A 55,394-nucleotide genomic window follows, 5' to 3' on the forward strand; every position below is an offset into this window, starting at 1 on the left:
TGCCCGCGGCGGTCGGGGCGGCGGTGGCGCATCCGGACCGCAGGACTGTGCTGCTGATCGGCGACGGCGCGGCGCAGCTGACCGTGCAGGAACTCGGCATCTTCTCCCGCGAGGGACTGTCCCCGGTCATCGTGGTCGTCAACAACGACGGCTACACCGTCGAACGGGCCATTCATGGAAAGACGGCCCCGTACAACGACATCGTGAGCTGGAGTTGGACCGACGTCCCGCGCGCGCTGGGGGTCTCCAACCACCTGGCGTTCCGCGCGCAGACCTACGGCGAACTCGATGACGCGTTCACGGCGGCGGCGCAGCATCAGGACCGCATGGTGTTCGTCGAGGTGGTCTTGCCGCGGCTGGAGATCCCGCGTCTGCTCGGCCAACTCGTCGGATCCATGTCGCCGGAGGCCAACGCGCGCCGCTCAAAAGCCTAGCGCGAGCGCCCGCTCCGGTCCGGGGTCGATGAGCGCAGCATCGCCTGCACGGTGCGCCGGCAGCGCCCGCAATCGGCGCCGGCCCCACACGCCTGGGCGACCTCCTTGGTCGTGGACGCCCCGGCGGCGACGCATTCGGCGACCGTCTGGCTGGTGACGCCGTTGCACAGGCAGACGAACATCAGCCGCGCTCAGTCGTCCTCGATGCGCATCGTGTCGTAAAGCCGGCCGACGAACACCGGCGGGTGGGCGCCGACGCCCACGCCCGACATCCATTGCGCCGCGGCGTCGGGATGGTCGATCCACCGCTGGGCGGCGCCCTCGTCGGGAAACTCCGACAGGATCAGCACCTCGTGATCGTCGTCGAAAGCCTGGAATACCGAGGTCTTTCGGACGCCGGCCCCGGCGAGCCCGTCCATGGCCGAGCGGAATCCCGCGGTCAGGGTCGAGACGTCCTCGACGGACGCGATCGCGCACACCACCACGCCGGGCGCGGCCGGCTTGGGCGACGGTTGCGGAACAAATCTGTCGATGATCTCGCCGGCGAAGACCGCGGGTATGTCCTCGACGCCGGCGGCGTCGAACCAGTCGAAGAAGACCCGCGAGCGCAGCAGCTCCACGATGGGCTCGCGGCTGTGCACCCCGATCATCACCAGCACGCGCCCGTGCTCGTGGGTGGACGTGTACACCAGCACGTGGTGGGCGCCGATGTCGGCGAGCGCCGCCTTGTTGCGCTCGAGCAGCGGCCACACCCGGGTCGGGTCGGGGACGCGATAGTCCGATGCGATCACCATCGAGTGAATGTCACCGGTGCTCAACGTGGTTGTCCTAAACCGGGTTGAACGACGAAATAAGCCACTTCCCATTGGCTTTCGTCAGCGTGACCGTCACGCTGCTGTTGGTGAACGTCGGCTCCGGCCTGTCCTTGCTCTGCGTGCTCTGGTTGACGAACAACAGCACGGTGGCCGAATCCGGGCGCAGGTCGGACACCGCGGCGCGCAGCACCACGGCGCTGGTCTTCACCGACTTCTGCTTGGCCGCGGGGGCGACGATCTGCTGGGTGAATTGGTCGTAGTAGGACAAGAAGTCGCCGGTCAGGTGTGACTTCGCGGAAGAGAAATCGCGGTCGAGGGTATCGGGCGAATACGACAGCACCGCCACCGTTCCGTCGCTGGCGGCGGAGATGGCGGACTTCGCGGCCGACGCATCGGTCGCGCGGTCCGGCCGGTAGGAGAACCAATACTGCCAGCCCAGCAGTGCCAGCGAGGCGACCACGAGCAAGGCCAGCACGGCCGGGACCACCTTGCCAGCCGACCGTTTCTTCGCCTGGGCGGCAAGGCGCTTCCAGCGGCCGGGCGCTCTACCGTGATTGTCGACGTCCTCGGCGGGCTGCGCCTGTTCTGCTACCTCGGTCGCCTCTTCGGCCTCCGCCGTCTCCTCGACTTCCGTGGTGTCTTGGACCGATTTTTCGTCTGCGGTCACGGCACAAACTCGACTTTCGATATCTTGAGCTGGCCACCGTCGCGAGTGACCGTCACGATGAGCCGGTAGTTACGCGGATCCTGTTTGGCGCCGGCCGCATTGGTGACCTCGGAGGTGGAGGCCACCAGCACCACCGCCGAATCCTTCGTCATCGAGTCCAGCTCCACGGCCGCGGCCTGAACGCTGCCCTGCGACACCACCTTCGACTGCTCCACCACCTTGGTGAAATCGTCGGCCATCTTCAGGAAGTCGTCCTTGAACGTGCCGGTGGAGTTCTCCAGGATGCGCTGCACGCCTTGCTTGGCGTTGTTGAAGTCCAGCGACGTCAACGTCACGACGCCCTGGCGCGCGGCGGCGACGAACTCGGCGGCGCGCTGTCGCTGCCGGACCGCGTCGCGGTGCTCCTTGATCATGTAGCCACTGCCCGCCAACGCGACGAGGATCACGATGATCGCCACGGAAGCGGCGAGGGTGGACCACTTCGGGCGGCGAAGCCGTCGGGCCAGGCGGAGCCGGCGGCCGGCCGGCGCCGGCGCCTCGGCCTCGTCGGCCTCGGCGACCGGCTCTTCGGTGTCGGCAGCTTCGGTGTCCGCAGCTTCGGCGTCTTCGGCGGCCGCGGTCTGGTCCGCCTTCACCTCGGGCGCCACGTCGGACACCTCGGGCTGGACGGATTCTGTCGCGTCCGCGGCCTCTTCTGCTACGACGGCTTCTTCGGTGGCTGCTTGCTTGCTTTCGGAGAGCTTGGCCTCCGCGAGTTCGGCCTCGCGGCGCAACTGGATGGCGCGGGCCCGTGCGCGCGCGGCGGCGGCAAGGGCTTCCGCTTCTTGGGCTTCCGCCTCGGCCTGTTCGGCCAGCGCCCGGATTTCGGCGGCAGTGCTTGGGGTCTTGTCCTCGTTCACCGGAACCGATTTCGTGTCAGCGGCATTCTGGCGGGCGCCGCCACTCACCGTTCACCAGCCCGAGAACGAGGCTGCTCGTGACTCAATGCCAAACTCCTCTACCGCTTGCCCGCGCTGGCCACGGCGTCCCAGCAGGGCGTCGTCGCCGTTGGGCCACCATACTCGGGATGCGCATTAGCGGCGAGCATCTGCGCCGATATTCTTCCGCCGCGAATGTCACGACGACCAGGAGAGCCACGTTATCACCTTCGCCTGAGAGCTCGGCCCGTACCACTGCGTCGCCACTGTACAAATGCACAACAAGCTGTGGAAACGGGGTTCTCTAATCGGACATACGATGAGGCCGCACGTGGCTAGCGCAGCAAGTCTTTGACCACCTTGCCGGTGGCGTTGAGCGGCAGGGCCTCCAGAAACTGGACCGAACGCGGCACCTTGAAGCCCGCCATGCGCTCGCGGCACCAGTCGACCAATTCGTCGGCGCTGACCGTGTTTTCGCCGTCTTTGCGGACCACGAACGCCTTGCCCACCTGGCCGAGCCGCTCGTCGGGAACGCCGATCACCGCCGCCTGCGCGACCGCCGGGTGGTTCATCAGGAAGCCTTCGATCTCGGCGGGATAGGCATTGAATCCGCCGACGATGAACATGTCCTTCTTGCGCCCGACGATCCGGAGCCGGCCCGAATCGGTGAAGTTGCCCAGGTCTCCGGTGTGCAGCCAGCCGTCGGCGTCGATCGCCTCCGTGGTGGCGACCGGGTCGTCGAGGTAGCCCTGCATGACGCCGTAGCCGCGAACCAGCACCTCACCGTCGTCGGCAATGCGCACCTCGACTCCCTCGCACGGCACGCCGGCGGTGGTGGCCACGTCCTCGAAGGAATCGCCGGGCAGCGACAGCGTGACGTTGCCGGCCTCCGTGAGGCCGTAACCGGTCATCAGCGTCTGGAACGGCAATTCGTCGTGGATGCGACGGACCAGCTCGACCGGAATGTCCGCCGCACCGGTCACACCGGCCCGCAGCGTCGACAGCTTGGACTTGTCTTGAATCGTGAGCAGCGAGTGGTACAGCGTCGGCGGCCCGGGCAGCATCGTGATGCCTTCGCGCGCAATCAAATCCACCACCGTGTCGACATCGAACACGGCGACCGGCAGCATCGTCGCGCCGCGCAGGAAGGACGTGACCAGTCCCGCCTTCAGGCCGAAGGTGTGGAAGTACGGGTTGATCTGCAGGTAGCGGTCGCCTCGGCGCAGATCGGCGAGCGTGGCCCATTCCTCGTACATCCGCAGCGTCTGGCGATGATTCATCATCGCGCCCTTCGGGCGGCCGGTCGTGCCCGAGGTGAAGATGATGTCCGCGACGTCGTCACCGCTGACCGCCCGCTCGAACGGGGCACCGCTGGAAAGAAAGTCGGACTTTAGATCGATGACGGGCGTCCCGGCCCGTGCCGTGTAGTCCTGGCCGAGAAAGCCCTTCTGCACCAGGACGGCCTTGACTCGGCTGCGGGCGATGATGTCGCCGGCTTCTTCGGTCTTGAACCGGGTGTTGACCGGCACCAGCACGCCGCCCGCGGTCAGCAGCCCGAACGCCGCGATGATCCACTCCGCCGAGTTGGGCGCCCAGATCGCGACGCGGTCACCCTTGTCGACACCGAGGTTCGCGAACGCGCCTGCGGCACAACGGATCCGCTCAACGACCTCGTTGAACGTCAAGCGCAGCGGACCGTCGACGACCGCCTCCGCGTCACCGAAACGGTCCGCCGCGCTCAAGACCATCTCGGGGATGGTCTGCCATGCCGGGATCAGCCGGTGCGTCACACCGTGACGAGCCGACCGAGGTTGCCGCCCATGATCTTGGCCTGGTCGTCGACCGACAGGTGCGACAGCGCATTGACGTAGTACGTCGGCTCCGCCAGCCCCTCCGGGTGTGGCCAGTCCGAGCCGTAGAGCACCTGATCTACGCCGACGAGGTTGATCAGATCGTCGATGCCGTCCTCGAAGAACGGGCTCACGTGGATCCGGTTCTTGACCATCTCGACCGGGTCGCTGGGGAACGCCTCCGGGGCCTTGCGGAAGACCTCGGCCAGGCCGTCCAGGAGCGGGGTCATCCACTTGGAACCGGCCTCGACGATCGCGACCTTCAGCTTCGGGTGGCGGTACAGCGCGCCGTGGATCACCCACGAGCCGACCGCGTCCTGGATCGGCCGCCACTCGTTGAGGATGCCCATCGCGTTCGTCTGGAACGGCAACATCTCCTGTTCGGCGCCGTCCCACTCGGACGTGTAGCGGGAGTAGCCGCTGTCACTGGAGTGCATGCCGACCAGCACGTCGTGCTCGACGACCCGCTCCCAGAACGGGTCGAACTCGGGCAGCGCGAACGACCGCGGGCCACGGAAGCCGGGGACCGGGGCCGGGCGGATCAGGATGCAGCGGGCCCCGCGCTTGACGGCCCATTCCAGTTCCTCGATCGCCTTCTCCACGATTGGCAGGGTGATGACCGGGGTGGTGAAGATCCGGTTCTGGTAGTTGAAGCCCCAGACCTCGTCCAGCCACTCGTTCAGCGCGTGGATCAGGACATGGATGGCGACCGGGTCGTCGCGCAGCCTCTCCTCCAGCAGGCTGGCCAGGGTCGGGAACATCAGGGTGCGGTCCAACCCCAGCTCGTTCATCTTCTCCAGGCGCGGGCCGGGCTCGAAGAACGCCGGGATCGCACGCATCGGCTCGCCGAACAGCTCACGCTTGCTCTTGCCGTCCGGGTTGCCGTACTTGAAGTACTCCTCCCAGGCGCCCGGCCGGGCGACGACCTCGAAGGTCGGGTTGGGAATGTAGTTGCTGATGTGGCCGCGGATGGCGATCTTGGTGCGTCCATTGATCTGCACGTACTGGACGTAGTCCTTGTACGCCTTGGGCAAGAACTTGGTCAGCGCCTCCGGTGGCTCGTACAGATGGTTATCCGCGTCAAAGATCGGAAACGGGACGTCCTCCCGATGTGACAGCTGGCCCATGAGATCCTCCTTCGCAATTTGCGAGAATACTATTCTCTCGAGGCGCTCGTTCGCAACGTGCCCCCTGTCGGGGCGCCCTGTCCTGCGCGGTCAGCAGTTGGCGATGATCTTGAACGAGGCGGAAGCCGGTTCGTTCGGCTTGTCGGTCTTGAAGCCGTTGGCCGTGCCCGTAATCGTGAATTTCTCGCCGCTCAAGCTCATGTCCGCGTTGCCGCCATCGTCCTTCGAATACATGCCGGTGAAGCCACCCAGGTTTTGGATGCGCACGGATTGGGCGGTGAGCGGCTGCGCCCGTTGATCGATGACGACCTTGGCCCCGGCGAAGTCGCCGCCGATGTCGATCGTGCGGTACCACTCCAACTGGCTGCACTTGACGACGTTGATCTTCGCGTCGTTTCCGTTGACGGTCACCGACGCGGTGCTGGAGAGCTGGGTTTGCGCCTTGGGGCTGCAGGCGCCGAGGCCGGCGACGGCGAGCGCGGCGGCGGCGACGACCACCATTCGGTTACCCACTGGGCCACCTCGATCCTGGGTGACGAGCTTCTGGACCTGCTGCGATGATGTTATTCTCCCCGAAAGAGAATGCCAATATCGGCTTTTCGGCTGTCCTTTTATTGGAGCGATAACCCATGGTGGACCTGGAGCTCGATGAGGGCCTTGCGGTGCTCACCATCGATCGCCCCCACGCGCGCAACGCCATCGCGCCCGACACCATGGGGCAGCTCGAGAAGGCGATCGATGCCGCGGCCGGCGCGCGAGCCCTGGTCATCAAGGGCGCCGGCGACCGGGCGTTCGTCTCGGGCGGCGACCTCAAGGAGCTGAGCGCGCTGCGGACCGAAGAGGACGCCGCGGCGATGGCGAAACGGATGCGGTCCATCTGCGATCAGCTCGCTGCGTTCCCCGCCCCCGTCGTCGCCGTCCTGAACGGCCACGCCTTCGGGGGCGGCGCCGAAGTCGCGGTGGCGGCCGACATCCGGGTGGCCGCCGACGACATCAAGATCGCCTTCAATCAGGTGGCGTTGGAGATCATGCCGGCCTGGGGCGGCGCCGAACGGCTGGCCGCGATCGTCGGCAAGAGCAAGGCATTGCTGTTGGCGGGCACCGGAACCGCCCTCGACGCCGCCGAAGCGGAGCGGATCGGCTTGGTGGACTTGGTGATTCCGCGCGCCTCGTTCGACGAGGGCTGGCGATCGATCGCCACGTCGCTGGCCCGCCACCCGGCGGCCGAGATAAAGCGGGTAATCAGCGGCGTTTCCGCGGACGAAGCGATAGCATCCTTTGCACGGCTGTGGGTTGCCGACGCCCACTGGCAGGCCGCAGAGCGGGTGATGAACCGCACCGCCAGTCCGCGCCCGGCAGCCGAAGGAGCGACATGATCAGCACCGCGAAGAAACTGTTGGGCGTCGGCTCGGCGATTTTGCTGGGGCTGACGGGTCCGTTGGTCAGCCCTGGACGCGCACATGCCGACCCGGTCTGGCATCAGGTCGTGTACATCGTTTCGGCCAAGAGCCCGGCCTACGTCGACATCTTCTACCAGGATCAGGATCCGACGCTCTTCTCCGACTACAGCCACAACAACTACTCATTCACCCCGCAGGTGCACGCCGACGTCGCTCCGGGTAAGCCGTGGGTTCAGCCGGTGAACCTGTTGAACCCCGACCAGTGGGCGATGGTCACCGCCACCACCGGTCGTGAACCGCTGGCCCAAGGCGGCATTCAGTGCGACCTGTCGGTGGACGGCAAGGTCGTGGTCTCCAACATCGGCCCCAAGGGCGCGCTCTGTTCGCTGCGGACCTGGTGAACCATCCAGCTTTGCGGCACGCCCTCGATGGGCCGCGGCTCGCCTTCCAGGCGACGTAGATGATCTTCGACCAATTGCACGGTTTCGGCGTGGCCGCCGGAAATACCGACCGCCTGCTCGAGCACCAAAAACCGCGACAGGCTGGTCATCAGAACCGTCCACACGACCGGCGGCACGTCCCCACCGTCCCACTTGCCATCCGCGCCGTAGCGCTGCAGCGCGGCGGCCACCGCTTGGCGCTGTTCCTCGCGGAAACGCTCGGCATAGTAGGCGATTTCGGCTCGCATCTCCTTGCGGTGATTGGCCAGCGCCATGAATTCCATTGAGATGCGGGTGAAGGCGGGATCGGTCCCGAATCGCCACAGCGCCCACAACGGCTGAGGACAGTCCAGAGCGCGAGCTTGCACTTGAAGACCCTCCTCGGCGCGGCGGCGAAAGACCTCGAGGAACAGCTCGTCCATGGTCCGGAAGTAGTAGTGCACCAGCTGTGGCTTCAAGCCCGCCTTGCTCGCGAGACGGCGCGACGTCACCGCTGCGTAGCCTTCTTCGACCATCAGCCGCTCGGCCGCGTCGAGCAGCAGGGCGCGGTTCTTCGCGTCCGGCGCTCCGATTCTGCGGGCCGAAGTCAAATCCCTGCTCCGTATTTCTGCGTTGGTGCCGACCACACGGATCGTATCGCGGCACCGCGTTGCGACCTTGACCCTGACAATACCGCCATGCTAAGCAGGTGCTCAGCACATTTTTTGGCTTTCGGAATTGGGCGGCGGTGCCGCTTGCCGCCGAACCTCACCGGTAGACCAGCCCAGGGAGACGCAGTCCTATGACCAGCTTCGACACGATCGACTTCTTCACCGATCAATCTCTGGTGCCCGATCCGCACCCCTACTTCGACTATCTGCGCAGCCAAAACCCGGTGCTGCGGCTGCCGCACCACGGGGTCGTCGCCGTCACCGGCTACGACGAGGCCTGCGAGGTCTACAAGGATCCCGACACGTTCTCGAACATCGTCGCGCTCGGCGGGCCGTTCCCGCCGCTGCCCTTCCAGCCCGAGGGTGACGACATCAGCCCCCAGATCGACCAGCACCGCAGTTACTTCCCGATGTTCGAGCACATGGTGACGATGGATCCCCCGGACCACACCCGCGCCCGCTCGGTGCTGAGCAAGCTGCTGACCCCGAGCCGGCTGAAGCAGAACGAGGAGTTCATGTGGCGCCTCGCCGACCGTCAGCTCGACGAGTTTCTGACCAACGGCGAGTGCGAATTCATCAGCGAGTACTCAAAGCCCTTCGCCACCTTGGTGATTGCCGACCTGCTCGGCGTCCCCGAGGAGGACCACAAGGAGTTTCGCGTCGTGTTGGGCGCCGACCGCCCCGAGTCGCGGGTGGGCGCCCTCGACCACGAGTCGGTCGGCATCAATCCGCTCGAGTGGCTCGACGACAAGTTCTGCGCCTACATCGAGGACCGGCGACGCGAGCCGCGCAATGACGTCCTGACTTCCCTGGCGACGGCGAAGTACCCCGACGGGTCCACACCTGAGGTCATCGAGGTAGTGCGTTCCGCCACATTCCTTTTCGCCGCCGGGCAGGAGACCACGGCCAAGCTGCTCAGCGCCGCGCTGCAGGTGATCGGCGAGCGGCCCGACATCCAGCAGCAGCTGCGCGACGACCGCAGCCTCATTCCCGGGTTCATCGAGGAATCGCTGCGGATGGACAGCCCCGTCAAGAGCGACTCGCGGCTGGCCCGCAGGGCCACCACGGTCGGCGGCGTCGACATCCCCGCCGGCACCGTCGTCATGGTGTTGCCGGGCGCGGCCAACCGCGACCCGCGCCGGTTCGACAATCCGCACGAGTTCGATCTGCGCCGCAAGAATGTCCGCGAGCACATGGCGTTCGCGCGCGGTGTGCACTCGTGTCCGGGCGGGCCGCTCGCCCGGGTGGAGGGCCGCGTCTCCATCGAGCGCATCCTGGACCGGATGAGCGACATCAAGATCAACGAGACCAGGCACGGCCCCGCCGACGATCGTCGCTACACCTACGAGCCGACGTACATCCTGCGCGGGCTCAGCGAACTCCACCTCACCTTCACCCCGAACGGGTAAGGGCGGTCCCGGCCCAACCGCCGAGCAGTCGCAAAAGCCCCCGTATCGCAACAAAATTGGGGGCTTTTGCGACTGCTCGCCCAACCGGGGCGGACGTCAGGGTTGCGATGCGGTCTCGATCTGCTCGAAGATGCCCGAGAACTCGAACGGGGTTTGCGCAATTCCGCTGCCGTCGACAGCGTCCACCGCGCCCAACGTGCCCGTGAGGTCGCGGGGCAGCCCCCACATCGACAGCTCGCCGATGTCGTGCTGCTGGGCAAAAGCGGTGAGCTGTTGCGCGTCGGCGAGGCCGAAGATTTCGCTTGGGTCGTCGTTGATTCCGATCAACGGTGTCACGCCGAGCATGTGCCACGCCTGCTGGCTGGTCAGCGACGGGTAGAGCGTCATCAACTGGGCATGGGTGGCCGTCGCGGCATCGATCGCGTACGCGCCCATGCCGGGGTTGCCGGTCTGGTCGAAACCGTTGCCGTAGTCCATGGCCATGACGTTCACGCGGGATACGGTCACGCCATTGGTCGCGGCGACCTGCAGGACGTTCAGCCCGCCCCCCTGCCCCTCGACCAGGCCCGTCGGCAGCACCGGCAGCGTGTATGAGACGGTCACGGGCGTGCCGTTGGCCGCCTCCTGCTGCTGCAAGATGGCGATGGCCTTCGATTGGGTGTTCATCGCTTGAGTGTTGCCCTGCAACGCACCTTCGACGTCGAAGTCGAGGTTATAGATCTTGTAGGTATTCACAATCGACGCGTACTGCTGCGCCAGCGCGGTCGGGGTCTGGCCGTTGACGGCAGAGAGATCGGTGCCGAACGCGCCGCCGAACGAGATGGTCCCAGTGATGCCGGCGGCTTTCATGTTGGCGATCTGGTTATCGATGAAAGCGCTTTGGGTGCCGCCCGTTACGTCGTACGCCGAGTAGCCACCCCAGGAGGCATTGCCGTTCGGGTCGGCGTCGATGAAGGCGAGCGTGGCGTTTTTGACTCCGTTGTGGGCGGCCGTCGCGAAGTCGTATCCGTTGGGGCCGGGCCAGAGCGTGATGTCGACGTAAGGCGAGTAGACGCCCGACCCGGTGCCGCCGGTGCCGGGACCGCCGGTGCCGCCGCCGAGGCTGGTCCCGTCGTGGCCCTTGCCGCCGTCGGCGCCCGGATGGCCGGACATCGCCGAACCTTGGCCGCCCGCACCGCCCGCGCCGCCGATGCCGCCGACGGCACCGTCACCGCCGTCGCCGCCGTTACCGCCGGCGCCGCCATCGCCGCTAACCAGGCCTCCGTGGCCGCCGGCGCCGCCCGTTCCCCCGTTGCCGCCGTTCACACCTGGCGAGCCGGCGGCACCGGCCGTGCCCGGGCCGCCGGCGCCGCCCCGGCCGCCGTTGCCGAACAGGCCGGCGTCACCGCCTCGGCCGCCGGGTTTTCCTGCGGCGCCGGACCCGCCGTTGCCGCCGTTGCCGGCCAGCAGCCCGCCGGGGCCGCCGGGCTGCCCGGTTCCCGGCGCCCCGTCGGCCCCGTTGCCGATCAACGGGCGACCCAGCATCGCGTTCGTGGGCGCGTTGATCAGACCCAGCACCTCTTCCTCCAGGGCCTGCAACGGCGAGGCGTTGGCCGCCTCCGCGGCCGCGTACGCAGTCGCCGCGCCGTTCAACGCCTGCACGAACCGCTGGCTGAAGGTCGCCGCCCGGGCGTTCAACGACTGATAGGACCGCCCGTAGCCGGAGAACAGCGACGCGATCGCGGCCGACACCTCATCGGCAGCGGCGGGCAGCACCGCGGTGGTTCCGGCGGCCGCGAGCGCATGGGCCGCGGTCAGTGTCGAACCGATGCCCGCCAGCTCCGTGGCGGCCGCGGCCACCGTCGCCGGTGCGGCAATGAGAAACGTCATGGCGCCACCCGATCGTCGGTGTACTACGAGATCTGGCCGATGCTATTGAGCGTGGGTGAAACGCCAAAGGCGCCGCCAGACAACCGTTATTCAACCGTTACGCAAGGCGTATATCTGCATGACACTACGCGCGTTCGCGTCAAGCGGGTTGACAATGACGTCCGAATTATCAGGCGAGCGTTCTACCGATGAAATAGCAGCCGAGCAGTGCGACGGCCATGAGCACTACCCAGGCGTCCGTGAGTCGGCACAGCAGGGCTGGGGCCTGCCGGACCTCCATGAACTCCCGAAAGATGATGCGCACCTTGACGAGTGCGATCACGATCACGCTCGACGTGACCACCGCGCTGGCCCGCAGCGTTCCGTCGAGCGAGTGATCGATCCATAGGTAGGCGAGCGTCAACGACGCCAGCACGAGCCAGACGATCAACAGCCTCTTGTTGAATTTGATGTCGATCACCTCACCACGTACAGCAACGCGAAGATGAGCACCCACAGGAAATCGACGGTGTGCCAGTACGTGGCGCAGGTCTCGATTAGCTCCTGGGATCGCCTCGCCGTACTCCGAAGTTGGTAGACGATGATGCCGAGCACGACGAAGCCGATCAGCAGGTGCACGAAGTGGATTCCGGTGAGGAAGAAGTAGTAGGTGAAGAAGTCGTTGCTGTCCAATCCATTTCCCATGCGGACCAACCGCGCCCACTCGAATACCTTGAGCGACAGGAACACTGCGGCGAATGCGGCAGTGATGAAGGCGTCCCGCAACGCCGCCCGGTAGGCGCCGGCGCGGGACGACTGGACGCACCGCGCCACCGACCACGAGCTCAGCAGCAGGACCAGCGTGTTGAACACCCCGATACGCAGGTCCAGCTGCGCCTGGGAGTGCAGGAAGAGCTCGGGGCTTCGGGCGCGGTAGAACAGGTAGAAGCCGAAATAGGCTGTGAAAACCAAGGTCTCGAACAAAACGAAGGCCCACATGTCGGGCTGGCCGGGCACGAACCTGGCGCGCTTGTGTGTCGGCGCGGTCATTGCGACGCCTTCGCGAGGTCAGGCAGCGGCCCGCTACCGAAGTCCTCACGTTGGATCATCCGCCTAAGCAGGAAGATGAAGACTCCCGTATATAGGCCGAACACGACCACGTCCAGCCACCAGGCAATCTGGCCGTTCCACGCCAAGACGCCGCGTCGGAAGATCCACGCTGGCGACACCACGACCTCGGTGAGCGCGTTGCACAGGTTCAGGTAGCCGAACCACTTAGGGAAAACCCGGTTCCTGTCGATCAGAATCGCAAGCATCCACACGAGCGAACCGATCATGAACACACCCATAGTGCCCGTGAACGACAGGAAAGCAAAGTCGTAGATCCAGACGATTAATTCCGGATTTCGATCCCGCCGGAGGGCTCCCGCCGTCAGCGCTACACACAGCAGCAGCATCCCGGGCACCGCACTGAGTGAATACAACACTAGGTAGACGTAGCCAAAGGTACGGCTGACCGACATGCGGCGCATCGAGTAGGCAATCAAGGCGTTGATGATTGCGGTCATTCCAGTGACCAGGAAGACGATGGCGAAGCCGACAAGTAACCCAAAGTGGTTGCCGTGGAACCACCGCACGACCCGTTGGGTGTCCCAGGCGGGGCTTGGCGGAGGCTGGGTGTGCGTGATCACAAAGAAGACCACACCGTAGAGGCTGTAGAAGACGACTAATGTCCACCACGCCAACCACAGCTCACGCTTGGGGTTGTGTCGGAAATGCCAGGCGATGCGGTGAGGCAAAGGACCCACCGGCGGCCGCCCCGGCTCATACCGCGGCGACACCGTCGGCGTCATCGCCGACCTCATGCAGTGACCCGGCTTGGATCACGCCACCGTTCATCGCCGCGCTCCCGACGAATCGCTTGGGCCAGAACGACACCCGTCACAACGATCCAGACCGCGACGACGGTGTTCTTCAACCAGAACGACAGCGTCCCGTTCCACGCCAGGGGACCCGACAACGCCAGGCCGACAAAAGCCGCCGGCACGAACGCGGCCGCCACGAGAAGGTTGAAATGCGCCACCCAGCGCGGAAACACCGGGCGTGATGGGTCGTCGAAATAGATCGCGACGGCAAGGATCACGCTCTGGGCAATCAGAAAGGGCACCTCGGTGGTGAAGGCGACCCACGCCAGATCGTTGAACATCTGAGTCAGCTCCGGATTTCGCTCCAGCCTGAAGGCGGCCACCAGCCAGCAGATGTTCGCGATGAGGAAGAGGGTAGGGCCGCCTGCCGCGCACCCGAGCAACGCGTACGAGAAGATGGGCGTGCGGTGGGCCATCCTGCGGACTTGCATCACGAGCAAGATCAGAATCGGGATGAGGCCCACACCGAACCAGTTGAAGACGATCATGCTGTAGCGGATCTGCGGCAGGTGCGCGGGATCGCGATAGAACGCGGCCACCTGCTCGGCCGACATGCTGGGTGACATCGGCGGATTGAACCCCGGAAACAGGAAAAAGCACGCGATCCAAATGATCACCGTAACCGGCAACGTCCACAGCAAGATCAGCTCACCGTCGGTACGCCGCAACGCGGTTCGCGACGAGTGGCGGCCCGCTGCGTCGTTGTCGCCGACGTCGGACATCGCCTGACTCCTTCGCTGTGACGGCATGAATCAATACCCCGTTGTCAGCGAAACTAGCCGATCGGCTATCCCCGGGTCAATAGCCGATCGGCTACGCTTCCGGTGTGGTTTCCCCGCAGACCAGGAGCCGGTTCCGCTTCATCACGCGCAGCGCCGCGCAGACCCGAATCCTCGATGCCGCGCTGCAGTTGATCGCTGAGCACGGTGTCGGCGGAACATCGCTGCAAATGATCGCCGACGCCATCGGGGTCACGAAAGCCGCCGTCTACCACCAGTTCAAGACCAAGGAGCAGATCGTCATCGCGTTGACCGAGCGGGAACTCGGCGGCCTCGAGGAGGCCTTGGAGGCGGCCGAGGCACACGATCACCGGTCCACCGCACGGGAGCTGCTGCTGGACCGGGTGATCGACCTCGCCGTCGAACGTCGCGGCGCCGCAAGCACCCTGCAATTCGATCCCGTCGTCGTGCGACTGCTGGGCGAACACGAACCCTTCCAGCAATTCATCCAGCGGCTCTACAGCGTGCTGCTGGACGATCCGGCCGAGGACGCGCGGGTGTCGGCGGCCGTACTCTCGGGTGCGATCGCGGTCGGGGTCGTGTCGCCTCTGGTGGCCGACATCGACGACGACACCCTGCGCACGCAGCTGGGGCGCATTACTCGCCGGCTGATCGACGCGGGCGACTGATCGCGGCACTTCCACGGAATTTTTTGGTCCGGTTCGGCGGTCGCTCGGGTACGGTTCTCCCATGAGCAAAGTCGCGCGTGTCGTCGCCGCGGCGATCATGGTCAGCGCCGGCTTGGGCACCGCGACGGTCGCTCACGCCGACAATCCGCCGTGGCCGTTCGTGGGCTATCACTGGTGCCCGGGCCAGATGTTCGATCCGTCGTGGGGACCGCAGTGGGACCCGACCACATGCCACGACGCGCACCATCGCGACATGGACGGCACGGTCCACAACTTCGACTACTGGGGACCCAGTCCCTTCCAAGATTGGCCGGAGATCCCGAACACCCGGCCGTGATTCGAGCCGACTCGGCCTAAGTGTCGCCGCGCTCCCAAATCTGTGTTCCGTCATGCGCATTGCAGACGAGGAAAAGGCCGTCCGGCGCCTGCGCGACGTAGTACTCCGGGAAATCGACGCAAGACGAGCCCTCGACTTTGACACCGGCCATCGGGGGCGACCGGAACCAGCGGGGCTCGTACCTCCTGGGCGAGCCGCAGAACATCAGGCGTCCCGGCTGCGTGGCGAAAGACACGTAATAGTCGGCGGTCCCAAATACGTAGTACGTAGTGTTGTCGCACGGCGCGCCGAGCACCTGGTGCGGCATGATGCCCGGCGTGCAATCCGGGTAATCGCAATTAACCGGCGCTGCGGTGGCCTGCGGCGCCACGGCGACACCCAGACCCTGCGAGAGGCCCAAAAGCACGGCGATCGCTGCCACTATGAATCGCACGGGATTACTTTAAATTACTTCGCCCACCGGTGGGAATAGAATTCTCTCACTCGGAGAAGACTTGCATCTAAAGCCGCGATCTCCGTCGCCGGGCCGCCCGCGTGGCAGTGATAATGTGGCTCTCCTGTAGGCGCGACGAGGAGGTGATCCAGTGCCTCGGCGCAAGCTTCCCGCTGGGGCGACCGTCGCCGACGATCGAGGTGTGGTGGTCCCCTCGATATCACCGCCTACCCCTGTCCCAGAAATCTCCGAAATCGCCGAGGCAGAAGCCCGTGCCGAGGCTGCTCGCGCCCGCGCGATGCGGTTGCGCCAGCAGCTCGACGCAGCTTCAAACGGTCAAGACGGCCGGGCCGAAACCGAAGAAACCGACTCGGCGCCATCGCGATGGCGCTGGCTGCGTCCCCGTCGCCCGAGCCGGAAGGCCACGGCGGCGATCGCAGCGGTTGTGGTCAGCTGCGCCTCGCTGGCGGGCAGCGGGTACCTGGTGTGGCATCACCGCGGCGTCGAGCAGGAAAAGCGTCGCAGCGCGGAGTTCGCCGCGGCCGCCCGCGATGCCGTTGTGACGATGATGACGATCGATCCGACCAAGGCGAGAGAAGATCTGCAGCGCTTCGCCGACGACACAACCGGGACGTTCAAAATCAGCATCTTGATGGGCGGCGAGGATGCCGTGAAGGCGGTGGAGGAGTCCAAGGTCGTCTCCAAGGGCTCGGTACAAGCGGCCGCCGTGCAGTCCATGACCCAGGATTCAGCGATTGTGCTGATCGCGGCGAAATCCGAGATCACCAAACCCGGTGAGACTAAGCCGGAATCGCGCCAGCTCCGGATCGTCGTCACCGTTCAACGCGATGCCGGGCAGCTCAAGATTTCCAGACTGGAGTTCGTCCAGTGACGGTCGACAGCGCTGCGCACGAGGAGCGGGCGCCCGCCCGCCGCGGCGGCGCGATCGGGCGCTGGACGCGTCGTTGCCTGGCGCGGTGGCGGTCAATCCTGTTGACGCTTCTGCTTATTGCCGCCCTCGGCAACGCGGCCCGGATTTTTTACTTCGATTACCGTCCGGATTTGCAGACCGACCGCGCCGCGGCGCACCAGGCAATCAGCGCAGCCAGTGACGGTGCGGTGGCATTGCTGTCCTACTCGCCGGAAACGCTTGATCGCGATTTCGCCAACGCCAAATCCCGGCTCACCGAGGACTATCTGGCCTACTACCAACGATTTGCCGACCAGGTCGTTGGGCCGTCGGCGCAACGCGGCCAGGTCACGACGACCGCCAGCGTGGTCCAGGCCGCGGTGTCGGAACTGCACCCGAATTCGGCTGTGGTGCTTGTCTTCATAAGGCAGAAGACCACCAGCAAGGCGAAGCCGGAACCTGTGGTTACGTCGAGCAGCCTGAAGGTGGAGATGGCAAAGGTCAATGGGTCGTGGCTCATCGATAAATTCGATGTCCTTGAACGCCCCACCTAAACCATTCCGTGAGATGCCAGGGCGGTGTTAGTCTGTGAATTCGATTCGCTTGGAATTGGCGGTATTTAACGCCTCAAGGAGCACACGATGCGTCCGATAAATATGGCGATAAGCGCAACCGTGGTAGCCGCCGGTGTGGCGGGCGGCGTGGGCGTGGCCCCGCCGGCATGGGCCTACGACCCCTCCATCAACGGGACGTACACCGCCACCGTGGTCGGCGACTGGGCCCGCACCAACGAAATTTTCCACCAGGAGGCGGTGGTGCGAAGCACGTGGACCATCACGACTTCGTGCTCCACTGCCTACCGGTGCGACGGCACGGTCGTCAGCGACCAGGGCTGGACCGCACCGATATTCATGAACGAAGGGAAAACCTGGTTCGTCAAACGCGACATTCCCAATTGGACGACGTGTCCCGACGGCACCTCATACGTCGGCCACGACGTCATCCATTTCTATCCGGCGAACCCGGAGACCGGCGAGAACGTGCTTGGGTCGCCGGTCCTGGCCGGACGGGAACAGACGTCCGGCCCCAGCGGCGCCTGCGGCACCAACAAGCCGCTGTACATCGACCAGCCATTCAGGCTGGACAAAATCAGCTGACCCGGTTCGCTCGAGGATGGCCCCGCGCGGGCATCAGGTGGCGAACATGTCCTTCCACGTTTTCGGCGCCTTGGGCGACGTGGGCTTGACCAGATCCGATTGCCGGTAAACCTGGCCGTCCGGGGTCACATAGCTGCCGGTGCGCGGGTTGTACTGGGCGATCGCCACCGATGGACCGGTCTGAGACTCGTTGTGCCCGAACGCACTTGGCGCTGCCGAAGGCCCCGCGGGCGGCCCCGCCGGCGGCGCGCTCGCCGCTGCCGGCGCCGCGGCGGCGGGGGCAGCGGGAACGTCGATCGGCGCAATCGGTGACACCTCCCCCATCTGCGCCAACGGGCTGAGCGGCGCCGCGGGCGGCGGCAACGCCGACGCCGGCGGCGTTCCACGCGGAACCGCGCCCGGCGGCAGCGGCGTTCCCTCCACCGGCCCGAAGATTCTGTCTCGGTACCAGTTCATCCGGTCGTCGGGCGGGATGCCCTGCGCGATCAGATTCGGGTCCAGCGGGTAAGTGCCGAAGACGTGCTGTCTCATCGCCAACGGCTCGAAAGGCTTGTCGCTCTCGCAGATTTCGACGGTGGGCGCGCGTTTCCCGGGCTGTCCCATGCAGGGATAGTTCCGGGCACCGCGCACCGCGATGGGCGAATCCTGCGGCAGTTTGCAGTACAGCCCGTCCGGCGTGTCGATGGTGCGGGTGTCGGCCGCGGAACGCCATTGGCTGGGCGGCAGGAAGCCGACCGTGCAGGCGGGCGGGTCACTGATGATGAGATTGAATGCGCCCGTGGCCAATCCCGTCGGCGACTTGGTGCCGACGAACGACTGAATCGCCGCGGTGAACGGTGGCAGCAAGACCAGGAGCTGTTCGATTGACGCGTGATAGGTCACGCCGATCTGGCCGATCGTGGTCAGGTTCGCAAGCAGCACCGGCAGCGTCGGTTTGATCTGGTCGAGCAGCCGGGACGCCTCGTTGAGGGCTCCAGGCCCCCGTTGCAGCAGGGTGCGAAATTCTGGGTCGTCCTTCGCCAGCTGCCCACTGAACCCGGCGAGGCTGCGCGCCCACGTGCGGATCGAATCGGCGGTCTGAGCTTGCGCGTCCAAGAAGGGCCCGGTGTCTTCAGTCAGGTTCCGGGTTTGGTCGGCGACGCCGTTGAGGTCACCCGAGAGCCGTGACGAACTGTCGAACAGCGATCCGAAGTCGTAACCGGAGCCGTTGAATGCCTGGAACGACTCGTCGAGCAATTGACCGAGCTTGCCCTTGGGGATGCTGTTGATCAACTTGCTGGACTGGTCGAGCACGGGACCGATCGGCTGCGGGATCGTCGCGTCGTTCATCGCGATGACCGAGCCGTCGTGCAGGTAGGGCGGCGAGTCGTTGCGGGGCCGCAGATCGACGTAATACTCGCCAACCGCGGAGATGCTCAGCACCTCCGCCTTCAGGTCCGCCGGTATCTTGGGCGAAGTATCAAGGGAAAGCGTGGCTTTCGCGCCGTCGGGGGTCAGCCCCACGGCGGTCACCTTGCCGATCTGCACCCCGCGGTAGGTCACGTTGCTGAAGCGGTACAGGCCGCCGGTGGCGGGCAGTTTCAGCGTGACCGTCATCTTGCCGATGCCGAGCAGGGTCGGCGCCTGGACGTACCACAACGCCATGATCACCACACCGGCGATCCCGACGATCGTGAAGATCGCCAACTGGATTCGGACAAACCGGGTCAGCATCTACGAGCCCCCGTCCGTCTGGCTGGTCGTCGGCGTCGCGCCCGGCACCGGGGCGCCCTGGTCGGCGGGCGGCACGGCCCCAGCCGGGGGCGGTCCGGGCAGCGTCGCTGTCGGCGACTTCTGCGCATCCGGCCCAAGCCACGTCAGGCCCGCGATCAACGGCGACACCGGCGGCGGTGGAGGCGCGGACTGTGGTGCGTCTGCCGACTGCTGGTTCACCGGCCCCGGCGCGGCGGACGGCGGCGGTCCCGGCAGCGGCCGCCCCCAGGGTGGCGGTGGTCCGAACGGTGCCGGTTCCCCTCTTGGGCCGGGCTTGCTCAGCGCCCCGGGCGCCCCGGGCGGCGCCCCATACCGGAATTGCAGGTATTCCGGATCCGCCGGTCCGGGGACGGCCTCGGCGCCGATCCGCTCCCAGTGGGTACCGCGGAGGATGCCCTTGCGGAGCCCGGCGTTCGTCAGATCGATGATGAAATACCCGTTGAGATAGTCGCCCCGGATGTAGCGGTCGATGATGCCCTGGGTCCACGGGAACGTCGGCGCGTATGCGATCGCGGCGTCCAGATCCGGGCCGATGTCGGCGAGCGCACCGAGTGCCGGCGCGAGATTCGTCAAGTTCTTCACCAAGTCGTCGCCCGCATCGTTGACGAGTCTGGTCGCGGTGTTGCTGAATGTGCCGAGCTTGTTCAGCGCGGTCGTGATGCGCGGGCGCTCCTTGATCAGCACGTCCAGTGCGGGCGGAATCTTGTACAGCGCCTGGGTGATCACGTCGCGTTGGGCGGCGAACGTGCCGGCGAGGCGATTGAGGGCGCGGATCGACGCGACTAGGTTGTCGCGCTGCTGGTCGAGGGTTCCCACGAACCGGTCGAGGCGCTCGAGCAGATCGCGAACGGCGCCTTCGTTTCCGGACAGCGCGGCGTTGAAGTTGTGGATGATGTCCCCGAACTGCCCCAGCCCCCCGGCGTTGAGGATCACCGACAGTGATGACAGCGTCTGTTCGGTCGACGGATAGGTGGACGACCGGTTCAGCGGGATCGTGGCGCCCGGCTGCAGCCGGCCGATGCCCTGTTGGCCCAGCGGCGGATTCAGCGCCAGATGCATGGAACCCAGCAGGCTCGTCTGGCCGACGCTGGCCACCGCGTTCGCGGGGATCACCGTGCCGGGCCGCACCGAGATTTCGACGTCCGCGTGCCAGCCCCGCACCGTCATCTTGCTGATGCTGCCGACGATGACGTCGTCGATCATCACCGGCGAATTCGGTTCCATCGTAACGACGTTGGCGAGTTCCACATGGTAGGTGGTGGCGCCCGGACCACGTCCCACCGCTCCGGGCAGCGGCAGCGAGTTCAGGCCGTTGAACGCGCAGCCGCTCACGGCGAGCATGACGCAGCAGGCGATGCCGAACACGCGCCTAATCGCGATACGGGCGGTCACGGTTGCCCCCCTTCACCCGGGAGCAGCATGTCCTGAACGTTCGCCGGGGCGGCCGGGGGCGGCGAGGCCGGCGGCGGTGGTGGTGGGACGGGCGGCGGTTCCGACGGCGGGGGCTGCGGCATCGCGGCGCCGGGTATCCGCCCCAGCGGCACCGAACCCGGCGGCCCAACCGGGTCGCCCGGTAGCCCGGTGTACGCGGACACGGCCGGCGGCAGCAAGGGCGGGCCGGGGCGGGGGCCCTCCCCGCCTGGCTTCAGCCGGTCCTCGCTGTACACAACGTTTTCCGGGGCGAACGAGGGAGCCAGGATCGGGTTGACCGGAATCGGCAGGTAGTTGAAGTTGACCAAGAAGTTCGGGTTGAACACCTTCAACGCCGGGCTCAGATAGAGGCCGCACAGCTTGCCCGTCTCGACGGCGGTGACGTTCTCGATCGCCCCGATGCCCGCGCACCACGCGTACGTCGGGTTGCTGAAGTTCTGCAGGCCGACGCCGCCGCGGATGTTGCCGGAGTCCGGGTCGTAGGCGTTGTAGGCGTTTGCGAGCGCGGTCGGTGAGATGTGCAGCACGTTTTTCAACGACATCTGGTGGTCCACGAGGATCTGCGTCAGGTCGGCCAACCGCGAAATCTGTTCGGAGGTCGCATCACGACTGCCGGCGATGAACCGCTGCACCTCGCCGACCGCACTCGCCAGGTCCGTCAGTGCCGCGTCCAGATCCGACTTGTTGTCGTCGAGCACGCTGGTCAGCGTGGCCAGCCGATTGTCGAACTGCACGATCTGGACGTTGCTTTCGCGCAGGGCCCCGACGAAGGCCTGCAAATTCTTGATGATGTCGACGAGGTTGCCGCTGCCTTCGGCGAAGACCCGGGCCACCCCGGACAGCTGGGCCAGCGTCTGGTGCAGCTTCTCGCCGTTGCCGCCGCCCAGCGCGTCGGCGGCGCTGTCGATGAACCGCGCCACCGACGGGGTGGACACCTTGCTGTTGGGGCCCAATTCCGTTGCCAGACGCATCAATTGCTCTTTGACCTGATCCCACTCGACGGGCACCGCCGTCCGTTCGATCGGGATTACCCCGCCGTCGTGCATGGTGGGACCACTCGACCGGTAAGCCGGCGTGAGCTGCACGTAGCGCGCCGCCACCAGGTTTTGGGCGACGATCACCGCCTTCGCGTCCGCCGGAATCGGCACGTTGCGATCGACGTGCATCACCAGCTTCGCCCGGGTCCCTTGCGGTTGGATGGACGAGATGGTGCCGACCTTCATGCCGGACACACGTACGTCGTCGCCCGGATAGATCGCGGTGGCGGTAGGGAAGTAGGCGGTGATCGTCGTCGGGCGAAAGAAGGTGTTGCGGACGGCGATCGCCGCGCCGACCACGACGAGGCCCGCCAGCACGATCGCCAGCCCCACCTTGAGCTTGTTGCGCGGGATCGCCCCGAGCCCCGTCATGGCCGCCCTCCCGGGTCCTGGTTGAACGGCCACGGGAAGAACGCGCGCGGGCCGGCGGTGTCCGGCGGTTGGCCGGGCGCGCCGTAGGCGCGGAACCCGAAGGCGTAGTCGAACAACCACTGGAAGAACTCCAGCTGGAAAAGGTTGGGGATGAACGGGTTGTAGTAGTAGCCGCTCGAGACGGTCTCCCCCTGCGTCAGTTCGTACTTCGCCAATCCGGGAAGCGCTTGGGCGAGATTGTCGCGATTCTTTTCCAGCATCGCCGTCACGGAGTTCAGCTTCTCCAGCGTCGGCGCCAGCTTCGCCTCGTTGTCGTGCACCACGCCGGAGAGCTGCCGGGCCACTGCGGACGTGCTCTCCAGCAGGCGAACGATCGCCTGGCGCCGCGCCACCAGCATCGACAACAAATCGTTGGCGTTGAGGATCAGCGTGTTGAGCTGCTGGCTGCGTTGCCCGAGCACGCCGGTGACGTCGGCGGCGCCCTTGAGCAGCTGCCCGAGGGTCTGGTTACGGGCGTTGAGGGTCTGGGAGAGCCGGCTGACCCCGTCGAACGCGGGACCCAGTTGCGGCGCAACCTGATTCAGGGTCGCCGACAGCGTGTCGAGGGACTGGTTGAGCGACTCGGTGTTGGTTCCCTGCAGATCGGTCGTCAGGTCGTTGACGGCCTCGGACAGCGAGTACGGCGAGGAGGTGCGCGACACCGGGATGACCGCCATCGGATGCAAGTTGCCGGTGCCGGCCGAGTCGACCGTGAGCACCCGCTGACCCAACAGCGACCCGGTCTTGATGTGTGCGGTGCTGGCCGAGCCGAGCAGGATGTTCCCCTTGGCCGTGAACGTCACCAGCACGTCACCGTGCTGCAGCTCCATGCCCGTCACGCTGCCGACCTTGATCCCCGAGATCGTCACGTCGTTGCCCAGCGCGAGGCCCCCGGCGTCGGCGAACAGCGCCTGGTAACGGACCGTGGTGGCCCGCTGCACCAGCTGATCGGGGTTCAGCCCGACGGCGATGACCAGCGCGATAAGGACGGCGCCGATGAATCCGGCCTTGATGAGGCCCGCTCCGCGGTACTTATTCATCGGGGTCCTTCGGTTCCGCGCACCGCCCGGTGGTCTGGTGTTTGATGCCCACTTCCACCGTCCGGTACTGCAAGTCGGACACCCGCAGCGACAGCCCGCACAGGTAGTACGGGAACCAGGCACCGTACGAGCCGAGCCTGAGCAGTTTGCGGTAGTTGTGCGGCAACTTGTGCAGGGAGGTGTCGATCAGGTTCTTGTCCTGGTCGAGCAGCGGGGCCAGCCGATTCGCCTGGTCCACCGTCGCGGCGAGCGGCGGGCGGGCGCGGGTGAGCAGATCCGCGATCGAAGCGGTCCCGTTGTCCAGCGCGGTGATCGCGGTGCCGATGGTGTCACGGTCCTGGTCGAATCCACTGACCAACTTCTCCAGGCGGTCGATGGCGCCGGAGAACTTGGTGCCGTCCTTGTCGACGGTGGCCACCACGGCGTTGAGGTTGTCGATCAGCTCCTGCACCGTCTGGTTGTTGTCGGCCAACGTGTTGGAAAACGACGACGTCTTCGACAGCAGCGACTGCAGGGTTCCGCCCTCGCCCTGAAAGACCTGAATGAGCGCCGCGCTCAGCGCGTTGACGTCTTGCGGATTGAGGCCCTGGGTAACGGGTTTCAGCCCGCCCAGCAGGAGATCGATGTCAAGGGCCGGCGCCGTCCGATCGAGTGGAATCTGCGACCCGGCCGGCAACACCTTGGTGGACCCCGGGCCGTCGGTCAGCTCGAGGTAGCGATCACCGACCAGGTTCAGGTAGCGCACCACGGCGCGGGTGCCGGTGGTCAGCACGACGCTGCGGTCGGCGTCGAACTTCACCTCGACCTTCTTGTCGGCGCGCAGCTTGACGCTGTTGACCGTGCCCACCCGGATGCCGGCGACGCGCACCGTCTCCCCGGTCTTCAGCCGCGACACGTCGGTGAACAGCGCCGAGTACCCGTTCGTCGAGCCGGTGGTGTACTGCCCGAAGATGAAGAACAAGAACACGGTCAGCACGATCATCACGGTGGCGAACGCCCCGAACTTGATGATCATCCCGCGCGAGCCGGTCATCCGGGCATCCCGATCTGCATGGTGTTGCGCGGTGGACCGTCGATCGGGCCGTACAGCAGCTGCTTGAGCGCATCGGAGTTGAGCAGCAGTTGCTGGTTGCCGTACGCCGTGGGGTTGGAGCCGTTGTCGGTCACCACGAACGGCGGCGCAACGTCGAAGGGCACCACCGGAAGATCCATGCACTGTGGCCCGCCGGTCGCGGCAACCTTGGGCAGGTTGGAGGGGTAGCGGTAACGCTCGGCGCCGAGGCCGAGGACGACGGTGACCTTGACCATCGGCTCGGGCAGGTCCGGCGCGTGCAGGTTGCCCAGCGACCCGGCGATGCCGCAGTACAGCGCCTGGTGGTACTGGTTGAGCAGATCGGTGGTCGGCACCAGCAGGTGCAGGTCGTCCGTCAGCGCTTGCCGGTTGCCGCCCACCACGTCATTGCCCATGTCCGCCAAGCCAATCGCGCTGATCAGGAAGGCATCCAGGTTCTGTTGCTCGTCGACGATCGTCTTGCTGATCCGGACCGCATTATCGGCGGTGGCGAGCAGGTTCTGTGCCGAGTCGCCATAGGCGTTGCTCACCACGGGCAGGGCCTCGAGGTCATGGCTCAGCGCAGGGAGGCTCGGTTCCTGGGTGGCCAGGAACGAGTCGAGATCGTGCAGCATCTGGCCGATCTTGTGGCCCCGGCCGTTGACCGCAGAGGCTATGCCGCCGAGGGTCTCGTTGAGTTTGGCGGGATCGATCGTCGACAGCAGTGACGTGAGTTGCTGGAAGACCGTGTTGATTTCGACGGTGACGTGCTTGCCCTCCAGCACCTGGCCCGCGCGCAGCGACTGCGGCGACGGCTCGGCGGGTGGGACCAGCTCGATGAACTTCGCGCCGAACACAGTCGTCGACGCGATGTCGACGAGCACGTTGGCGGGGATGAGGTGCATCTGCGACGGCTGCATCGCCAGGTGCAAAACGGCTTCGCCGTTGGGCCGCACGTCGATTGAGTCGACCTTGCCCACCTCGACGCCGCGCATCTTCACCTTGGCGTCCGGGTTCATCACCAGTCCGGCCCGCGGTGAGACGACGGTGACGGGCACGCTCGTGGTGAAGTCACCTCGGAACAGGCCTATCGCGACGGCGAAGACCAGGCCGATGAGGACGATGGTCGCCAGGCCGGCCAGGGGCCGCGCGTACGACTGCGCGCCGAAATGCCGCCCGGGCGACGCCGCGACGGGCCGTGCGGCACTGGTGGTTTCGGACCGGTGAATGGGGCCCGGACCGAGGTCACGCGTCACTGTCCTGTCACCACCTTCCTAGCCCGACAGGTTGAAGTTGCCGTTGGTGCCGTAGATGGACAGCGAGACGAGCAGCGTCACCGACACGACCACGATCAACGAGGTTCGCACCGCGTTGCCGGTCGCGACGCCGACACCGGCCGGTCCGCCCGAAGCAAAGTAGCCGAAGTAGGTGTGAATCAACAAGATCGTGATGGCCATCAGGACGGCCTGCAAAAACGACCACAACAAGTCGATCGGATTGAGGAACGTCGAGAAGTAGTGCTGATACAAGCCGCCCGATTGGCCGAACAGGACCACCGTGGTGAATTGGCTGGCGAAGAACGACAGGATGACGGCGATGGAATACAGCGGCGTGATCGCCATCATCCCGGCCGCGATCCTGGTGGACACCAGGTACGAAACCGGCCGAATGGCCATGGACTCCAACGCATCGATCTCTTCGTTGATCCGCATGGCGCCCAGCTGCGCGGTCACGCCGGCGCCGAAGGTGGCCGCGAGACCGATCCCGGCGACGATGGGCGCCGCGATGCGCACGTTGATGAAGGCCGCCAGGAACCCGGTCAGCGCCTCGATGCCGATGTTGCCCAGTGAGCTATACCCTTGCACGGCCAGCGTGCCGCCCGCGGCCAGCGTCAGGAAGCCGACGATCACCAGCGTGCCGCCGATCATGGCCAAAGTTCCCGCGCCCATGCTGATTTCGGCGATCAGGCGGATGACCTCTCGCCGGTAGTGGCGGACCGCGAAGGGAACCCCGGCAAGCGCCCTTCCGTAGAACAGCGTGTGATCGCCGATCCGGCTCAGGGTGCCGACCGGCTTCTCCAGCTGCCGCGTCAGGCGCGGATACGTGGCTCTCAGCGTTATCACGGTTTGCCCCTACACCTCCTCAGTGACCCTTGGCCGACATCCGGATACCGATAGCCGTCACAACCACATTCACGACGAACAGCGACATGAACGCGTACACCACCGTCTCGTTGACGGCGTTGCCGACCGCCTTGGCGCCGCCGCCGGACACCGTCAGCCCCCGGTAGCACGCGACCAGCCCGGCGATCAGGCCGAAAAGCGCTGCCTTGACGCAGGAAATGACGACCTCGGGCACGCCGGTCAGCAGGGTGATGCCGGCGGCGAACGCCCCGGGGTTGACGTCCTGGACGAACACCGAGAAGACGTAGCCGCCCACGATGCCGATGATGACCACCAGGCTGTTCAGCAGCAGCGCCACCAGACCCGCGGCCAGCATGCGGGGGGTCACCAGGCGCTGAACGGGGTTGATGCCCAGCACTTCCATCGCGTCGATCTCTTCGCGGATCGTTCTCGATCCCAGGTCGGCGCACATCGCCGTGGAACCGGCGCCGGCCACGATCAACACGGTCACGAGCGGGCCGACCTGGGTGACCGCACCGAAGGCCGCGCCCGCGCCGGAAAGGTCGGCGGCGCCCAGTTCGCGCAGCAAGATGTTGAGCGTGAAGCTGACCAGCACGGTGAAGGGAATGGCGACCAGCAGGGTGGGAGCGAGCGCTACCCGCGCGACGAACCACGACTGCTCCAAGAACTCGCGCCATTGGAAGGGCCGGCGGAACACGAACTTGATCGCGTCGGCCGACATCGCGAACAAGCCACCGACGGCTTCCATGGGCTTGGAGCCGCGGCCGAGCGATATGCCCCCGGTCCATCGCTCCGGGCCCGCACGCTTAATCGCCATCGGCCTCAGTTCCTTCCGACATTTTCGAGACCGATGGTCTTGTTCAGCTGAACGGGAAGCTGTAGATTTGGCTGGACCGACGGCCACAAAAGCCTGCTGGAACAGTCGAAATGCGTAGCGGGCAGCCACATTCCGGCATTCGCCTCCGGCGTCGCTGCCACTACCATCCTCACGCCACTCCTCCGTTCTGTCGCGTGAGTTGGCGCTTCAAAACGAGGGGCCTCGTGTCTTGAAGCGTCCGGCGATTATGACTCATGCGGTGTCCAGGTGGAATGGAAAATTCAAAACCGTTATCGGACAGCTCATCGGATGAAAAGTGGCGTTCGGCTCACACATTTCTCACAGCTCCGGTCCCTGTAGCACTCAAGTGACCGCGCCGGCCGTCTTGAGCTCGATGATGCGGTCCCAATCGAGTCCGATTTCCATCAGGATTTCTTCGGTCTGTTCGGCGAATCCGGGCGCCGGACCGGTGTGCGGCCGCGCGACATCGAACTGGACCGGGTTGGCAACGAGATCGAGTTCGCCTGCGCGAACCAGGTACTCGTTGGCACGGATTTGGGCGTCGTCGACCGCCTGCAATGTGTCCTGTACTGGCGCCCACGGCCCGGCAAGCGTGGCAAAGCGCTCGCTCCACTCGGCAAGCGTGCGGGTTGCGATCACCTTGGTCAAGATCTCGACGGCTTCCGGTGTATTCGCGGCGATTTCTTCGACAGTCGCGAAGCGGGGATCGTCGGCCAGCTCCGGCAGCTCGACGTGCCGGCAAACGTCGGCCCAGAACTTGGTGGGCTGCATCATCACGAACGAGATGTAGCGTCCGTCGGACGTGGTGTACAGCCCCACCAACGGGTTGTTGGGCGCACCATGCACCCCGGGCGGCGGCGCTTCCAGCCGCTGACCCAGATGCTTGGTCAAGGCGACTGTGTGTCCCATTGCCCAGAAGCCACTGCCCAGCAACGACACATCGACGACCGACGGCTCGCCGGTGCGCTCGCGCTTGAGCAACGCGGCCGCGATGCCGCCGGCGAGGTTGGTGCCGGAGATGGTGTCGCCGTAGGCCGGTCCGGGGGGCGCGATCATGCCGGGCATCCCCGCCGGCGTGATGGTCGCGGCGGTTCCGGCCCGGCACCAGAACGCGGTCATGTCGTAGCCGCCCTTTTCTGACTCGGGGCCGCGCGGACCGAGCGCGCTCCCGCGGGCGTAGACGATTTTCGGGTTGACCGTACGAATGTCCTCGACGTCGATGCCGAACTTCTTCCGGTGAGCGGGAAGAAAACTGGTCAAGAACACATCAGACCGGCGGGCCAGCTCGTAGAGCACCTCTTTGCCCTCGGGCACGGACATGTCGAGTCCGATGCTGCGCTTGCCGCGGTTGGCGTGTTCGATGTTGGGGTTCGGGTCGCCCTCGACGCGCAACATGCCGGTCTGCCGCAGCCCGCGTTGCGGGTCGCCCGTCACGGCGTGCTCGACCTTGACCACGTCGGCGCCCCACTCGGCGAGCACGGCGCCCGCCGATGGGACGAACCCGTACATGGCGACCTCCAGGACGCGGATGCCCTCCAGCGGCCTCATGCGGGCGCCCCCACAACGGGAACCGCAAAAGTCTTGCCTTCCAAGAACTCCTCCAGCCCGGCGACGCCCATCTCGCGGCCGACGCCGGACTGCTTGAAGCCCCCGAACGGGCTGTCGGCGGCAAAGTAGTTGCCGCCGTTGATGGAGAACGACCCGGTGCGGATCCGACGGGCCACCGCCAAGGCGCGGTCTTGGTCGCGGCTGAAGACCGCGCCGGCCAACCCATAGATCGAGTTGTTGGCGATCCGCACCGCGTCGTCGTCGTCCTCGAACGCGATGACCACCAGCACCGGGCCGAACACCTCGTCCTGCGCGATCTCGCTGTCCGGGTCGACGTTGGTGAGCAGCGTGGGCGCATAGAAGTAGCCGGGATCCAACCGCTTGCCGCCGGTGACCAAGGTCGCGCCCGCGGCGACGGCCCGCTGGACCATGCCGTCGACCTTGTCGCGCTGGCGCTCGTTGATGAGCGGCCCCATGAGCGTCTTCGGATCGGCCGGGTCGCCGTGGCGCACCTTGGCGAAGTTCTGCGCGATCAGCTCGACGATCTCGTCATGGTGCGACTTGGGCACCAACAGCCGAGAGGTGAGCGCACAGCCCTGCCCGGCGTGCGTGACCATGCTGAAGGCCGCGAACAGGCTTGCATTGGCGAAGTCGGCGTCGTCGAGCATGATCACGGCCGACTTGCCACCCAGCTCCAGGAAGACGCGTTTGACGGTGTCGCTCGCGGCGGCCATGATCTTGCGCCCGACGGCCGTCGACCCGGTGAAGGTCACGACGTCGACGTCCGGGCTGGTGGTGAGCGCGACCCCGACGGCCGCGTCCGAGGAAGTAAGGACGTTCACTACGCCGGGCGGGATGTCGGTGTTGTTGGCGATCAACTCGCCGAGCGCCAGCGTGACCAGCGGGGTGTCCGGCGCCCCCTTGAGCACCACGGTGCATCCGGCGGCCAGCGCCGGGGCCAGCTTGGCCAACGCGAGCTGGTTCGGATAGTTGTAGGCGATGATGGCGGCCACCACGCCCGCGGCTTCCTTCTCCACCCAGCGGTGGTGCAGCATGCCCCGCGATTCGATCTCGCCGAGATCCTCGGAGAACTGATAGGTGCGCAGCAGGTCGGCGTAGAAGCGCACGATCTTGATCGGGTCGTCGAGCTGAGCGCCCTGGGTGAGCGCCCGCGTCGCGCCGACTTCGGCGATGGTCAGCTCCCGCAGTTCCTCGGCGTGCTCGACCAGCGCCGTGTGCAACTGGTCGAGGCAGCGGATCCGCAGCTCCACGTTGGTCGACCAGTCGGTCGTGTCGAAGGCGTGCCGGGCCGCCGAGATCGCCGCTTCGGCCTGCTCGACGCCGGCGTCCGGAGCGTGCCCGATGACCGCGCCGGTGGCGGGGTTGATCGAGGGGAACGTCTTATCGGCGGTGACGAGCCGACCATCAATCAGCAGTCGGCGATCGACCTGTGACTCGGGCGCGGCGGTGGTCTCTGCCGTGTCCTGCACTGGCATCCCCTACTCCCTCATGTGGTGACGGTCACGAAAATTTCATTCTCTTCCCCGGCGAATCTTACATTCGGGTCTCGATAATTCAAGAAACTCTCAGGAATGGGAGTGGGCCGCCGACCAGGGGTCTTGCTGGGCGTATGTCGGGTTAACGAGCCTCTCAGCGCAGGCCGCGCGCGGTTTCATGGCCATGTTGCATGCCGCTTCGCCGCGAGAGTAAGGTTCTCATAATTGTAAGGGAGATTCTTTGTGACTGAGACGGCCGCATTTGCAGGCGAGGCCTCGACGTGAAGACCGCGGTGGTCACCGGTGGCGGATCCGGCATCGGTCAAGCGGTCGCGCAGCGCCTGCGAGCCGACGGCCTTGACGTCGCCACCATCGACCTCCGGCCGTCGGAAGCCGATTTCGCCTTCACCGCCGACGTCACCGACCGGCCGCAGGTGGATGCCGCGCTGGCGGCCATCCGCGCCCAACTGGGGCCCGTGACGGTCCTGGTCAACGCGGCCGGGCTGGACGGCTTCAAGCGCTTCACCAACATCACCTTCGACGAGTGGCGGCGGGTGGTCGACGTCAACCTCAACGGCGTCTTTCACGTGACCCAGGCGGTGCTGCCCGACATGGTCGAGGCGGGGTGGGGACGAATCGTCAACATCTCGTCCTCGAGCACCCATTCCGGTGCGCCCTACATGAGCCACTACGTGGCCGCCAAGTCCGCGGTCAATGGCCTCACCAAGTCGCTGGCACTCGAGTACGGCCCCAACGGCATCACCGTGAACGCCGTACCGCCGGGGTTCATCGACACCCCGATGCTGCGCGCCGCAGAACAACACGGATACCTCGGCGACATCGAGGCGACCATCGCCCGGACCCCGGTGCGCCGGATGGGCAGGCCGGAAGACATCGCGGCCGCGTGCGCCTTTCTGATTTCCGAAGAGGCCGGCTACATCACCGGTCAGATACTGGGCGTCAACGGCGGCCGAAACACCTGAGCATCGACACAAAAGGAGAGAGTGTGGGAGACGGCGCACCAGGGCGCGTCAAGGGAAAGGTCGCCTTCGTCACCGGCGCGGCGCGCGGGCAGGGTCGCAGCCACGCGGTGCGGCTGGCCGAGGAGGGCGCCGACATCATCGCCGTCGACCTGTGCCGTGACCTCGACACCATCGGTTACCCCATGGCGGCACCCGAGGACCTCGAGGAGACCGCGCGGCTCATCGAGAAGACCGGGCAGGGCGCGGTGATCGCCCAGGCCGACGTGCGCGACGCGGGGCAACTGAGCGCGGCCCTGGAGCGCGGGGTCGCGGAGTTCGGCAGGCTCGACATCGTCGTGGCGCAGGCCGGAGTCGCCGGCATGAAGGGCCGGCCGCCCCTGCAGGCGTGGTGCGACGTCATCAACACCAACCTGATCGGCACCATCAACGCCATCCAGGTCGCGTTGCCGCACCTGCGCGAGGGCGCCTCGATCGTCGCCACCGGATCCACCGCGGCGCTGATGGACACCGCCAAGAAGGACAACCCCGGCACCGACCCCGGCGGCATGGCCTACATCCACTCCAAGCGGGCGCTGTCGCGTTATGTTCACGACCTGGCGACGGAGCTGGCGCCGTTGGGCATCCGCGCCAACGTGATCCACCCGACCAACACCAACACCCCGATGCTGCAGAGCGAGCCGATGTACCGCTCGTTCCGGCCGGACCTCGAACACCCGACGCGGGCCGACGCCGAGCCGGTTTTCGGCGTGCAGCAGGCGATGAAAATCCCCTATGTCGAACCCGAGGACATCAGCAACGCCGTCCTGTGGCTGGCCTCCGACGAGGCCCGCTACGTCACCGGCGTGCAGTTGCGCGTCGATGCCGGCGGCTACCTCAAGTGGTACGACTACGAGCATTAAGACAACTCGCAAGGAGACACCGTGAAGGTCTGGGTCGATTCAGAACGCTGCCAGGGCCACACCCTTTGCGCGATGATCGCGCCGGATTCGTTCCAGCTCAGCGACATCGACGGCAGTTCGTCGGCGATCGACGAGGTGGTGCCGGCCGACAAAGAGGATCAGGTCCGCGAGGCCGCCCACTCCTGCCCTGAGCAGGCCATCATCATCACGGATGAAACGTAAAGGGAGACAGTGCCTTGAGCGTCGACGACAGCGTTGATAATCAGGTCAGCGACAGCGACCGTAAGCGGAACCGGTATCACTTCGATCGGCACTCCCCGGAGTACCGGTCGCGGTTCAAAGACATCACCGAGGAGATGCACGCCCGGTGCCCGATGGCCTGGAGCGACACCTACGGCGGACATTGGGTAGCGGCCGGCAGCCACGAGGTCTTCGAGCTCGCCCGCTGCCCGGCGGTGTCCAACGACCACGATGTGAACAACGAACGCCGCGGCTACAAAGGCATTTCGATCCCGACCGCCAGCCGCATCAACGGCATCCGCGGCGGCATCCTGGAGATGGACAACCCCGAGCACAAAACCTATCGCGCCGTGCTCAACCCATACCTCTCACCGGCCGCGGTCAAGCGCTGGGAGCCGTTCATCGACGACGTGACGCGCGCCTGCCTCGACGAAAGGATCGAGGAAGGCCGCATCGACTTCGTCGACGACCTGGCCAACATCGTGCCGGCCGTGCTGACGCTGGCGATGATGGGCATCCCGCTGAAGAACTGGCAGATGTACAGCGAGCCGACGCACGCCGCGGTGTACACCCCGGAGCATTCGCCTGACATTCAGCGGGTCACCGAGATGCACCGGCAGATGGGGATCGACCTGATCAACAACATGATCGAGATCCGCGAAAATCCGCGGCCCGGCCTGGTCAATGCCCTGCTCGAGATGCGGATCGACGGCGAGCCCGCGCCCGATCTGGAAATCATCGGAAATCTCGGGTTGATCATCGGCGGCGGCTTCGACACCACCACGGCGCTGACGGCCCATTCACTGGAATGGCTTTCGCAGCATCCCGATCAGCGCGAGCTGCTCAGCAACCAGCGCGAGACGCTGCTCGATCCCGCGACCGAAGAGTTCCTGCGCTACTTCACCCCCGCCCCCGGCGACGGCAGGACCTTCTCCGATGACGTCGAGCTCGACGGCACCACCTTCAAAGAGGGTGAGCGGCTGTGGATTTCGTGGGCCATGGCCAACCGCGACCCCGCGGTGTTTCACGACCCCGACGAGATCATCCTCGACCGCAAAGGCAACCGGCACTTCAGCTTTGGGCTCGGTGTGCACCGCTGTGCCGGATCGAACGTGGCGCGCACGGTGTTCAAGTCCATGCTGACCGCGGTCCTGGACCGGATGCCCGACTACACCTGCGACCCCGAGGGGACCGTCCACTACGAGACAATCGGCGTCATCCAGGGGATGCGAAAGCTGCCGGCCACCTTCACGCCCGGCCGACGGATCGGCGCGGGTCTGGACGAGACGCTGGACAAGCTGCAACGCATCTGCGACGAGCAGGAGCTGGCCAGGCCGATCACCGAGCGCAAGGAAGCCGCCGTCATCGACTAGGCGGGCCTGACCCCGTTCCCCTCGCGACCAGACGCAAAAGCCCCCGACACGCCGCGTGGTGAGGGCCTTTTGTGTCTGCTCGCGGCCAGGGCCGGGGCTCCAAGAATTCGTAGAGGCTTCGTAGAGGCCGACATCTAATCCTTCTCTCACACGCGCCGATCGCTGGCCGCCGGGAGGAGGAATCACGATGCAGCTCCTGAGTAACCACATCTCGTTGATGCACGGCTGGCTGCCGTTGACGGTCGATGCCGCCACCGCGCTCGCGCTGGGGCTCGCCATCGGGCGGCGATCACGCCGTTGGCTCCTGTGCTGGCTGCCCGTGGCCGTCGTCGCGGGCGGCGCGGCGGCCGTCGGGGCGCACTGGTACATCGGCCGTGTGGCAACCGAACCGGCGCCGTCCGCGCTGTACGTGTGGATCGCGGTGGCCGGAACGGCCGCGGCCGTCGTGATCCTGGGCTGGCGCGGCGCGCGCTGGTGGCGCCGCGCCGTATCGATCCTGTGCCTGCCGCTGTGTGTGCTCTGCTCGCTGCTGGTGCTGAACCAGTGGTTCGGGTACGTGCAGACGGTGCAGAGCGCGTGGGACCAGCTCACCTCCGCTCCGCTACCCGGCCAGACCGACAAGGCCGCCGTCACCGCGATGGCGGCGAGCGGCGTCAGGCCATCGCGCGGCCGCCTGGTGCCGGTGCAGATCCCTTCCGACGCGTCGCATTTCAAGCACCGCGAGGAACTGGTGTACCTGCCGCCCGCATGGTTCTCGAGCTCTCCGCCGCCGCAGCTGCCGACGGTGATGATGATCGGCGGCATGATCAACACGCCCGCCGACTGGGTGCGCGCCGGCAACGCGGTGGACACCATCGACGCCTTCGCGGCCGCGCATGGCGGCAACGCGCCGGTGCTCGTGTTCGTCGACCCGGGCGGGGCGTTCGACAACGACACCGAATGCGTCAACGGCAGCCGCGGCAACGCGGCCGACCACCTCACCAAAGATGTTGTGCCCTACATGGTCTCGAATTTCGGGGTCAGCCCCGACCCGTCGCGCTGGGGCATCGTGGGCTTCTCGATGGGCGGGACCTGCGCGGTGGACCTGACCGTCATGCATCCCACGCTGTTCAGCACGTTCGTCGACATCGAAGGCGACCTGACCCCCAACACGGGCAGCAAGGCGCAAACCATCGCCGGCCTGTTCGGCGGAAATGCCGACGCGTGGGCGGCATTCGACCCGACGACGGTGATCAGCCGCCACGGCCGCTACACAGGAGTGTCCGGTTGGTTCGCGATCACGTCGGGCGGTGCCCCGGCGCCGCATCGCGACCTCACCGTCGTCGACAGCACCGCAATGGCAGCCGCCGGGCGCGGCGCCGCCACCGACCCGGGTAACCAGGCCGCCGCAGCGGCAGCCCTGTGCGGCCTCGGCCGGGCGAACGGCATCGACTGCGCGGTGGTCGCCCAGCCGGGCAGGCACGACTGGCCCACCGCCAGCGCAGCTTTCGCCACCGCGTTGCCCTGGCTGGCCGGCCGGCTGGGCACCCCGGACGTGGCCCGCATCCCGTTGCCCGGCACGACGCACCCAAACCACACCGAGGTGGTCGGTCACGAGCAGAGCTAGTGGGTTAGCCCACGCCGAACGTCACGCCAGCGTGGCACTCGACACCCAACGTCACGCCAGCGTGACGTTGGGCGACCTTAAGGCCTCAGCCGCGGGGCAGGCCGAGCACGCGCTGCGCGATGATGTTGCGCTGGATCTCCGAGGTGCCGCCGGCGATGGTGCCGGAAAAGCTTCGGGCATAACGCTCGAACCAGCTGGCGAAGTAATGGTCCAGGTTCATGTGCGCGTACGGGCCGGTCTGCCCGGGGTGGATCAGCCCATCCGATCCCGCCGACGTCAGCGCGAGCTCCATGCCGCGCAGCTCGGCCTCGGACCCGAGCAGCTTGAGCACCGAGATCGCGGCCACGTCGTCCTCGCCGCGCGAGGCACGCGCCAGGGCAACCGAACCCAACAGGCGCAGCGCCTGCTTGTCCATGATCGTGCTGGCGTACTGGTCGCGCTCGACTTCGGTGCTGGGGCGAAAGTCGTCGATCATGTTGTCGAGTCGGTCGGCGAAACCCAACCACATCATCGTGCGCTCGTGCCCCAGCGACCCGTTGGCCACCCGCCAGCCCTGGTCGAGCTCACCGACCAGGTTCTCGGCCGGCACCCGCACGTCGGTGAAGAACACCTCGTTGAAATCCAGGTCGTCGGCGCCGCAGATCGACGGGAACGGCCGGCGCACCAGACCCGGGGTGTCGGTGGGGATGATCAGCGCGCTGATTCCCTTGTGTTTCGGCGCATCCGGATTGGTGCGCACGAACGTCAGCAGGACGTCGGCATCGTGGGCGCCCGAAGTCCACACCTTCTGCCCGTTGACCACGAAGTGATCGCCGTCCAGCACCGCGCGGGTGCGCAGCGACGCCAGGTCGGAGCCCGCGCTGGGTTCGCTCATCCCCAGCGACGCGGTGATCTCGGCCCGCAGGATCGGCACCGCCCAGCGGCGCTTCTGATCGTCGCTGCCGAACGAAAGCAGCGACGCCCCAACGATATTCACACCCTGCGGGTTGAAGCTGTGATAGATCCGGCGGCGGCTGAGTTCCTCGAGGTACACGAACTGCTGAATCACCGTCGCGTTGCGACCGCCGAATTCCGGCGGCTGGCTGGGCAACAGCCAGCCGTTGTCGAAAAGCAGCCGCTGCCAGTCGCGCGCCCACTGCGGCATGTGCGACACCGACCGCGGGCGCTCCAGCGTCTCGCTTGCGTCGGGCAGGTTCTCGTCGAGGAAGGCCGCGAACTCCGCCCGGAACGCCTCGACGTCGGGATCAAAAGTCAGCTGCACGGTATTCCTCTGCGATGCGCGCCCGGTGTTGCGCCGCGCCGCCGAGCATCAGCTCGCCCGCCTTGGCCCGCTTCAGCGCGAACTGCAGGTCGTTCTCCCAGGTGAAGCCCATCGCGCCGAAAAGCTGTAAGCCATGCCGGAATACGAGCGACTGGCACTCCCCCGCGGACGCCTTGGCCATCGCGGCCGCCAGCCGGCGCCGCGGATCGTCGGCCGCGATCGTCAGCGCGGCGAAGTAGGCCAGCGCCCGGGCGCGTTCGACCGCGACGTGCATGTCGGCGGCCTTGTGCTGGACGGCCTGGAACGAACCGATCGGCACCCCGAATTGCTGCCGGCTGCGGACGTGCTCGAGGACCAGGTCGAGGATGCGTTGGCAGGCGCCGACCATGGTGATCGCCATGCCCGTCAGCGCGACGTGCTGGGCCCGTTCGGCGTCGACGGTGAGCCGCGCGCTGTCCGGTACCCGGACCTCGCCGAACGACAGGTCGGCGACGTGCAGGACGGGGTCGAACACCGCCGAGCGGCGCGCCAACACCTGGTTGGCCGCGACGACGAACACCCCGGCGTCGGTCACCACCGCCAACTGGTCGACGCGATCGCCGTCGAGAACATGGCGCGCCGTGCCGTCCAGCACCCAGCCGTCGGCGTCCCGGTGCGCCCACACCCCGCCGTACACCGCGGTTCCGGCCTCGTGCGGGTCGAATCGATCCCCGGCCAGCGGGGCGAACTGGCTCATCGTCGCCAGGAACGTGGTGGGATCGGTCGCGCGGCCCAACTCCTCGAGCACGATGGCCAGCTCGACGGCGCTGGCCGGATCGTTCAGCTCCGTCCAGCCCTGGTCGACGTAGGACTTCCATAGCGGGCTCGGGTCGACGCCGTCCTCGGCAACACTGCGCACCAGCGACGGCGGGCACTGCTTGGCGACGACGTCGCGAACGGTCTGCTGCCACAGCCGCTGATCAGCATCGAACTCCAACAGCATCCGGGCCGCCTCCTGTCGTCACTGCCAATCGCGAGAATAGCATTCTCCCTGCCGGAAGTAATAATCTCGAAAAGCGGCTACGAGGTGTCCGAACGCGTAACCGACACCCAGCAGCTCGTCCGGTCATTGCGTCTGCTCGAGGCTGGACTGTTACACAAGGTCGTATCAGGAGGGTCTATCAGGAGCACGCGGCGAAAAGGAGAAGACCATTGGACGGCGAAACGTACCAGCGCGGACTCGAGATCCGCTCGGCGGTGTTGGGCGAGGCGTATGTCAACCAAGCGTTGGCGGACGCGGACGACTTCACCAAGCCGCTGCAAGACCTCGTCACCGAGTATTGCTGGGGCGCGGTCTGGGGCCGCGACGGACTGGCCCTCAGGACCCGCAGCATGCTCAACCTGGCCATGATTTCGGTCCTGAACCGCCCCAACGAATTACGGACGCACATCAAGGCGGCGCTGACGAACGGAGTCACCCGCGACGAGATCCGCGAGATATTCCTCCAGGTCGCGATCTACGCCGGTGTACCGGCCGCCGTCGACAGCTTCCGCATCGCGCGCGAGGCGTTCGCCGAAGCCGACCAGGGCTAGGAGTCGGCGATGGAGCTCGGGTTCGTCGGGCTGGGAAATATGGGCTTTCCCATGGCGCGTCGCCTCATCGAAGGAGGCCACCATGTCGTCGCCTTTGACACGAACGCCGCGGCGCTGGATCGCCTCGTCGCCGTCGGGGCGCATGCAGCGTCGTCGTCGAAAGAGGTTGCCGATCGGGTCGAGACGGTCATGGCCAGCCTGCCGACGCCGGCCGCGTCCGTGGAGGTGGCCACCGGCGCCGCGGGCGTGATCGAGGGTTCACGCGTCAAGCGCTATGTCGACTTCTCAACCGTCGGCAGCCGAACGGCGGTGCACATCCGCGACGCGCTGGCGAGACGGAACATCGTGGCGATCGACAGCCCGGTCAGCGGCGGCGTGGGCGGAGCCGAGCAGGGCTCGCTCGCGGTCATGGTGTCCGGGCCGCGCGATGAATTCGACGCGATACGAACCGCTCTCGAGGCGATCGGACGACCGCTTTACATCGGCGAGAAACCCGGCTCGGCGCAGACGATGAAGCTCGCCAACAACATCCTGGCGGCCAACGTGTTGGTCGCGACGGCGGAGGTGGTCGCGATGGGCGTGAAGGCCGGTCTCGACCCGGGCGTAATGATCGAAGTGCTCAACGCGGGTTCGGGTGCGACGAGCGCGAGCCGGGACAAGTTCCCCCGCGCGATCCTGCCGCGCACCTTCGACTACGGCTTCGCCACCGGGCTGATGGTCAAGGACGTGCGGCTGTATCTCGACGAAGCGAAAGCGCTCGGCGCCCCGGCGGACGTCGCCGAAACCGTGACCCGGCTCTGGGAGGCGGCCGCGCTCGAGGAGGGCCCGGACTCCGATTTCACGACGGTGATCAAGCCGTTCGAGAGGGCCGCCGGTGTCACCGTGGGTCCGGTGAAGCCGCTTCCGGGCTAATCGCGCTGAGTGTGCAGTAACGGCTTCGATTGTGTACCTGCGGAGGGAATCCGGCGATTTCTCCTGCCACGATTCACAGTCGAGGCCCACAGTTCACCCGCGACGCCCGACGGCCCGGCTAGCGCTTGAATCCCGTTGGCGATCACTGAGTTTGGCTCTGCGGCCGGCGAGGGGGCCAGCCGAACAGCCACGCCGCCACGAGGAAGCACAGCGCGCCGAAGAACGTGCCGATGTTGGCCCACACCAGGCTGACGTCGGCCCCCGAGCGCAGGACCAGCGCGCCCACGGCCGAGGCGAGAAACAGCACGGACCCCGCGAAGTTGAGGAACGCGATGCGCTGCGAGGCGCTTGCAGCGTGGGAGTGCCGCCGGGCCCGAACCTCGGGAACGATCGCGATCGCCGACGAGACCAGGAACGCGACGGAGCCGACGATATCGGGCACCCACACGTCGACGTCGATGAGCTCGGGGCGGGCACCGATCGTCACCGCGGCGTCGATCGTGTTGAGGTTGAACAGCACCGTGCCCACCAACTGAATGGCCGCGGCCAGCCAGTCGGTGGTGCGCGCCCGCAGCGGCAGCGAGTGCTGCTCGGCCTCGGGTAGCGCCCGGCGAGCAAGGATCAGCTGAAGCGTTGCGGCGGCGGTGAAGAACACCGCCCCCACCGCGTAGGTCAACGCCGAGAGCAGCGGCGGTGACGCGGGAAGGAGCGAGAGCAGGACGCCAAGCGCGAACAGTGCCGCGCCGATCACGAACAGGAGGCCGATCCAGCGCACCATGGACGCGTGCCCGGCCCTCACCACGCGACGGATCGTACCGGCCGCTTCCAGGACCGCTTCGGCGTCCGGCGGGCACCGGTCGGCATTCACCGACAAGAGCGAGAATGCTATTATCCTCATTCAAGAACGCTACTTACCCAGATAACGGCAATACCGATGGCTACCAGGGCCGATGTTTAACCGAAATGCTTACCGAAATACCGTTGATTGGCGACCGCCGAGAATGTTAGTTTATCTATCAGATGCCCTCATCGGGCTCACTTTGGCTTCCCGAGCCGAGGGGCGGTTTACGTGATCGAACACGCCGACGGAACCCGCACCCCGCTGATCGACGCGAGCGTGCACGTCTTCTTTTCGTCCAACAAGGACCTGCGCTCCTTCCTGCGCGAGCCCTTCAAGAGCCGTGGCTTCCCCGACTACGAGATGGATTGGTACGGCGCGCCGGGCGGCGAATACGCGCCGAACACCGAGGGGCCGGACCGCCAGTATCCCGGCTCGGATCCGGAATTCGTTGGCAACGAACTGTTTTCGAAGCGCGGCGTGGACGTGGCGATCCTGCATCCGATGGGACGCGGCATCATGCCCGACCGCCATCTGGGCACCGCGCTACACGCCGCCCACAACGAGATGATGGTGTCGCGCTGGCTGGACTCCGCCGAATTCGGCGAGCGTTTCCGCGGCACCATCCGGGTCAACCCCGACGACATCGCCGGCGCCCTGCGCGAAATCGAGAAATGGCGTGCCCACCCCCGCATCGTCCAGATCGGCGTCCCGCTGCAATCCCGCGAGCTGTACGGCAAGCCCCAGTTTTGGCCGCTCTGGGAGGCCGCCGCCGACGCGGGGCTTCCGGTCGCCGTGCACATCGAAACGGGGGAGGGCATCGGCTTCCCCCCGACGCCGTCCGGGCACACCCTGACCTACGAGCAGTACGTCAGCTTCATGGCGCTGAACTACCTGTATCACCTGATGAACATGATCGCCGAGGGTGTGTTCGAGCGCTTCTCGAACCTGAAGTTCGTCTGGGCCGACGGCGCCGCGGACTTCCTCACCCCGTTCATCTGGCGGATGGACACCTTCGGCCGGCCCCACCTGGAACAGACGCCCTGGGCGCCGCGAATTCCGAGCGACTACCTCCCCGGCCACGTGTATTTCGTGCAGGGCAGCCTCGACGGCCCGCCCGACGCCGACTTCGCCGGCGAGTGGTTCGGCTTCACCGGCAAGGAAGACATGGTGATGTTCGGCTCCAGCTATCCGCACTGGCAGAGCAACAACGTCGGCCGGGTGCCCGCATCGCTGTCCGCCGAACAGCGCGACAAGCTGTGCTGGCGCAACGCGGCCAACTTGTACGGGATCAACATTTCGGTCGACCTGGCAGCGGGCTAGTCGCAGAATAAGGACAAGGGAGACGGAGGAGACAGAGATGACGCTGACTCACATACACGAACGGGTTCCCGCCGCCGAGCGCATAGCCGTCCGGTGCGTCGACTCCGACATCCACCCGGTGCCCCGGCGCGGCGAGCTCACCCAGTACATCCCCGAGCCGTGGCGCAGCAAGTTCTTCCTGGACCACAAGGTCGGCGAGCTGATCTACTACGACGCCCCGGATTACGCGCACACCTTCGCGATGCGCGCCGACGCCTTCCCGCCGGACGGCGAGTTCGCCTGCAGCGACCCGGACATGGCCTTCCGGCAACTGATCATGCAAGCGGGCTCCGACATCGCGATCCTGGAACCCGGCGGGCGCACACCGCGGCTGGCCGAGGCGCACCAGGCGTTCTCGACCGCCCTCAACCACTGGCAGGCGAACCACTGGCTCGACAGCCACAACAACTGGCACGAGCGCTGGCGCGGTTCGATCTGCGCGGCGATCGAGGACCCCGAGGGGGCGGCGCGCGAGATCGAGACGTGGGCCGGCCATCCGTACATGGCGCAGATCCTGATCAAGGCCGAGCCGCGGCCGTCATGGGGCCACCCGAAGTACAACCCCATCTGGGAGGCCGCCACCAAGCACGACATCACGGTGAGCTGCCACCTGTCGCGCAGCAACTACGAGATGCTGCCGACGCCGCCGGTGGGTTTGCCTAGCTACAACCACGATTTCATGGTGACCTACTCACTGCTGGCGGCCAACCAGGTGATGAGCCTGATCTTCGACGGCGTCTTCGACCGATTCCCCACGCTGCGCATCGTGTTCGTCGAGCACGCGTTCTCCTGGATCCTGCCGCTGATGTGGCGGATGGACACGCTCTACGAAGCCCGCAAGTCTCGGATGGAAATCAAGCGCAAGCCATCGGAATACGTCAAGGAACACATCAAGTTCACCACCCAGCCGCTGGACTACCCGGAAGACAAGACCGAGTTGACCCGCGCGCTGGAGTGGATGGAGTGCGACAAGATCCTGCTGTTCTCCTCCGACTACCCGCACTGGACGTTCGACGACCCGCGCTGGTTGGTCAAGCACCTTCCGAAGGCGGCCCGGGACGCGGTGATGTACAAGAACGGGATCGCGACCTACCACCTCCCGGAGACCGTGCCGGTCCTCGAGGGTCAGACCCGGGTGTTCTGAGTTGGTGCCTGAACAAGAAGGGGCAACCACCAGGCCGCCCCAGCCCCGCCTCGCTCAGGGTCGCGAACACGTCGTGGCAACCGTGGACGAAATCCCGCCCGGCACCCACAAATTGGTACCGATCGGGCGACATGGCGTCGGCGTCTACAACGTCAACGGCGCCTTCTACGCCATCGCGAATTACTGCCCACACCAGGGCGGTCCGCTGTGCTCGGGGCGCGCCCGCGGACGCACCATCGTCGACGAGACCGCCGCCGGCGACTCGGTCATGGTGCGCGACCTGGAGTTCATCTACTGCCCCTGGCATCAATGGGGTTTCGAGCTCGCGACCGGCACGACCGCGGTCAAGCCGGAGTGGAGCATCCGCACCTACCCGGTGCGAGTCGTCGGCAACGACGTTCTGGTAATGGCGTGACGGGAGCATCTGTGTCGACATTCGAGGTGAACGGCGGGAACGTTGTCTACGAAATCCTCGGTGACACAGGAGATCTCATCGCCCTGACGCCGGGCGGGCGGTTCAGCAAGGAGATCGAGGGCCTGCGCCCCCTGGCCGACGCGCTGGCCGCCGGCGGCTATCGGGTGCTGCTGTGGGACCGGCCCAACTGCGGGGCCTCCGATGTGCAGTTCTACGGCCAAAGCGAGTCGCACATGCGGGCCGAGACGCTGCACAAACTGGTGACAGGTCTTGGCTTCGAGCGCTGCATCCTCGCCGGGGGCTCCGGCGGCGCAAGGGATTCCATGCTGACGACGATGCTCTACCCCGAAATGGTCACCAAACTCGTGGTGTGGAACATCGTCGGCGGCATCTACGGCACTTTCGTGCTGGGCTCCTTCTACATCATCCCGAGCATTCTCGCCGTGCGCGGCACCGGAATGGACGGCGTGGTGAAGGTGCAGGAATGGCGCGAGCGCATCGAGCAGAACCCCGCCAACAAGCAGCGGTTCCTCGACTTTGACAAAGACGAGTTCCTCAAGGTGATGCTGCGCTGGCTCAATGCGTTCGTCTCCAAGCCCGGACAGACGATTCCGGGTGTCGAGGACGAAATGTTCGATCGAATCAAGATCCCCACGTTGATCATTCGTGGCGGCGAGAACGACATGGATCACCCGAAGCGGACGTCGCTGGAGGTCAGCTGCCTGATCAAGGGCTCCAAGCTGATCGACCCGCCCTGGCCGGAGGACGCCTGGGAGCGGGCGTCCGAAGACCGCGCGGCGGGCAGGGTGAAGCACTTCAACATGTTCGACACCTGGGTGCAGGCCGCCCCCGCCATCCTCGAATTCCTGGGCTCCTGATGCGTTCACACGGTGCGAATGTGAACCTCGCAGTTGAGCGACGCCTCGAGGGCCGTGTGAATCCGGCTTTCCGGAACGCGATCCAGGTCGGCTTCGCGCAGGGTCACCTGGACGATGTCGAAACCGTCGTCGCCGGGCGTCCGGACGATCTCGCCGGTGAGCCCGAAGGCGCGCAGCACGCCGTGCGCGTCGTCGTCGGTCCCCCGGCTGATGAACGTGACTACGCCGGCCGTCGGCGCGGTGCTAAATGCCTTGCCGCACAACTCGACTCCGACGCGCTTGACGGCCTCGGCATCGTCGCCGGCGATCAGCACCTCCACCTCGCGTCGGCCGGCCGGCATGGCCGCCAGGTCGTTCTCGACGACTTCCAAGCCCAGCTCGCCGGCAAGCCCGAGGAGTGCGGTCATGCCGTGTCCTAGCTGTTCGGGCGTGAGGACGCCGGACGGATCCACGTTGACGCGCACTACGGCGGTTCGCATGTGCGCCAGACTAACGATGGGGAGCTAGGCGATGGATATCACCGTCACCACCTGGCCTGGGTGTCCGTCGCGGCTGCTGGGCGATAGACCCGGCAACGCAAGCGAAAACCGCGCGGCGTACGTCGAACTCGGCGGCTATCGTCCGCTCACCGACCCCGACGAACTGCTCAGCGAAGTCGAACGCAGCGGGCTGCAGGGCCGGGGCGGCGCGGCCTTTCCGATGGCAGTGAAGCTGCGCGCCGTGCGCGACAACGGGCGCGCGGCGGGCGGCGCGGTCGTCGTCGCCAATGGCGAGGAGGGCGAACCCGCTTCGATCAAGGATCGATGGCTGCTGCGGCACCGGCCGCACCTGGTCCTCGACGGGCTGCGGCTGGCCACGGCGATGGTGGCCGCCGACCGCGCCTACGTCTACCTGTCCGACGCAGAATCGGCCCGCAGTGTCCAGGCCGCGCTTGCCGAGCACCCGCCCGGCGACATCGCGATCGAGGTGGTCAACGTCGCCCCGGGGTACATCGCCGGCGAGGAGACCGCGGTCACCCGCGCGATCAACGGCGGACCGGTCAAGCCAACGGACAAGCCGCCGCGGCCATTTCAGCAGGGCGTCGGCGGACTGCCCACCCTGGTGAGCAATGTGGAGACCCTGGCCAACCTGCCCCACCTGCAGCGGCACGGCGCGGCGGAGTTCCGCTCGCTGGGCACGCCGTCCTCGCCCGGCACCTTCCTGGTGACCTTGACCGGCGGCGGCCGGCCGCCGGGCCTCTACGAGGTCCCGCACGGCCTGCCGTTCGCCGATCTGCTTGCCCTGCACGGTGTTTCGCCGGATCGCGTCCAAGGCGCGCTGCTGGGTGGCTACTTCGCCGGGCTGCTCAATCGCAGCGTGCTGAACGCCACGTTGGACCACGAGACGTTCCGTGACCTCGGCAGCGGACTGGGCTGCGGTGCAATCGCGGTTCTCGCCGACGACTGCCCGGTGGCGGTCGCCGCGTCGGTGCTGGCCTACTTCGACCGCGAGAACGCGGGCCAATGCGGTTCATGCTTCAACGGCACCGCCGCGATGGCCGCCGCCGCCGAGGCGCTCCGCGACGGCGCCGCCACCCCCGAGGACCTGGATCGGCTGCGCCACTGGTCGGTGACGCTGCGCGGGCGCGGAGCCTGCGCCACGCTGGACGCCGCGACCAACGTGGCCGCCAGCATGCTCGACCAGTTCCCGCAAGCGGTGGCCCAGCATCTCGGCAAGTCGTGTGAACCGTGCCGCGCCAACGCCTTTAGCGCCGGGCGACCCTACGAGGTGGAGGCGGTGGTCTACGCGTGAGCGAGGGCATGAGAATCCACCTGGACCGCACCCTCTGCGACGGCTTCGGCATCTGCGCCAAGCACGCGCCCGCGTACTTCTCGCTCGACGACTGGGGATACGCGTGCCTGATCGGCGACGGCACCGTGCCCGAGGCCGACCGCGACGCGGTCATGCGTGCCCTGATGGACTGCCCGGTGCACGCGATCATGGAAATGGACGAACGCCGACCGGACGACGTGCCGCCACCGCCGAGCACGGACGACGACCCGGCCGCGCACGTCAACACCGAGGCGAACGAAGCCGAATGGGGTTTCACGCGTTGACCGGACGCCCGCTGCCCCTGATCACGCAGGACAACGAGTTCTTTTGGACTTCGGGCGCCGACGGCACCCTGCGGCTACAGGAATGCCAGAGCTGCGACGCGCTGATCCATCCGCCGGCGCCGGTGTGCCGGTACTGCCGGTCCCGGAATATGGGCGTGCGGGCCGTTTCCGGCCGGGCGACGCTCGCCGGGTTCACCGTCAACGAGCGGTTCAGCCTGCCGGGGCTGCCGGCGCCCTACGTCGTCGCGCAGGTGGCGATCGCCGAGGACCCGCGCGTGCGGCTGACCACCAACATCGTCGAGTGCGATTTCGAGCGGCTGGAGCTCGGGCAACAGGTGGAGGTGGTCTTCGAGCAGGTCGAGGACGTGTGGTTTCCGCTGTTTCGGCCGATTCCCGACGCCCCACCCGCGGCCCTGCCGTCCGACGAGATCGCGCCCGAGCGCTTCGGCGAGCACGTGCGCCCCATGCTCACCCCGGAGAAGTTCGAAGACAAGGTCGCGCTCACCGGGATCGGCATGTCACCGATCGGGCGCCGGCTGATGCAGCTGCCGCTGTCGCTCACCGTCCAGGCCTGTGAGGCGGCGATCGCCGACGCCGGGCTGACGTTCGCCGACATCGACGGCCTGTCGACCTACCCCGGCGCGATCAATGTAGGCGGATTCGGCGAGGGCGGCGTCACCACCCTGGAGGCCGCGCTGGGCATCCGGCCGACGTGGCACAACGGCGCCATGGAGACGTTCGGCCCGGGCGGCTCGGTGATCGCCGCGATGCTTGGCGTCGCCTGCGGCCTGGCCCGGCATGTGCTGTGCTTCCGGACGCTGTGGGAAGCCACCCACGGCGAGCTGATGAAGCAGGGCAAAATCGCACCCTCGATGGGCCGAATGTCGGGGTGGCAGATGCCATTCGGCGCCACCTCGGCCGCCCACACACTGGCGATGAACGCGCAGCGCCACTTCCACCGTTACGGCACCACGAAAGAGACGCTGGGCTGGATCGCCCTGAACCAGCGCGCCAACGCCGAACTCAACCCGACCGCCATCTACCGCACCCCGATGACGATGGACGACTATCTGGGCGCGCGTCCCATCACCACGCCGTTCGGGCTGTACGACTGCGACGTGCCGTGCGACGGCGCGATCGCCGTCATCGTGTCGGCCGTCGACGCGGCGCGCGACCTGGCCAAGCCGCCCGTGCTGGTGGAGGCCGTCGGCACCCAGATCGTCGAGCGACTCGATTGGGACCAAAGCACTTTGACGCACGAGCCACAGGTGCTGGGCCAGGCGGCGCACGTGTGGACCCGCACCTCGTTGCGGCCCACCGATGTCGACGTCGCCGAACTCTACGACGGGTTTTCCTTCAACTGCCTGTCCTGGATCGAGGCACTGGGATTCTGCGGCATCGGCGAGGCCAAGGAATTTCTGGACGGCCGCAAGAACATCGCGCGCGACGGGCAATTGCCGCTCAACACGCACGGCGGCCAGCTGTCGCACGGCCGCACCCACGGCATGGGCCTGCTGCACGAAGCGGTCAGCCAGCTGCGCGGCGAGGCCGGTGACCGGCAAGTGGCCGACGCCCGCGTCGGCGTGGTCAGCAGCGGCGGCCTCACCCCCAGCGGCGTGCTTTTACTGCGGGCCGACACATGACGAGCGTCCGTCCGCGGCTGGTGATCGTCGACGGCGTGCCGATGTCGGCGCTGGTCGCCGAAGCCAGCGATGGCGAAGCGCCCACGGCGGTGATCGTCGCCATCCACGGCGGAGGCACCACCGCGCTGTATTTCGACTGCCCGGGCCACCCGTCATATTCGTTGTTGCGCACGGGCGCCGCGGCCGGATTCACCGTGGTGGCCCTCGATCGCCCGGGCTACGGCAGCTCCGCGCCGTATCCCGAGGCGATGGCTTCCGGCGAGCAGCGCGTCAACCTCGCCTACGGGGCGGTGGAGCGCATCCTCGGCGAACGACCTCGTGGCGCAGGCGTATTCGTGTGGGGCCATTCCGGCGGCTGCGAATTGACGATGCGGATGGCCGCTGACGCGCGCGGCGCCGAGCTGCTCGGCATCGAACTGGCCGGCACCGGTCGGCACTACCACCCCGCGGCCAAGGAAATATTGAAAACCGCCACCCGCGAATGCCGCCCGCCGGGCATGCGCGATCTGCTGTGGAGCCCCGCGGAGCTGTATCCGCCCGAGGTCCTCGGCGGCGCAACGGTTTCCCCCTCGGCGCCGGCCTACGAGGACCAAATGGTCTCCGATTGGGCACGGCAGACCTTCCCGGACCTGGCGCCCGCCGTGCGCGTCCCCGTGCACTTCAGCATCGCCGAGCACGAAAAGGTCTGGCAGGCCGATGACGCGGCGGTGACCCAGATCAGTGCGCTGTTCTCCGCGGCGCCGCGGTTCGTCGTACATCGTCAATCTGGCGCCGGACACAACATCAGCCTCGGCCACACCGCCCCCGACTACCACGCGAAAGTCCTTGCGTTCGTGGCGGAATGCGCGGGTGAGGGGTCAACGGATTCGGAAGCCGATTTGGAGGCCGGTTGATGCGGGTTGGGTTCATCGGATTAGGCAGTCAGGGCGGCCCCATGGCACGCCGGATCATCGAGGGCGGCTACGAGACGACGCTATGGGCGCGCAGGCCCGCGTCGCTGGACCCGTTCGCCGACACCCCCGCCAAGATCGCCCCGACGCCGGCCGATCTGGCCGCGGCTAGCGATCTCGTCTGCCTGTGCGTCGTCGGCGACGCCGACATCGAGGAACTCACCGGCGGCGAGGACGGCCTGCTGGCGGCCATGACACCGGGCAGCGTCATCGCGGTGCACAGCACCGTCCATCCGGACACCTGCCGCGAGCTCGCCAAACAGGCCGAGGCTCATGGGGTTTCGATCATCGATGCGCCGGTCAGCGGCGGCGGTCCGGCGGCCGCGGAGGGCCGGCTGCTGGTGATGGTCGGCGGCGACGGAGATGTCGTCGAGCGCTGCCGGCCGGTCTTCGAAACCTACGCCGACCCCGTCGTGCACCTGGGCGACCTCGGATCCGGACAGACCACCAAACTGCTCAACAACCTGCTGTTCACCGCCAACCTGGGCACCGCGGCCGCCACCCTGGCGCTGGCCGACGAGCTGGGCGTGTCGCCGGATCGCCTCGTCGAAGTCGTCTCGCGCGGCAGCGCAAACAGCTTCGCGCTCAACGCCCTTGGCGGCATCGGCGGCCTAGACCGGCTGGCCGGCCTGGCGGGGACGCTGCTGCAGAAGGACGTCCGGTTGATCGTCGAACTCGCCGAGCGGGCCGCGGCCCGCGGGGGCGCCGTGCTCGACGCGGCCGACGCCACCCTGGCCCAGATGGGTCACCCCCGATGAAAGTCGGCTTCATCGGCGTGGGCCGGATGGGACGCCCCATGGTGGTCCGGCTCATCGACGCGGGTCACGACGTCGGGGCCCTGGCCCGGTCGGACGAACAGCACCGCGATCTCGGGTGGCTCGGTGCCCGCGCGGTGGGCGAGGTGGGTGAGCTCGGTCCGTGGGCCGACGTCGTGGTCGTCTGCGTGTTCACCGACGAACAGGTGCGGCAGGTCTGCCTGGACGACGCCCTGCTACCCACGATGCGGCCGGGTTCCACGCTGGTGGTGCATACCACCGCGAGCCCCGAGACGATCGAGGCCATTGCCGCCCGCGCCGCCGACGTCGGCGTGGTCGACGCCCCGGTCAGCGGCGGCCCGCACGACATCGCCGCCGGCATGCTGACGCTCTTCGTCGGCGGCGCCGACGCCGCGGTGAACCGAGTGCGACCCGTGTTGGGCTGCTACGGCGATCCGGTCCTGCACGTCGGGCCGATCGGCGCCGGCCAGAAGGTGAAACTGGTCAACAACGCGCTGTTCGCGGGTCATATCGGGCTGCTCGCGGAGGCCATCCGGTTGGGCGAAAGCCTGGGCGTCCCGGAATCGACGCTGCTGGAAGCCCTTCCCCAGGGCAGCGCCACCAGCCGGGTGCTGGACATCGTCGCCGCCCGGGGCTCTCTCGGCTCGTTCATCGAGGTAGCGGGCCAATTCGTGGCCAAGGATGTTGCGGTCGTGCGTGACGTCGCGGCGGGACTGGGCGGTGACCTGGGCGCGCTGGAGCAATTGATCAAAGTCGGCGGGGTTGGCGGGAAGGTCTGACCTGGTGGTGTTTTGGTCTTTTCGCTGCGTCACGAAAGCGCTACCGTTAGCGTTACAGTCAGGCAATCCGCTGTAACGGTTCAGCCCGCCGATGAGGAGCATGCAGTGACCAAGCCGAAGGTCGTGTTCGATCCGTTCTCCGAGGAGTTCTTCAACAATCCGTTCGACATCTATCGACGGATGCGCGAGGACGCGCCGCTGTACTACGACGAAAAAGAGGACTTCTACGCGCTGACCCGGCACGTCGACGTCGCGGCCGCGTTCAAGGACTTCGAGACGTATTCCTCCGCGCGCGGCTGCGACCTCGCGATGGTGCGGCGAGGGATCTCCCCCGAACAGAAGTCGATCATCTTCATGGACCCGCCGGAGCACCGCCACATGCGCAGCCTCCTCAACAAGGCGTTCACCCCGCGGGCCATTCAATCGCAGGTCGAAACGATCACCGAGGTGATCGAGAAATACCTGGGCGCCGCAGACCCCGACAATTTCGATGTCGTGCAGGACTTCTCCGGGCCGTTCCCGGTGGAAGTCATCACCCGGATGGCCGGCGTTCCAGAGGAATACCGTCAACAGGTGCGCCACTGGATCGACACCAGCCTGCATCACGAACCCGGGCAGATCGAGATCAGCGAAGCTGGGATGCAAGCGAACATCGATACCGCGATGTACTACTTCGGCCTGATCCAGGAGCGGCGCGCCGAACCGCAGGACGACATGATCAGCCGGCTGATCGCGGCCGAAATCCCCGGCGAGGACGGTAAGCCGCGCAAGCTCGACGACATCGAAATCACCGGCTTCGCAACCCTTTTGGGAGGCGCCGGCGCCGAGACCGTCACCAAGTTACTCGGAAACGCGGCGGTGATCTTCGCCCATCATCCCGACCAGTGGCAGATGCTGCAGGACGACCGCAGCAAGATCCCGGGTGCGGTGGAAGAGCTGTTGCGCTACGAGGGGCCGGTGCAATACAACGTCCGCTACACCCTGAAGGAGGCGCACGTCAGCGGCGGCGTGATCCCGGCGGGCAAACCGGTGTTCCTCTGCGGCGCCGCCGCGAACCGCGATCCGGAGGCCTTCACCGACGCCGAGACGTTCGACATCGAGCGCAACCAGACCGAGGCGCAACACCTGGGTCTCGGATACGGGATTCACAGCTGCCTCGGCGCGGCGCTGGCGCGCCTGGAGAGCAGGCTCGCGCTGGAGCGGCTGCTGGACTTCATGCCGCGCTACGAGGTGGACTGGGCCGGGTGCAAGCGGGTGAACATGCAGAACGTCGCCGGCTGGAAGAATGTACCCGTCAAGATACTTCGGTAAGGGGAATCGCGATGACGAAGAAGATCGAAGTCGACTGGGGGCTTTGCGAAAGCAACGGCGTCTGCATGGGCATCAACCCCGAGATCTTCCACCTCGGTGAAGACGACATGCTGACCGTGCTGCAAGAGGAGGTCACCCCGGAGATCGAATCGGACGTGCGCGAGGCCGTCCGTCAATGCCCCCGGCAGGCGATCTCGATCGTGGAGGGCTAGCCGAATCCGGAGAGGATGACCGCGTTGCAGTCGGCCGCCGCTTGGCGTAGCCGCGCCGCCTTTTGGTAGGCCTCGGACTCGTACCACGCCCGGGCCGCGTCCACCGATTCGAATTCCAGCACGACGGTCTGGTGGCCATGCCAGGTGCCCTCGATGACTGTGGGTGCGGTGTCCACCGCCAGTATGTTGACCCCGCCCATCGCCGCTCCCGCGGCCCGGCCGTAGGCCTTCATGCCCTCCGGATCCTTGATGGCCTCGGTCAGAATGACGTACCCTTTCGGCCCGTTAGCCACTCGAATCTCCCTGCGTCTCGCTGATCGCCTGCTCGGGGCAGCAGTCGATGGCCTCTCTGGTGGCGGCCTCGAATTGCGTTGGAACCTCGGACGTTATCGACTCCGCGTAACCGTCGTCGGTCAGGGCGAACACCTCGGGGCACAACGTGACGCACACGCCGTGACCGCGACAACGTTGGTCGTCGACCGAAACCTTCATGCGGGCGTGAACTCCAGGTGCAGTTCGGTCAGGCCGCGCAGGATGTACGTCGGAACATATTGGTAGCGGCGGTCATTCGCCGGGCCGTGCATGCTCTCGTCGATCCTGATGTCGGATGTCCGGTCGAGCAGTCGCTCGATCGCCACCCGGGTCTCGGCCCGCGCCAGCGGCGCGCCGGGGCAGCTGTGGATCCCCCGCCCGAACGAGATGTGCTGGCGGGCGTTTTTGCGTGCCGGATCGAAAGTGGTCGGGTCCTCGAACCGGCGCGGATCGCGGTTGGCGGCCGCCTGCACGATCATCACGGTGGTGCCCGCCGGTAAATCGACGCCGCCGACGTTTACGGGCACCCGGTTCAACCGGAAGTCGCCCTTGACCGGGCTTTCGTGGCGAAGTGACTCTTCGATGAAGTTGGGGATCAGGCTGCGGTCCCTGCGCAGCTGCGCCTGGATGTCGGGGCGCTCCCCGATTGTCTGCAGCGCGGCGCCGAGCAGCCGCACGGTGGTCTCCTGGCCCGCCGAAAAGACGTTGCTGGCGACACGGGCGACGTCTTCGACGTCGGGGATCGAGCCGTCGGGGAAGGTGGCGGTCGCGAGGCCGGTCAGCACGTCGTCCCGGGGCTCGCGACGGCGGTCGCGGACATAGTCGGAGAACAGGCCGTAGAGGAATTCCAGCGGGCTGTGCGCCAGCGACTCCTTACCGGTGCCCCCGACGCCGCCACCCGCATGCTCGGCGATGCCCTTGACGAACTTGTCCCGGTCCTCCATCGGCACGCCCAACAGGTCGGCGATCACCAGCAGCGTGAACGGGCCGGCGAAGCCCTTGATCCAGTCGCCGCGGCCTGGCGCCAGGAAATCGTCGAGCGCCTGGTCGGCGAGCGCCCACATGGCGTCCTCGTTCTCCTTGAGGCGCTTCGGGGTGATCAGCCGCATCAGCAGCGAGCGGTGGTTGGTGTGGGTCGGTGGATCCAGCGTGGGCAACTGGTCGCTGAACGGCAGCTCGTCGCGGTGCTGCTCGATCAGCTCGGTGATGTCGCTGTCTCCCAGCCCCTCGAGGCTGACCGGAAAACCGGGAAACGGTCCGGTCACCGAGATGCACGAGGACCACCTCGCGGCGTCGTTGAGCACCGCGCAGGCCTCGTCCCAGCCGGTCACCATGGTGACGCCGTGGTGCTCCTCCCGGGTCACCGGGCACTGCTGCCGCAACGCCTCGTAGTAGGGGTACGGGTCCGCGATGAGCTCTTTGCCGCGGAAGAAATCCATTTTGGTGAAGTCGTTCACCGTGTTGCTCCGTTCGAATCTCAGCAGTGAGAATGAGCCTCTCAGAGATGAGTATTACATTTCCATATGGCCAAGTCGTCGTCAAACGACGGCTGGCGAGTTTGGAAGCGGTGACTAGCCGGCGGGAACCAGGTCGGCGGCCACCGACGGCCACGCCAGCAGCCCGCTGCGAAAGGTTTCGAGGTAACCGATCGGGCCATGCGGTACCCCGTCGCCCGTCCCGGCCGCCGCCAGGGCTTGGCCCTTGAAGATCTTCGCCGCCATGCTCAGCCGGTGCTGCACCAGGCCGACGCTGTCGTCCAGCTCGGCCGGCCAGATCTCGCCCCACAGCGTGACCTCGGTGGCGCCGTGGTCAAGGGCCTGCAGCACGCCCTGGCGCACGCGCGAGTCGCATCCGAACAGGTCGGCCGCGGCCGCCAGCGCCTGGGGGTGTGGCCGCGTTTCCACCGTGGCCAGGGCCTCCTCGAGGTCGAGCGTCCGGGCGCCGACGATCTGCAGCGGCCGAACGTCGGGGCAATCGGCCAGGTCGGTCAGCAGGACGGTGACATCCCACCCGGCCATCGAGCGGTCGAAGAGCCAGCCGCCGGCGAACCTGACCACGTCGGCGACGCTGCTGGCGACGACGTCGAGCCGGTACCTCATGTTTGCTCGCTCGTCTTCGGCGGCGCGAAGTCCCGCGCCAGCGCCTCCGCGTACTCCTTGAAGGCGTCGGTCAGCGGTATCGAAGGGTCGAGCAACCATATTGTTTCCATTCCGTGGACGAAGGCGAGAATCTCGATTGCCTTGACGGCGGGGTCGATGTCGGTGCGATATCGGCCGTCCGCCTGGCCGAGCCGGATGAGCTCGGCGACGATGTCGATCGCCTGCCGCTGCCGATCCAGCATGCGGTCGTGCAGCGGGGCGTCGGGGAGGATGTTTTCGACCAGCAGCACGGTGAACGTGCCCACCATCTCGGGCGCCCGATCGAAGCGATCGGCGACCCTGGCAATCTCTGCGAGCAGATCCCCGGCGCGGTCGGCGTGGGTGGCGTCGTCCTGGTCGCGCGCGTCCAGCACGGCGTGCAGCAGCTGCTCTTTGGATTCGAAGTGGTGCAGCAGGCCCGCGGGGGTGACCCCGGCCTCGCCGGCGATCTGGGCGAGCGTGGTGTTGCGCCAGCCGTTGCGCAAGAGCAGGCGTTGCGCCACGTCGAGGATCCGCTGCTTGCGGTCCTCGCCCTTGGCGAGAAGCGTGTCGTATCGCCGCGCGACGGGCACCGGGCTCCCTCTCGGCCAGCCGTTGTAATAACCTACTGAACACACAGTAGGTTGGTTTCCCGGCTGTGACAAGCGTCTCATCGGGGTCGTTCTTCGGCGAGTGTTACGAGACCAGCTCGACCAGGGTGGCGTTGGCCGTGCCGCCGCCCTCGCACATCGTCTGCAGGCCGTATCGGATGCCGTGATCGCGCATGTGGTGGGCCATCCGAGTCATCAGCACCGCGCCGGAGGCGCCCAGCGGGTGCCCGAGTGCGATGGCTCCGCCCAGCGGGTTCAGTCGGCTCGGGTCCGCTCCGGTTTCCGCCAGCCACGCCAGCGGGACCGGTGCGAACGCCTCGTTGACTTCGAAGACCCCCACGTCCGCCAGCGAGACGCCGGCCTTGGTCAGCACCTTCTCGGTCGCCGGGATGGGCCCGGTGAGCATGAGGACCGGGTCGGCCCCCGTGACGGCGCCGGCCCGATAGCGCAGCAGCGGCGTCAACCCCAGCTCGACGGCCATCTCCGCCGTGGTCACCAGCAGCGCCGCCGCCCCGTCGGAGATCTGCGAGGAATTGCCCGCATGGATGACGCCGTCGCCGACGAGGGGGTGCGCCGCGGCACCACCGTCGAGAAACTGGCCGCGCTCAAGCCGGCGTTCGTCGGCGACG

Annotated in this window: 61 protein-coding genes and 1 pseudogene; 28 read left to right on the top strand and 34 right to left on the bottom strand. The window is 66.7% G+C overall.

The window, feature by feature from the left end; genetic code table 11:
* A partial coding sequence (locus tag A5712_RS22075; RefSeq protein WP_231982199.1) for a thiamine pyrophosphate-dependent enzyme occupies positions 1-434 on the top strand: 434 nt, incomplete at its 5' end.
* Here A5712_RS22075 and A5712_RS22080 read toward each other — a convergent pair.
* The 7 genes from A5712_RS22080 to A5712_RS22110 all read right to left on the bottom strand — a co-directional run bounded on the left by A5712_RS22080 (position 431) and on the right by A5712_RS22110 (position 6,323).
* Positions 431-616: a bacterioferritin-associated ferredoxin gene (locus A5712_RS22080; RefSeq protein ID WP_068109757.1), complete on the bottom strand. Its 186-nt coding sequence runs from the start codon at positions 614-616 to the stop codon at positions 431-433. The two genes, A5712_RS22075 and A5712_RS22080, sit on opposite strands and share 4 nt — an antisense overlap.
* A gap of 9 nt (positions 617-625) precedes the next feature.
* Entirely contained in the window at positions 626-1,252 is a 627-nt protein-coding gene (locus tag A5712_RS22085; protein ID WP_068109760.1) for a fatty-acid--CoA ligase, read from the bottom strand.
* 10 nt (positions 1,253-1,262) lie between these two features.
* On the bottom strand, positions 1,263-1,916 hold the full coding sequence (locus tag A5712_RS22090) for a twin-arginine translocation pathway signal (RefSeq protein WP_068109762.1): 654 nt from the start codon (positions 1,914-1,916) through the stop codon (positions 1,263-1,265).
* Entirely contained in the window at positions 1,913-2,815 is a 903-nt protein-coding gene (locus tag A5712_RS22095; protein WP_068109765.1) for a hypothetical protein, read from the bottom strand. The genes A5712_RS22090 and A5712_RS22095 overlap by 4 nt, the downstream gene beginning before the upstream one ends.
* A 353-nt stretch (positions 2,816-3,168) precedes the next feature.
* A complete protein-coding gene (locus A5712_RS22100) occupies positions 3,169-4,623 on the bottom strand; it encodes a FadD3 family acyl-CoA ligase (protein ID WP_082973590.1) in 1,455 nt (484 codons plus the stop codon).
* Complete coding sequence (locus A5712_RS22105) at positions 4,620-5,810, bottom strand: amidohydrolase family protein (protein ID WP_068109768.1); 1,191 nt, start codon at positions 5,808-5,810, stop codon at positions 4,620-4,622. The genes A5712_RS22100 and A5712_RS22105 overlap by 4 nt, the downstream gene beginning before the upstream one ends.
* A gap of 90 nt (positions 5,811-5,900) precedes the next feature.
* Positions 5,901-6,323: a lipoprotein LpqH gene (locus A5712_RS22110; protein WP_068109771.1), complete on the bottom strand. Its 423-nt coding sequence runs from the start codon at positions 6,321-6,323 to the stop codon at positions 5,901-5,903.
* Between the two features lie 116 nt (positions 6,324-6,439).
* Here A5712_RS22110 and A5712_RS22115 point away from each other — a divergent pair, with 116 nt between their 5' ends.
* Both A5712_RS22115 and A5712_RS22120 read left to right on the top strand, forming a co-directional pair.
* Positions 6,440-7,186 carry an enoyl-CoA hydratase/isomerase family protein gene (locus tag A5712_RS22115; protein WP_068109773.1) on the top strand — a complete coding sequence of 249 codons (747 nt, stop codon included), beginning with the start codon at positions 6,440-6,442 and terminating at the stop codon, positions 7,184-7,186.
* Positions 7,183-7,611: a hypothetical protein gene (locus tag A5712_RS22120; RefSeq protein WP_068109776.1), complete on the top strand. Its 429-nt coding sequence runs from the start codon at positions 7,183-7,185 to the stop codon at positions 7,609-7,611. Before A5712_RS22115 ends, A5712_RS22120 begins: the two co-directional genes overlap by 4 nt.
* Here the strand turns inward: A5712_RS22120 and A5712_RS22125 are convergent.
* Entirely contained in the window at positions 7,527-8,240 is a 714-nt protein-coding gene (locus tag A5712_RS22125) for a TetR/AcrR family transcriptional regulator (RefSeq protein ID WP_068109779.1), read from the bottom strand. The genes A5712_RS22120 and A5712_RS22125 overlap by 85 nt on opposite strands.
* A gap of 191 nt (positions 8,241-8,431) precedes the next feature.
* Here A5712_RS22125 and A5712_RS22130 point away from each other — a divergent pair, with 191 nt between their 5' ends.
* The gene (locus A5712_RS22130) at positions 8,432-9,709 is read left to right on the top strand and encodes a cytochrome P450 (RefSeq protein WP_068109782.1); all 1,278 of its coding nucleotides are present in this window, start codon (positions 8,432-8,434) and stop codon (positions 9,707-9,709) included.
* 96 nt (positions 9,710-9,805) lie between these two features.
* Here A5712_RS22130 and A5712_RS22135 read toward each other — a convergent pair whose 3' ends face one another.
* The 5 genes from A5712_RS22135 to A5712_RS22155 all read right to left on the bottom strand — a co-directional run bounded on the left by A5712_RS22135 (position 9,806) and on the right by A5712_RS22155 (position 14,204).
* On the bottom strand, positions 9,806-11,578 hold the full coding sequence (locus tag A5712_RS22135) for a PE domain-containing protein (protein WP_068109785.1): 1,773 nt from the start codon (positions 11,576-11,578) through the stop codon (positions 9,806-9,808).
* A gap of 169 nt (positions 11,579-11,747) precedes the next feature.
* A complete protein-coding gene (locus A5712_RS22140) occupies positions 11,748-12,035 on the bottom strand; it encodes a cytochrome C oxidase subunit IV family protein (RefSeq protein ID WP_068109909.1) in 288 nt (95 codons plus the stop codon).
* A complete protein-coding gene (locus tag A5712_RS22145) occupies positions 12,035-12,607 on the bottom strand; it encodes a cytochrome c oxidase subunit 3 family protein (RefSeq protein ID WP_068109789.1) in 573 nt (190 codons plus the stop codon). Before A5712_RS22145 ends, A5712_RS22140 begins: the two co-directional genes overlap by 1 nt.
* Positions 12,604-13,422 (bottom strand): hypothetical protein, encoded by an 819-nt coding sequence (locus A5712_RS22150; RefSeq protein WP_369830423.1) that lies wholly within the window; start codon positions 13,420-13,422, stop codon positions 12,604-12,606. The genes A5712_RS22145 and A5712_RS22150 overlap by 4 nt, the downstream gene beginning before the upstream one ends.
* Positions 13,419-14,204 (bottom strand): hypothetical protein, encoded by a 786-nt coding sequence (locus tag A5712_RS22155; RefSeq protein WP_068109792.1) that lies wholly within the window; start codon positions 14,202-14,204, stop codon positions 13,419-13,421. The genes A5712_RS22150 and A5712_RS22155 overlap by 4 nt, the downstream gene beginning before the upstream one ends.
* 104 nt (positions 14,205-14,308) lie before the next feature.
* Here A5712_RS22155 and A5712_RS22160 point away from each other — a divergent pair, with 104 nt between their 5' ends.
* Together A5712_RS22160 and A5712_RS22165 are read left to right on the top strand one after the other, a co-directional pair.
* Positions 14,309-14,890 carry a TetR/AcrR family transcriptional regulator gene (locus tag A5712_RS22160; RefSeq protein ID WP_068109797.1) on the top strand — a complete coding sequence of 194 codons (582 nt, stop codon included), beginning with the start codon at positions 14,309-14,311 and terminating at the stop codon, positions 14,888-14,890.
* Between the two features lie 61 nt (positions 14,891-14,951).
* Positions 14,952-15,227, top strand: coding sequence for a hypothetical protein (locus A5712_RS22165; RefSeq protein ID WP_068109801.1), 276 nt, complete (start codon positions 14,952-14,954; stop codon positions 15,225-15,227).
* Positions 15,228-15,243: 16 nt separating this feature from the next.
* On the opposite strand, the gene A5712_RS22170 is transcribed toward A5712_RS22165, so the two are convergent.
* Positions 15,244-15,660 carry a hypothetical protein gene (locus A5712_RS22170; protein ID WP_068109803.1) on the bottom strand — a complete coding sequence of 139 codons (417 nt, stop codon included), beginning with the start codon at positions 15,658-15,660 and terminating at the stop codon, positions 15,244-15,246.
* Between the two features lie 151 nt (positions 15,661-15,811).
* Here A5712_RS22170 and A5712_RS22175 point away from each other — a divergent pair, with 151 nt between their 5' ends.
* The 3 genes from A5712_RS22175 (at position 15,812) to A5712_RS22185 (ending at position 17,727) form a co-directional block, all read left to right on the top strand.
* The gene (locus A5712_RS22175) at positions 15,812-16,552 is read left to right on the top strand and encodes a hypothetical protein (protein ID WP_156766718.1); all 741 of its coding nucleotides are present in this window, start codon (positions 15,812-15,814) and stop codon (positions 16,550-16,552) included.
* A complete protein-coding gene (locus A5712_RS22180) occupies positions 16,549-17,124 on the top strand; it encodes a twin-arginine translocation pathway signal (protein WP_068109809.1) in 576 nt (191 codons plus the stop codon). The genes A5712_RS22175 and A5712_RS22180 overlap by 4 nt, the downstream gene beginning before the upstream one ends.
* An 87-nt stretch (positions 17,125-17,211) precedes the next feature.
* Positions 17,212-17,727, top strand: coding sequence for a hypothetical protein (locus A5712_RS22185; RefSeq protein WP_068109811.1), 516 nt, complete (start codon positions 17,212-17,214; stop codon positions 17,725-17,727).
* A gap of 33 nt (positions 17,728-17,760) precedes the next feature.
* Here A5712_RS22185 and A5712_RS22190 read toward each other — a convergent pair whose 3' ends face one another.
* From A5712_RS22190 to A5712_RS22235, 10 genes are all read right to left on the bottom strand, one after another.
* Entirely contained in the window at positions 17,761-19,440 is a 1,680-nt protein-coding gene (locus A5712_RS22190; RefSeq protein WP_068109815.1) for an MCE family protein, read from the bottom strand.
* A complete protein-coding gene (locus tag A5712_RS22195) occupies positions 19,441-20,871 on the bottom strand; it encodes an MCE family protein (RefSeq protein WP_369830424.1) in 1,431 nt (476 codons plus the stop codon).
* Entirely contained in the window at positions 20,868-22,319 is a 1,452-nt protein-coding gene (locus A5712_RS22200; protein ID WP_068109818.1) for an MCE family protein, read from the bottom strand. The genes A5712_RS22195 and A5712_RS22200 overlap by 4 nt, the downstream gene beginning before the upstream one ends.
* Positions 22,316-23,398, bottom strand: a complete 1,083-nt coding sequence (locus tag A5712_RS22205) for an MCE family protein (protein ID WP_068109821.1) — start codon at positions 23,396-23,398, stop codon at positions 22,316-22,318. The genes A5712_RS22200 and A5712_RS22205 overlap by 4 nt, the downstream gene beginning before the upstream one ends.
* Positions 23,391-24,431 carry an MCE family protein gene (locus A5712_RS22210; RefSeq protein WP_068109824.1) on the bottom strand — a complete coding sequence of 347 codons (1,041 nt, stop codon included), beginning with the start codon at positions 24,429-24,431 and terminating at the stop codon, positions 23,391-23,393. Before A5712_RS22210 ends, A5712_RS22205 begins: the two co-directional genes overlap by 8 nt.
* Positions 24,428-25,705, bottom strand: coding sequence for an MCE family protein (locus A5712_RS22215; protein WP_068109828.1), 1,278 nt, complete (start codon positions 25,703-25,705; stop codon positions 24,428-24,430). Before A5712_RS22215 ends, A5712_RS22210 begins: the two co-directional genes overlap by 4 nt.
* An 18-nt stretch (positions 25,706-25,723) precedes the next feature.
* On the bottom strand, positions 25,724-26,569 hold the full coding sequence (locus A5712_RS22220; protein ID WP_068109914.1) for an ABC transporter permease: 846 nt from the start codon (positions 26,567-26,569) through the stop codon (positions 25,724-25,726).
* A 22-nt stretch (positions 26,570-26,591) separates the two neighbouring features.
* Positions 26,592-27,410: an ABC transporter permease gene (locus tag A5712_RS22225; RefSeq protein ID WP_067011023.1), complete on the bottom strand. Its 819-nt coding sequence runs from the start codon at positions 27,408-27,410 to the stop codon at positions 26,592-26,594.
* Between the two features lie 363 nt (positions 27,411-27,773).
* Positions 27,774-28,979 (bottom strand): CaiB/BaiF CoA-transferase family protein, encoded by a 1,206-nt coding sequence (locus tag A5712_RS22230; RefSeq protein ID WP_068109830.1) that lies wholly within the window; start codon positions 28,977-28,979, stop codon positions 27,774-27,776.
* Entirely contained in the window at positions 28,976-30,475 is a 1,500-nt protein-coding gene (locus A5712_RS22235; protein WP_068109833.1) for an aldehyde dehydrogenase family protein, read from the bottom strand. Before A5712_RS22235 ends, A5712_RS22230 begins: the two co-directional genes overlap by 4 nt.
* A 281-nt stretch (positions 30,476-30,756) precedes the next feature.
* On the opposite strand from A5712_RS22235, the gene A5712_RS22240 reads away from it, so the two are divergent.
* The 5 genes from A5712_RS22240 (at position 30,757) to A5712_RS22260 (ending at position 35,576) form a co-directional block, all read left to right on the top strand.
* On the top strand, positions 30,757-31,458 hold the full coding sequence (locus tag A5712_RS22240) for an SDR family NAD(P)-dependent oxidoreductase (protein WP_068109836.1): 702 nt from the start codon (positions 30,757-30,759) through the stop codon (positions 31,456-31,458).
* Positions 31,459-31,481: 23 nt separating this feature from the next.
* Entirely contained in the window at positions 31,482-32,357 is an 876-nt protein-coding gene (locus tag A5712_RS22245; protein WP_068109839.1) for a mycofactocin-coupled SDR family oxidoreductase, read from the top strand.
* A gap of 21 nt (positions 32,358-32,378) precedes the next feature.
* Positions 32,379-32,579, top strand: a complete 201-nt coding sequence (locus A5712_RS22250) for a ferredoxin (protein WP_067152992.1) — start codon at positions 32,379-32,381, stop codon at positions 32,577-32,579.
* 14 nt (positions 32,580-32,593) lie between these two features.
* On the top strand, positions 32,594-33,970 hold the full coding sequence (locus A5712_RS22255; protein WP_068109842.1) for a cytochrome P450: 1,377 nt from the start codon (positions 32,594-32,596) through the stop codon (positions 33,968-33,970).
* 187 nt (positions 33,971-34,157) lie between these two features.
* Positions 34,158-35,576, top strand: coding sequence for an alpha/beta hydrolase family protein (locus tag A5712_RS22260; RefSeq protein ID WP_068109845.1), 1,419 nt, complete (start codon positions 34,158-34,160; stop codon positions 35,574-35,576).
* 85 nt (positions 35,577-35,661) lie between these two features.
* Here the strand turns inward: A5712_RS22260 and A5712_RS22265 are convergent, their stop codons facing one another.
* Together A5712_RS22265 and A5712_RS22270 are read right to left on the bottom strand one after the other, a co-directional pair.
* Positions 35,662-36,837 (bottom strand): acyl-CoA dehydrogenase family protein, encoded by a 1,176-nt coding sequence (locus tag A5712_RS22265; RefSeq protein WP_068109848.1) that lies wholly within the window; start codon positions 36,835-36,837, stop codon positions 35,662-35,664.
* On the bottom strand, positions 36,821-37,819 hold the full coding sequence (locus tag A5712_RS22270; protein WP_068109851.1) for an acyl-CoA dehydrogenase family protein: 999 nt from the start codon (positions 37,817-37,819) through the stop codon (positions 36,821-36,823). The genes A5712_RS22265 and A5712_RS22270 overlap by 17 nt, the downstream gene beginning before the upstream one ends.
* A 209-nt stretch (positions 37,820-38,028) precedes the next feature.
* On the opposite strand from A5712_RS22270, the gene A5712_RS22275 reads away from it, so the two are divergent.
* Both A5712_RS22275 and A5712_RS22280 read left to right on the top strand, forming a co-directional pair.
* Positions 38,029-38,409, top strand: a complete 381-nt coding sequence (locus A5712_RS22275) for a carboxymuconolactone decarboxylase family protein (RefSeq protein WP_068109853.1) — start codon at positions 38,029-38,031, stop codon at positions 38,407-38,409.
* A 9-nt stretch (positions 38,410-38,418) separates the two neighbouring features.
* Complete coding sequence (locus A5712_RS22280) at positions 38,419-39,321, top strand: NAD(P)-dependent oxidoreductase (RefSeq protein ID WP_068109857.1); 903 nt, start codon at positions 38,419-38,421, stop codon at positions 39,319-39,321.
* 142 nt (positions 39,322-39,463) lie between these two features.
* On the opposite strand, the gene A5712_RS22285 is transcribed toward A5712_RS22280, so the two are convergent.
* The gene (locus A5712_RS22285; protein WP_156766720.1) at positions 39,464-40,219 is read right to left on the bottom strand and encodes a hypothetical protein; all 756 of its coding nucleotides are present in this window, start codon (positions 40,217-40,219) and stop codon (positions 39,464-39,466) included.
* Between the two features lie 171 nt (positions 40,220-40,390).
* Here A5712_RS22285 and A5712_RS22290 point away from each other — a divergent pair, with 171 nt between their 5' ends.
* From A5712_RS22290 to A5712_RS22305, 4 genes are read left to right on the top strand one after another with little or no spacing between them, the layout of a single operon-like run.
* Entirely contained in the window at positions 40,391-41,482 is a 1,092-nt protein-coding gene (locus A5712_RS22290; RefSeq protein WP_068109859.1) for an amidohydrolase family protein, read from the top strand.
* A gap of 37 nt (positions 41,483-41,519) precedes the next feature.
* Positions 41,520-42,665: an amidohydrolase family protein gene (locus A5712_RS22295; protein ID WP_068109863.1), complete on the top strand. Its 1,146-nt coding sequence runs from the start codon at positions 41,520-41,522 to the stop codon at positions 42,663-42,665.
* 1 nt (position 42,666) lies between these two features.
* Positions 42,667-43,080 (top strand): Rieske 2Fe-2S domain-containing protein, encoded by a 414-nt coding sequence (locus A5712_RS22300; RefSeq protein WP_152531517.1) that lies wholly within the window; start codon positions 42,667-42,669, stop codon positions 43,078-43,080.
* Positions 43,081-43,091: 11 nt separating this feature from the next.
* Positions 43,092-43,958 (top strand): alpha/beta fold hydrolase, encoded by an 867-nt coding sequence (locus tag A5712_RS22305; protein ID WP_068109866.1) that lies wholly within the window; start codon positions 43,092-43,094, stop codon positions 43,956-43,958.
* Positions 43,959-43,963: 5 nt separating this feature from the next.
* On the opposite strand, the gene A5712_RS22310 is transcribed toward A5712_RS22305, so the two are convergent.
* Entirely contained in the window at positions 43,964-44,437 is a 474-nt protein-coding gene (locus A5712_RS22310) for a hypothetical protein (protein WP_068109870.1), read from the bottom strand.
* A 31-nt stretch (positions 44,438-44,468) separates the two neighbouring features.
* Between A5712_RS22310 and A5712_RS22315 the strand changes: the two genes are divergently transcribed.
* The 8 genes from A5712_RS22315 to A5712_RS22350 all read left to right on the top strand — a co-directional run bounded on the left by A5712_RS22315 (position 44,469) and on the right by A5712_RS22350 (position 51,725).
* On the top strand, positions 44,469-45,749 hold the full coding sequence (locus A5712_RS22315) for an NADH-ubiquinone oxidoreductase-F iron-sulfur binding region domain-containing protein (RefSeq protein WP_068109873.1): 1,281 nt from the start codon (positions 44,469-44,471) through the stop codon (positions 45,747-45,749).
* A gap of 8 nt (positions 45,750-45,757) precedes the next feature.
* Complete coding sequence (locus A5712_RS22320) at positions 45,758-46,054, top strand: ferredoxin (protein WP_068109922.1); 297 nt, start codon at positions 45,758-45,760, stop codon at positions 46,052-46,054.
* Positions 46,036-47,697, top strand: a complete 1,662-nt coding sequence (locus tag A5712_RS22325; protein ID WP_068109876.1) for an OB-fold domain-containing protein — start codon at positions 46,036-46,038, stop codon at positions 47,695-47,697. Before A5712_RS22320 ends, A5712_RS22325 begins: the two co-directional genes overlap by 19 nt.
* Complete coding sequence (locus tag A5712_RS22330) at positions 47,694-48,590, top strand: alpha/beta hydrolase (protein WP_068109880.1); 897 nt, start codon at positions 47,694-47,696, stop codon at positions 48,588-48,590. The genes A5712_RS22325 and A5712_RS22330 overlap by 4 nt, the downstream gene beginning before the upstream one ends.
* Entirely contained in the window at positions 48,590-49,405 is an 816-nt protein-coding gene (locus A5712_RS22335) for an NAD(P)-dependent oxidoreductase (RefSeq protein WP_068109884.1), read from the top strand. Before A5712_RS22330 ends, A5712_RS22335 begins: the two co-directional genes overlap by 1 nt.
* Entirely contained in the window at positions 49,402-50,202 is an 801-nt protein-coding gene (locus A5712_RS22340; RefSeq protein WP_082973594.1) for an NAD(P)-dependent oxidoreductase, read from the top strand. Before A5712_RS22335 ends, A5712_RS22340 begins: the two co-directional genes overlap by 4 nt.
* A gap of 105 nt (positions 50,203-50,307) precedes the next feature.
* On the top strand, positions 50,308-51,513 hold the full coding sequence (locus tag A5712_RS22345; RefSeq protein WP_068109887.1) for a cytochrome P450: 1,206 nt from the start codon (positions 50,308-50,310) through the stop codon (positions 51,511-51,513).
* A gap of 11 nt (positions 51,514-51,524) precedes the next feature.
* Positions 51,525-51,725, top strand: coding sequence for a ferredoxin (locus tag A5712_RS22350; protein WP_068109890.1), 201 nt, complete (start codon positions 51,525-51,527; stop codon positions 51,723-51,725).
* On the opposite strand, the gene A5712_RS22355 is transcribed toward A5712_RS22350, so the two are convergent.
* The 6 genes and pseudogenes from A5712_RS22355 to A5712_RS22380 form a co-directional block, all read right to left on the bottom strand.
* Positions 51,722-52,018 (bottom strand): DUF1330 domain-containing protein, encoded by a 297-nt coding sequence (locus tag A5712_RS22355; RefSeq protein ID WP_068109893.1) that lies wholly within the window; start codon positions 52,016-52,018, stop codon positions 51,722-51,724. The genes A5712_RS22350 and A5712_RS22355 overlap by 4 nt on opposite strands.
* The gene (locus A5712_RS22360) at positions 52,011-52,217 is read right to left on the bottom strand and encodes a ferredoxin (protein WP_068109896.1); all 207 of its coding nucleotides are present in this window, start codon (positions 52,215-52,217) and stop codon (positions 52,011-52,013) included. The genes A5712_RS22355 and A5712_RS22360 overlap by 8 nt, the downstream gene beginning before the upstream one ends.
* Complete coding sequence (locus tag A5712_RS22365) at positions 52,214-53,476, bottom strand: cytochrome P450 (protein ID WP_068109928.1); 1,263 nt, start codon at positions 53,474-53,476, stop codon at positions 52,214-52,216. Before A5712_RS22365 ends, A5712_RS22360 begins: the two co-directional genes overlap by 4 nt.
* Before the next feature lie 132 nt (positions 53,477-53,608).
* On the bottom strand, positions 53,609-54,136 hold the full coding sequence (locus A5712_RS22370) for a hypothetical protein (protein WP_068109899.1): 528 nt from the start codon (positions 54,134-54,136) through the stop codon (positions 53,609-53,611).
* The gene (locus A5712_RS22375; protein WP_068109902.1) at positions 54,133-54,747 is read right to left on the bottom strand and encodes a TetR/AcrR family transcriptional regulator; all 615 of its coding nucleotides are present in this window, start codon (positions 54,745-54,747) and stop codon (positions 54,133-54,135) included. The genes A5712_RS22370 and A5712_RS22375 overlap by 4 nt, the downstream gene beginning before the upstream one ends.
* Positions 54,748-54,850: 103 nt before the next feature.
* A pseudogene (locus tag A5712_RS22380) lies at positions 54,851-55,394 on the bottom strand (acetyl-CoA C-acetyltransferase); the annotation flags it as partial.

The sequence above is a fragment of the Mycobacterium sp. E2327 genome (assembly GCF_001672675.1).
Lineage (GTDB): Bacteria > Actinomycetota > Actinomycetes > Mycobacteriales > Mycobacteriaceae > Mycobacterium.

Bases quoted from the DNA above. Each gene is read 5' to 3' on its own strand.
- A5712_RS22135 (WP_068109785.1), bottom strand. From the start codon at position 11,578: ATGACGTTTCTCATTGCCGCACCGGCGACGGTGGCCGCGGCCGCCACG.
- A5712_RS22260 (WP_068109845.1), top strand. From the start codon at position 34,158: ATGCAGCTCCTGAGTAACCACATCTCGTTGATGCACGGCTGGCTGCCG.
- A5712_RS22105 (WP_068109768.1), bottom strand. From the start codon at position 5,810: ATGGGCCAGCTGTCACATCGGGAGGACGTCCCGTTTCCGATCTTTGAC.
- A5712_RS22335 (WP_068109884.1), top strand. From the start codon at position 48,590: ATGCGGGTTGGGTTCATCGGATTAGGCAGTCAGGGCGGCCCCATGGCA.
- A5712_RS22270 (WP_068109851.1), bottom strand. From the start codon at position 37,819: ATGCTGTTGGAGTTCGATGCTGATCAGCGGCTGTGGCAGCAGACCGTT.
- A5712_RS22365 (WP_068109928.1), bottom strand. From the start codon at position 53,476: ATGGATTTCTTCCGCGGCAAAGAGCTCATCGCGGACCCGTACCCCTAC.
- A5712_RS22115 (WP_068109773.1), top strand. From the start codon at position 6,440: ATGGTGGACCTGGAGCTCGATGAGGGCCTTGCGGTGCTCACCATCGAT.
- A5712_RS22230 (WP_068109830.1), bottom strand. From the start codon at position 28,979: ATGAGGCCGCTGGAGGGCATCCGCGTCCTGGAGGTCGCCATGTACGGG.
- A5712_RS22165 (WP_068109801.1), top strand. From the start codon at position 14,952: ATGAGCAAAGTCGCGCGTGTCGTCGCCGCGGCGATCATGGTCAGCGCC.
- A5712_RS22340 (WP_082973594.1), top strand. From the start codon at position 49,402: ATGAAAGTCGGCTTCATCGGCGTGGGCCGGATGGGACGCCCCATGGTG.
- A5712_RS22370 (WP_068109899.1), bottom strand. From the start codon at position 54,136: ATGAGGTACCGGCTCGACGTCGTCGCCAGCAGCGTCGCCGACGTGGTC.
- A5712_RS22145 (WP_068109789.1), bottom strand. From the start codon at position 12,607: ATGACCGCGCCGACACACAAGCGCGCCAGGTTCGTGCCCGGCCAGCCC.
- A5712_RS22295 (WP_068109863.1), top strand. From the start codon at position 41,520: ATGACGCTGACTCACATACACGAACGGGTTCCCGCCGCCGAGCGCATA.
- A5712_RS22155 (WP_068109792.1), bottom strand. From the start codon at position 14,204: ATGTCCGACGTCGGCGACAACGACGCAGCGGGCCGCCACTCGTCGCGA.
- A5712_RS22080 (WP_068109757.1), bottom strand. From the start codon at position 616: ATGTTCGTCTGCCTGTGCAACGGCGTCACCAGCCAGACGGTCGCCGAA.
- A5712_RS22360 (WP_068109896.1), bottom strand. From the start codon at position 52,217: ATGAAGGTTTCGGTCGACGACCAACGTTGTCGCGGTCACGGCGTGTGC.
- A5712_RS22130 (WP_068109782.1), top strand. From the start codon at position 8,432: ATGACCAGCTTCGACACGATCGACTTCTTCACCGATCAATCTCTGGTG.
- A5712_RS22185 (WP_068109811.1), top strand. From the start codon at position 17,212: ATGCGTCCGATAAATATGGCGATAAGCGCAACCGTGGTAGCCGCCGGT.
- A5712_RS22150 (WP_369830423.1), bottom strand. From the start codon at position 13,422: ATGAGGTCGGCGATGACGCCGACGGTGTCGCCGCGGTATGAGCCGGGG.
- A5712_RS22205 (WP_068109821.1), bottom strand. From the start codon at position 23,398: ATGAATAAGTACCGCGGAGCGGGCCTCATCAAGGCCGGATTCATCGGC.
- A5712_RS22315 (WP_068109873.1), top strand. From the start codon at position 44,469: ATGGATATCACCGTCACCACCTGGCCTGGGTGTCCGTCGCGGCTGCTG.
- A5712_RS22280 (WP_068109857.1), top strand. From the start codon at position 38,419: ATGGAGCTCGGGTTCGTCGGGCTGGGAAATATGGGCTTTCCCATGGCG.
- A5712_RS22325 (WP_068109876.1), top strand. From the start codon at position 46,036: ATGGGGTTTCACGCGTTGACCGGACGCCCGCTGCCCCTGATCACGCAG.
- A5712_RS22320 (WP_068109922.1), top strand. From the start codon at position 45,758: ATGAGAATCCACCTGGACCGCACCCTCTGCGACGGCTTCGGCATCTGC.
- A5712_RS22200 (WP_068109818.1), bottom strand. From the start codon at position 22,319: ATGACGGGGCTCGGGGCGATCCCGCGCAACAAGCTCAAGGTGGGGCTG.
- A5712_RS22310 (WP_068109870.1), bottom strand. From the start codon at position 44,437: ATGCGAACCGCCGTAGTGCGCGTCAACGTGGATCCGTCCGGCGTCCTC.
- A5712_RS22120 (WP_068109776.1), top strand. From the start codon at position 7,183: ATGATCAGCACCGCGAAGAAACTGTTGGGCGTCGGCTCGGCGATTTTG.
- A5712_RS22190 (WP_068109815.1), bottom strand. From the start codon at position 19,440: ATGCTGACCCGGTTTGTCCGAATCCAGTTGGCGATCTTCACGATCGTC.
- A5712_RS22210 (WP_068109824.1), bottom strand. From the start codon at position 24,431: ATGACCGGCTCGCGCGGGATGATCATCAAGTTCGGGGCGTTCGCCACC.
- A5712_RS22350 (WP_068109890.1), top strand. From the start codon at position 51,525: ATGACGAAGAAGATCGAAGTCGACTGGGGGCTTTGCGAAAGCAACGGC.
- A5712_RS22330 (WP_068109880.1), top strand. From the start codon at position 47,694: ATGACGAGCGTCCGTCCGCGGCTGGTGATCGTCGACGGCGTGCCGATG.
- A5712_RS22225 (WP_067011023.1), bottom strand. From the start codon at position 27,410: ATGGCGATTAAGCGTGCGGGCCCGGAGCGATGGACCGGGGGCATATCG.
- A5712_RS22235 (WP_068109833.1), bottom strand. From the start codon at position 30,475: ATGCCAGTGCAGGACACGGCAGAGACCACCGCCGCGCCCGAGTCACAG.
- A5712_RS22285 (WP_156766720.1), bottom strand. From the start codon at position 40,219: ATGAGGATAATAGCATTCTCGCTCTTGTCGGTGAATGCCGACCGGTGC.